General features: G+C 68.7%; 57 protein-coding genes and 1 pseudogene (2 of these 58 cut by a window edge). 33 read left to right on the top strand and 25 right to left on the bottom strand.

What is annotated here, in order from left to right; all coding sequences use genetic code 11:
• The 10 genes from MKP05_RS11230 to MKP05_RS11185 all read left to right on the top strand — a co-directional run.
• On the top strand, positions 1–554 hold the 3' end of the coding sequence (locus tag MKP05_RS11230; protein ID WP_240568352.1) for a PqiA/YebS family transporter subunit. 811 nt of this gene lie to the left of the window's left edge; the window shows 554 of its 1,365 coding nt (coding positions 812–1,365); the start codon falls outside the window, past its left edge; its stop codon occupies positions 552–554.
• Positions 551–2,239, top strand: coding sequence for an intermembrane transport protein PqiB (gene pqiB / locus MKP05_RS11225; protein WP_240568351.1), 1,689 nt, complete (start codon positions 551–553; stop codon positions 2,237–2,239). Before MKP05_RS11230 ends, pqiB begins: the two co-directional genes overlap by 4 nt.
• Positions 2,240–2,251: 12 nt before the next feature.
• Positions 2,252–2,854 carry a PqiC family protein gene (locus MKP05_RS11220; RefSeq protein ID WP_240568350.1) on the top strand — a complete coding sequence of 201 codons (603 nt, stop codon included), beginning with the start codon at positions 2,252–2,254 and terminating at the stop codon, positions 2,852–2,854.
• Between the two features lie 65 nt (positions 2,855–2,919).
• Positions 2,920–3,402 (top strand): helix-hairpin-helix domain-containing protein, encoded by a 483-nt coding sequence (locus tag MKP05_RS11215; RefSeq protein ID WP_240568349.1) that lies wholly within the window; start codon positions 2,920–2,922, stop codon positions 3,400–3,402.
• A 357-nt stretch (positions 3,403–3,759) separates the two neighbouring features.
• Positions 3,760–5,097, top strand: coding sequence for a DEAD/DEAH box helicase (locus MKP05_RS11210; RefSeq protein ID WP_240568348.1), 1,338 nt, complete (start codon positions 3,760–3,762; stop codon positions 5,095–5,097).
• Between the two features lie 139 nt (positions 5,098–5,236).
• A complete protein-coding gene (locus MKP05_RS11205; protein WP_240568347.1) occupies positions 5,237–5,797 on the top strand; it encodes a hypothetical protein in 561 nt (186 codons plus the stop codon).
• Between the two features lie 55 nt (positions 5,798–5,852).
• The gene (locus tag MKP05_RS11200) at positions 5,853–7,016 is read left to right on the top strand and encodes an MFS transporter (protein WP_240568372.1); all 1,164 of its coding nucleotides are present in this window, start codon (positions 5,853–5,855) and stop codon (positions 7,014–7,016) included.
• Between the two features lie 133 nt (positions 7,017–7,149).
• The gene (locus tag MKP05_RS11195) at positions 7,150–8,193 is read left to right on the top strand and encodes an asparaginase (RefSeq protein WP_240568346.1); all 1,044 of its coding nucleotides are present in this window, start codon (positions 7,150–7,152) and stop codon (positions 8,191–8,193) included.
• 70 nt (positions 8,194–8,263) lie between these two features.
• On the top strand, positions 8,264–8,500 hold the full coding sequence (locus MKP05_RS11190; protein WP_110284987.1) for a DUF2789 domain-containing protein: 237 nt from the start codon (positions 8,264–8,266) through the stop codon (positions 8,498–8,500).
• Between the two features lie 151 nt (positions 8,501–8,651).
• A complete protein-coding gene (locus MKP05_RS11185; protein ID WP_240568345.1) occupies positions 8,652–10,202 on the top strand; it encodes a sensor domain-containing diguanylate cyclase in 1,551 nt (516 codons plus the stop codon).
• Between the two features lie 9 nt (positions 10,203–10,211).
• Here the strand turns inward: MKP05_RS11185 and MKP05_RS11180 are convergent, their stop codons facing one another.
• From MKP05_RS11180 to trhP, 4 genes are all read right to left on the bottom strand, one after another.
• Positions 10,212–10,892, bottom strand: coding sequence for a TVP38/TMEM64 family protein (locus MKP05_RS11180; protein WP_240568344.1), 681 nt, complete (start codon positions 10,890–10,892; stop codon positions 10,212–10,214).
• Positions 10,893–10,971: 79 nt separating this feature from the next.
• Complete coding sequence (locus tag MKP05_RS11175; protein ID WP_240568343.1) at positions 10,972–11,130, bottom strand: hypothetical protein; 159 nt, start codon at positions 11,128–11,130, stop codon at positions 10,972–10,974.
• A gap of 93 nt (positions 11,131–11,223) precedes the next feature.
• The gene (locus MKP05_RS11170) at positions 11,224–11,634 is read right to left on the bottom strand and encodes an SRPBCC family protein (protein ID WP_240568342.1); all 411 of its coding nucleotides are present in this window, start codon (positions 11,632–11,634) and stop codon (positions 11,224–11,226) included.
• 91 nt (positions 11,635–11,725) lie between these two features.
• On the bottom strand, positions 11,726–13,144 hold the full coding sequence (gene trhP / locus MKP05_RS11165; RefSeq protein ID WP_240568341.1) for a prephenate-dependent tRNA uridine(34) hydroxylase TrhP: 1,419 nt from the start codon (positions 13,142–13,144) through the stop codon (positions 11,726–11,728).
• Positions 13,145–13,755: 611 nt separating this feature from the next.
• Here trhP and queC point away from each other — a divergent pair.
• Genes queC through MKP05_RS11145 form a run of 4 tightly spaced genes read left to right on the top strand, consistent with a single transcriptional unit; the run spans position 13,756 to position 16,327 of the window.
• A complete protein-coding gene (gene queC / locus MKP05_RS11160) occupies positions 13,756–14,535 on the top strand; it encodes a 7-cyano-7-deazaguanine synthase QueC (RefSeq protein ID WP_240568340.1) in 780 nt (259 codons plus the stop codon).
• A complete protein-coding gene (gene queE, locus MKP05_RS11155; protein WP_240568339.1) occupies positions 14,528–15,172 on the top strand; it encodes a 7-carboxy-7-deazaguanine synthase in 645 nt (214 codons plus the stop codon). The genes queC and queE overlap by 8 nt, the downstream gene beginning before the upstream one ends.
• Positions 15,172–16,011, top strand: coding sequence for a 6-carboxytetrahydropterin synthase (locus MKP05_RS11150; protein WP_240568338.1), 840 nt, complete (start codon positions 15,172–15,174; stop codon positions 16,009–16,011). The genes queE and MKP05_RS11150 overlap by 1 nt, the downstream gene beginning before the upstream one ends.
• Positions 16,012–16,048: 37 nt before the next feature.
• The gene (locus MKP05_RS11145; RefSeq protein WP_240568337.1) at positions 16,049–16,327 is read left to right on the top strand and encodes a YkgJ family cysteine cluster protein; all 279 of its coding nucleotides are present in this window, start codon (positions 16,049–16,051) and stop codon (positions 16,325–16,327) included.
• A 363-nt stretch (positions 16,328–16,690) separates the two neighbouring features.
• On the opposite strand, the gene MKP05_RS11140 is transcribed toward MKP05_RS11145, so the two are convergent.
• From MKP05_RS11140 to MKP05_RS11130, 3 genes are read right to left on the bottom strand one after another with little or no spacing between them, the layout of a single operon-like run.
• Positions 16,691–20,593 (bottom strand): ATP-binding protein, encoded by a 3,903-nt coding sequence (locus MKP05_RS11140; protein WP_240568371.1) that lies wholly within the window; start codon positions 20,591–20,593, stop codon positions 16,691–16,693.
• 33 nt (positions 20,594–20,626) lie between these two features.
• Entirely contained in the window at positions 20,627–21,274 is a 648-nt protein-coding gene (locus tag MKP05_RS11135) for a MiaE family protein (RefSeq protein ID WP_240568336.1), read from the bottom strand.
• A gap of 13 nt (positions 21,275–21,287) precedes the next feature.
• Positions 21,288–21,731 (bottom strand): DUF1289 domain-containing protein, encoded by a 444-nt coding sequence (locus MKP05_RS11130; protein ID WP_240568335.1) that lies wholly within the window; start codon positions 21,729–21,731, stop codon positions 21,288–21,290.
• A gap of 253 nt (positions 21,732–21,984) precedes the next feature.
• Here MKP05_RS11130 and acnB point away from each other — a divergent pair, with 253 nt between their 5' ends.
• The 3 genes from acnB to MKP05_RS11115 all read left to right on the top strand — a co-directional run bounded on the left by acnB (position 21,985) and on the right by MKP05_RS11115 (position 25,462).
• Positions 21,985–24,588, top strand: a complete 2,604-nt coding sequence (gene acnB / locus MKP05_RS11125; RefSeq protein WP_240568334.1) for a bifunctional aconitate hydratase 2/2-methylisocitrate dehydratase — start codon at positions 21,985–21,987, stop codon at positions 24,586–24,588.
• 242 nt (positions 24,589–24,830) lie between these two features.
• Positions 24,831–25,163 carry a type II toxin-antitoxin system RelE/ParE family toxin gene (locus tag MKP05_RS11120; protein WP_240568333.1) on the top strand — a complete coding sequence of 111 codons (333 nt, stop codon included), beginning with the start codon at positions 24,831–24,833 and terminating at the stop codon, positions 25,161–25,163.
• A complete protein-coding gene (locus tag MKP05_RS11115) occupies positions 25,160–25,462 on the top strand; it encodes an addiction module antidote protein (RefSeq protein WP_240568332.1) in 303 nt (100 codons plus the stop codon). The genes MKP05_RS11120 and MKP05_RS11115 overlap by 4 nt, the downstream gene beginning before the upstream one ends.
• 60 nt (positions 25,463–25,522) lie before the next feature.
• Here MKP05_RS11115 and MKP05_RS11110 read toward each other — a convergent pair whose 3' ends face one another.
• The 4 genes from MKP05_RS11110 to MKP05_RS11095 all read right to left on the bottom strand — a co-directional run bounded on the left by MKP05_RS11110 (position 25,523) and on the right by MKP05_RS11095 (position 29,831).
• The gene (locus MKP05_RS11110) at positions 25,523–25,960 is read right to left on the bottom strand and encodes a low molecular weight protein-tyrosine-phosphatase (protein ID WP_240568331.1); all 438 of its coding nucleotides are present in this window, start codon (positions 25,958–25,960) and stop codon (positions 25,523–25,525) included.
• A 72-nt stretch (positions 25,961–26,032) separates the two neighbouring features.
• The gene (locus MKP05_RS11105) at positions 26,033–26,494 is read right to left on the bottom strand and encodes a hypothetical protein (protein WP_240568330.1); all 462 of its coding nucleotides are present in this window, start codon (positions 26,492–26,494) and stop codon (positions 26,033–26,035) included.
• A 144-nt stretch (positions 26,495–26,638) separates the two neighbouring features.
• A complete protein-coding gene (locus MKP05_RS11100; RefSeq protein WP_110285002.1) occupies positions 26,639–27,409 on the bottom strand; it encodes a universal stress protein in 771 nt (256 codons plus the stop codon).
• On the bottom strand, positions 27,402–29,831 hold the full coding sequence (locus MKP05_RS11095; RefSeq protein WP_240568329.1) for a Lon protease family protein: 2,430 nt from the start codon (positions 29,829–29,831) through the stop codon (positions 27,402–27,404). The genes MKP05_RS11100 and MKP05_RS11095 overlap by 8 nt, the downstream gene beginning before the upstream one ends.
• Positions 29,832–29,983: 152 nt before the next feature.
• Between MKP05_RS11095 and MKP05_RS11090 the strand changes: the two genes are divergently transcribed.
• The 4 genes from MKP05_RS11090 (at position 29,984) to MKP05_RS11075 (ending at position 32,462) form a co-directional block, all read left to right on the top strand.
• A complete protein-coding gene (locus MKP05_RS11090) occupies positions 29,984–30,799 on the top strand; it encodes an alpha/beta fold hydrolase (RefSeq protein ID WP_240568328.1) in 816 nt (271 codons plus the stop codon).
• A gap of 17 nt (positions 30,800–30,816) precedes the next feature.
• Positions 30,817–31,806, top strand: coding sequence for a sensor domain-containing diguanylate cyclase (locus MKP05_RS11085; protein WP_240568327.1), 990 nt, complete (start codon positions 30,817–30,819; stop codon positions 31,804–31,806).
• Positions 31,807–31,872: 66 nt separating this feature from the next.
• Positions 31,873–32,172 (top strand): type II toxin-antitoxin system RelE/ParE family toxin, encoded by a 300-nt coding sequence (locus MKP05_RS11080; protein ID WP_240568326.1) that lies wholly within the window; start codon positions 31,873–31,875, stop codon positions 32,170–32,172.
• A complete protein-coding gene (locus MKP05_RS11075) occupies positions 32,169–32,462 on the top strand; it encodes an addiction module antidote protein (RefSeq protein ID WP_240568325.1) in 294 nt (97 codons plus the stop codon). Before MKP05_RS11080 ends, MKP05_RS11075 begins: the two co-directional genes overlap by 4 nt.
• Before the next feature lie 510 nt (positions 32,463–32,972).
• Here the strand turns inward: MKP05_RS11075 and MKP05_RS11070 are convergent.
• Positions 32,973–33,248: a hypothetical protein gene (locus tag MKP05_RS11070; protein WP_240568324.1), complete on the bottom strand. Its 276-nt coding sequence runs from the start codon at positions 33,246–33,248 to the stop codon at positions 32,973–32,975.
• A gap of 180 nt (positions 33,249–33,428) precedes the next feature.
• On the opposite strand from MKP05_RS11070, the gene MKP05_RS11065 reads away from it, so the two are divergent.
• Positions 33,429–33,722: a helix-turn-helix domain-containing protein gene (locus tag MKP05_RS11065; RefSeq protein ID WP_110285010.1), complete on the top strand. Its 294-nt coding sequence runs from the start codon at positions 33,429–33,431 to the stop codon at positions 33,720–33,722.
• Between the two features lie 30 nt (positions 33,723–33,752).
• Here the strand turns inward: MKP05_RS11065 and MKP05_RS11060 are convergent, their stop codons facing one another.
• Complete coding sequence (locus MKP05_RS11060; protein ID WP_240568323.1) at positions 33,753–34,325, bottom strand: anti-virulence regulator CigR family protein; 573 nt, start codon at positions 34,323–34,325, stop codon at positions 33,753–33,755.
• 635 nt (positions 34,326–34,960) lie between these two features.
• Between MKP05_RS11060 and MKP05_RS11055 the strand changes: the two genes are divergently transcribed.
• On the top strand, positions 34,961–35,977 hold the full coding sequence (locus MKP05_RS11055) for an MSCRAMM family adhesin SdrC (RefSeq protein ID WP_240568322.1): 1,017 nt from the start codon (positions 34,961–34,963) through the stop codon (positions 35,975–35,977).
• Positions 35,978–36,426: 449 nt separating this feature from the next.
• Here MKP05_RS11055 and MKP05_RS11050 read toward each other — a convergent pair whose 3' ends face one another.
• The 7 genes and pseudogenes from MKP05_RS11050 to MKP05_RS21775 form a co-directional block, all read right to left on the bottom strand.
• A complete protein-coding gene (locus MKP05_RS11050) occupies positions 36,427–36,861 on the bottom strand; it encodes a phasin family protein (protein WP_240568321.1) in 435 nt (144 codons plus the stop codon).
• A 263-nt stretch (positions 36,862–37,124) separates the two neighbouring features.
• Positions 37,125–37,403, bottom strand: a complete 279-nt coding sequence (locus tag MKP05_RS11045; protein WP_439108981.1) for a helix-turn-helix domain-containing protein — start codon at positions 37,401–37,403, stop codon at positions 37,125–37,127.
• A 24-nt stretch (positions 37,404–37,427) separates the two neighbouring features.
• Positions 37,428–37,622, bottom strand: a complete 195-nt coding sequence (locus tag MKP05_RS11040; RefSeq protein ID WP_240568320.1) for a hypothetical protein — start codon at positions 37,620–37,622, stop codon at positions 37,428–37,430.
• A gap of 216 nt (positions 37,623–37,838) precedes the next feature.
• Positions 37,839–38,261 carry a phasin family protein gene (locus MKP05_RS11035; RefSeq protein ID WP_240568319.1) on the bottom strand — a complete coding sequence of 141 codons (423 nt, stop codon included), beginning with the start codon at positions 38,259–38,261 and terminating at the stop codon, positions 37,839–37,841.
• A gap of 475 nt (positions 38,262–38,736) precedes the next feature.
• On the bottom strand, positions 38,737–39,159 hold the full coding sequence (locus tag MKP05_RS11030) for a phasin family protein (protein WP_240568318.1): 423 nt from the start codon (positions 39,157–39,159) through the stop codon (positions 38,737–38,739).
• Between the two features lie 706 nt (positions 39,160–39,865).
• Positions 39,866–39,979: pseudogene (locus MKP05_RS22120) on the bottom strand (prepilin-type N-terminal cleavage/methylation domain-containing protein); the annotation flags it as partial.
• A 231-nt stretch (positions 39,980–40,210) separates the two neighbouring features.
• On the bottom strand, positions 40,211–40,609 hold the full coding sequence (locus MKP05_RS21775; RefSeq protein WP_439108983.1) for a prepilin-type N-terminal cleavage/methylation domain-containing protein: 399 nt from the start codon (positions 40,607–40,609) through the stop codon (positions 40,211–40,213).
• Positions 40,610–41,031: 422 nt separating this feature from the next.
• Here MKP05_RS21775 and pilB point away from each other — a divergent pair, with 422 nt between their 5' ends.
• The 9 genes from pilB (at position 41,032) to MKP05_RS10975 (ending at position 47,831) form a co-directional block, all read left to right on the top strand.
• Positions 41,032–42,834, top strand: coding sequence for a type IV-A pilus assembly ATPase PilB (pilB, locus tag MKP05_RS11015; protein ID WP_240568317.1), 1,803 nt, complete (start codon positions 41,032–41,034; stop codon positions 42,832–42,834).
• Positions 42,835–42,966: 132 nt separating this feature from the next.
• Complete coding sequence (locus MKP05_RS11010) at positions 42,967–44,199, top strand: type II secretion system F family protein (RefSeq protein WP_240568316.1); 1,233 nt, start codon at positions 42,967–42,969, stop codon at positions 44,197–44,199.
• 51 nt (positions 44,200–44,250) lie between these two features.
• On the top strand, positions 44,251–44,598 hold the full coding sequence (locus MKP05_RS11005; RefSeq protein WP_240568315.1) for a type II toxin-antitoxin system RelE/ParE family toxin: 348 nt from the start codon (positions 44,251–44,253) through the stop codon (positions 44,596–44,598).
• Between the two features lie 2 nt (positions 44,599–44,600).
• Positions 44,601–44,903, top strand: coding sequence for a helix-turn-helix domain-containing protein (locus MKP05_RS11000; protein WP_240568314.1), 303 nt, complete (start codon positions 44,601–44,603; stop codon positions 44,901–44,903).
• Between the two features lie 15 nt (positions 44,904–44,918).
• Positions 44,919–45,110, top strand: coding sequence for a DUF2283 domain-containing protein (locus MKP05_RS10995; protein ID WP_240568313.1), 192 nt, complete (start codon positions 44,919–44,921; stop codon positions 45,108–45,110).
• A 17-nt stretch (positions 45,111–45,127) separates the two neighbouring features.
• Positions 45,128–45,976 (top strand): prepilin peptidase, encoded by an 849-nt coding sequence (locus MKP05_RS10990; protein ID WP_240568312.1) that lies wholly within the window; start codon positions 45,128–45,130, stop codon positions 45,974–45,976.
• A 61-nt stretch (positions 45,977–46,037) separates the two neighbouring features.
• The gene (coaE, locus tag MKP05_RS10985; RefSeq protein ID WP_240568311.1) at positions 46,038–46,652 is read left to right on the top strand and encodes a dephospho-CoA kinase; all 615 of its coding nucleotides are present in this window, start codon (positions 46,038–46,040) and stop codon (positions 46,650–46,652) included.
• A gap of 40 nt (positions 46,653–46,692) precedes the next feature.
• Positions 46,693–46,926 carry a DNA gyrase inhibitor YacG gene (gene yacG, locus MKP05_RS10980; protein ID WP_110281527.1) on the top strand — a complete coding sequence of 78 codons (234 nt, stop codon included), beginning with the start codon at positions 46,693–46,695 and terminating at the stop codon, positions 46,924–46,926.
• Entirely contained in the window at positions 46,923–47,831 is a 909-nt protein-coding gene (locus MKP05_RS10975; protein ID WP_240568310.1) for a DNA replication terminus site-binding protein, read from the top strand. The genes yacG and MKP05_RS10975 overlap by 4 nt, the downstream gene beginning before the upstream one ends.
• A 110-nt stretch (positions 47,832–47,941) precedes the next feature.
• On the opposite strand, the gene MKP05_RS10970 is transcribed toward MKP05_RS10975, so the two are convergent.
• Positions 47,942–48,208, bottom strand: coding sequence for a hypothetical protein (locus MKP05_RS10970; protein ID WP_240568309.1), 267 nt, complete (start codon positions 48,206–48,208; stop codon positions 47,942–47,944).
• A gap of 425 nt (positions 48,209–48,633) precedes the next feature.
• Here MKP05_RS10970 and MKP05_RS10965 point away from each other — a divergent pair, with 425 nt between their 5' ends.
• Positions 48,634–49,452 (top strand): helix-turn-helix domain-containing protein, encoded by an 819-nt coding sequence (locus tag MKP05_RS10965; RefSeq protein ID WP_240568308.1) that lies wholly within the window; start codon positions 48,634–48,636, stop codon positions 49,450–49,452.
• Between the two features lie 72 nt (positions 49,453–49,524).
• Here the strand turns inward: MKP05_RS10965 and MKP05_RS10960 are convergent, their stop codons facing one another.
• From MKP05_RS10960 to MKP05_RS10945, 4 genes are all read right to left on the bottom strand, one after another.
• The gene (locus MKP05_RS10960; RefSeq protein WP_110281530.1) at positions 49,525–49,899 is read right to left on the bottom strand and encodes a histone-like nucleoid-structuring protein, MvaT/MvaU family; all 375 of its coding nucleotides are present in this window, start codon (positions 49,897–49,899) and stop codon (positions 49,525–49,527) included.
• A 293-nt stretch (positions 49,900–50,192) separates the two neighbouring features.
• On the bottom strand, positions 50,193–51,869 hold the full coding sequence (rpsA, locus tag MKP05_RS10955; protein WP_240568307.1) for a 30S ribosomal protein S1: 1,677 nt from the start codon (positions 51,867–51,869) through the stop codon (positions 50,193–50,195).
• A gap of 182 nt (positions 51,870–52,051) precedes the next feature.
• A complete protein-coding gene (gene cmk / locus MKP05_RS10950) occupies positions 52,052–52,744 on the bottom strand; it encodes a (d)CMP kinase (protein WP_110281532.1) in 693 nt (230 codons plus the stop codon).
• Positions 52,741–54,884, bottom strand: the 3' portion of a protein-coding gene (locus MKP05_RS10945) for a bifunctional prephenate dehydrogenase/3-phosphoshikimate 1-carboxyvinyltransferase (RefSeq protein WP_240568306.1). It continues 175 nt past the right edge of the window; the window shows 2,144 of its 2,319 coding nt (coding positions 176–2,319); its start codon lies beyond the right edge, outside the window — the gene reads right to left on this strand; its stop codon occupies positions 52,741–52,743. Before MKP05_RS10945 ends, cmk begins: the two co-directional genes overlap by 4 nt.

Genomic DNA, 54,884 nt, shown 5'->3' with positions numbered 1-54,884 from the left:
GGCTGCATGCCCGCCTGCCGCACAGCCTGCAGCGCACCTGGGCCCTGCTGATTGCGGCCGCGGTGATGTACATTCCCGCCAATGTCTACCCGATCATGACCACCACCAGCCTGGGCCACAGCTCCCCCTCCACGATCATCGGCGGCGTGGTCGAGCTGATCCAGATGGGGTCCTGGCCGGTGGCCGTGGTGATCTTCGTCGCCAGCGTGATCGTCCCGGTCGGCAAGGTGGTCGCCCTGGGCTGGCTCTGCCTGGTCGTGAAGCGCAGCCACGAGCTCAATGCCGCCACCCGCACGCGGCTCTACCGGATCACCGAGTTCATCGGCCGCTGGTCGATGGTGGACGTCTTCGTGGTGGCCATCCTGGTGGCGCTGATCCGGGCCGGCTCGCTGATGTCGATCACCCCCGGGCCCGCCGCCCTGGCCTTCGGCGCCGTGGTGGTGATCACCATGCTCTCCGCCATGACCTTCGATCCCCGGCTGATCTGGGACACGCCCCTGCCACGCGAGTCCCGGCCGGCCCCCGGCAGCACTCGACAAGGATCCCCCGGATGAGCGATTCCCCGCGCCCCGACGACGCCCCCGAACGGGACATGCAGCGCGCCAGGGCCACGCCCCAGGCACGTCTCTCGCCGATCTGGATCGTGCCGATCGTGGCGATCCTGATCGGGGCCTGGCTGGTCTACGACAACTATCGCAGCCGCGGCCCGCAGATCACCCTGGTGATGAGCAACGCCGAGGGCATCGAGGCCGGCAGCACCTTGATCAAGACCCGCAACGTGGAGGTCGGCCGGGTCGAGCGCGTGGGCCTCTCCGAGGACCTCTCCACCGCGGTGATCACCGCCCGCATGAGCCCCGACACCGAGGACATGCTGGTCGAGGACAGCCGCTTCTGGGTGGTCAAGCCGCGCATCGGCCGCGAAGGCATCAGCGGCCTGGGCACGGTGCTCTCCGGGGCCTTCATCCAGCTCGAGCCGGGCACCAGCACACGCAACATCCGGGAGTTCGAGGTCAGCGACCAGCCACCGGTGGCCCCCGCCGGGGCCGACGGCCTGCGCATCAACCTGGTCAGCCGCCTGGGCCATTCGCTGCGGGTCGGCGATCCGGTGACCTACCAGGGCTATACCGTGGGGCGGATCGAGGACGCCCAGTTCGACCCCCAGACCCGTCGCATGCAGCACCGGCTGTTCATCGAGGCGCCCTACGACACCCTGGTCACCGACGCCACGCGTTTCTGGTCGGCCAGCGGCATCGACCTGCGCCTCGACACCGAGGGCTTTCGGGTCAACGTCGAGTCGCTGGAGGCGCTGCTCGGCGGCGGCGTCGCCTTCGGGGTCCCCGAGGAGCTGCCGGTGGGCAGGCCGGTCCAGCCCGACGCCACCTTCAACCTCTATGCCGATGAGGATGCCGCCCGCCAGGGGACCTTCAACCGCTACCTCGAGTACGTGCTGCTGGTCGACGACACGGTGCGCGGGCTCTCCCGCGGTGCGCCGGTGGAGTTCCGCGGCGTGCGTATCGGTACCGTGGCGGCGGTGCCCTGGAACTTTTCCGCGCCCCAGCCCGACTCCCGCTCGCGCTCGCGCTTCGCCATCCCGGTGCTGATCCGCATCGAACCCCAGCGGCTCGGCATCACCGGCGAGGAACTCGACCTCGACGAGTGGCGCGAGCGCTTCGACCGCCTGTTCGACTTCGGCCTGCGCGCCTCGCTGAAGAGCGGCAGCCTGCTCACCGGCGCGATGTTCGTCGACCTCAACTTCCATCGCGACCTGGCCGACGAGTTCGCGCCCGAGACCTTCGCCGAGCGCAGCGTCTTCCCCACCACCTCCGGTGGTTTCGCCCGGATCGAGGCCCAGGTCACCGACCTGCTCGACAAGCTCAACGCGCTCGACATCGAGCCGCTGCTGGCCGGCCTGGACCGCAACCTCGCCGCCTCCGAGGCGATGCTCGGCGAGGTGCGCGAGCTCACCGCCTCGCTGCAGGGAGTACTCGACGACCCGGACACCCGCGGGATACCGGGCAACTTCAACGCCACCCTGGAGGAGCTGCGCCAGACCCTGCAGGGGCTGTCGCCGGAGTCCACCGCCTACCAGGAGCTGACCGGTGCCGTGGAGCGCCTGGATCGGCTGATGCGCGACCTGCAGCCGGTGGCGCGCACCCTGAGCGAGAACCCCCGTGCGCTGCTGTTCGACAGCCTGGACACGGAAGACCCGCAGCCGCGAGCCCCGAGACGAGATCCCTGAGGAAGGATGCCCATGAGACCCGGACCCAAGACCACCGGAGCCTGGTTGATCGCCGCCGTCGCGCTCCTTTCGCTCGGCGGTTGTGCCAGCGCCAGCTCGCCCTCGACCCGCTACACCCTCCCCGAGGGCAGCGTGGCCACGGCCCCGGTCGATGCTACGGCCGAGCATCTGCTGCTGGTGCGACCGCCACGACTCGCCCACTACCTGGACGTGGAGGGCATCGTGCTGCAGCTCGACGACATCACCCTCAACCAGGCCCGGGAGCACCTGTGGGCCGAGGCCCTGGGCCGCCAGCTCGAGCGCGGGCTGCGGGCCCGGCTGGCCGCACGCCTGCCGGGCACCCGGGTGCTGCTCGACGATGGCAGCGACCGCGGGGTTGACGCGATCCGCCTGCGCCTCGAGGTCGACCGCTTCCAGGGCCGCCATGACGGCCTGGCGGTGGCCGGCGGCCAGTGGCAACTGCGCGGCGCCGACGGCCGCCTGCTCGCCATGGACGGCTTCCACGCCGAAACCGAGCTCGACGCCGACGGCTACCCGGCCCTGGTCCGCGCCCTCGGCCGCAGCTGGGACGAGGTCGCCGACCAGATTGCCGCCGCGGTACGCCGTCAGCACTGACCTCCCGGCGCCATGCACTATGCTGGGAAGACACCTGCGACCCAACCGCCCACAGGGATGTCACCATGCACGAGACCGTTCGGGAGCCATCCTCTCGCCACACCGTCGCCCTCGAGCTCCAGGCCCTGGCGCGGCAGGCCCGCGAGGCGCTGCTGACCGTGCTTGCCACCGAGAGCCCGTCCACGGCGCTCGCCGAGCTCGACCGCGCCGTCGCGGCGCTGGCGCGCATCGACGATCTCGCCAGCCAGCACGACTTCGTCGACCTGCCGATGCTCGGCGATGTCCGGGGCAGCGTCGACCGCCTGGCCTGTGAGCTCTATCACCAGGGGGCCTGCGACGGCCTGGACGAGAAGGCGCGCACCGCCTTCATCGACCGCCACGCCCGGGGGCTCACTGCCCTGGAGGGCATCGGCACGGCCACCGCCCGCCGGCTGTTCGTCCACGGCATCAGCAACCTCGAGCAGCTGCGGGCCCTGGACCCCGCGGCGCTCGACGAGGTCGAGGGCCTGGGTAGCGCCATCCTGGCGCGCATCAAGGCCAACCTCTGAGTAACCGGAGAAGCGCACGGCACAGGGCAATCGCAGATGGCGGTAACGCTCGAGGCTGTTCCGGCGACAGGTCGGCGAGGGGGCGCTGTGAACCCCTCCCTGGGCGCTACCGATTCCATCCATGGAATCGGACCCCCTCTTCGACCTGTCCCCGGCGCCTCTCGCTTTGGGTAACGGCGATTGCCCTGCCGCACGGCAGACGAAAGCTGCATTCCGCTCAGGGCTCTGGCATAATGCGCCCACGCGGCGATCGCTGGTCCCTCCTGCCGCGCCAGATTCCTTTTTCACGCCCCGGCCCGGGACTGGCCACGCCGCTTCGCGTGCGTGGCGCGACCGGGGCGTCTCTGCGGAGACCGCATGACATTTTCCGAACTCGGCCTGCGTGCCGAACTGCTTCGCGCTGTCGAAGAGCAGGGCTATACCGTTCCCACCCCCATCCAGCGCCAGGCGATTCCCGCCGTGCTGGCGGGTGGCGACCTGCTGGCCAGTGCCCAGACCGGCACCGGCAAGACCGCCGGCTTCACCCTGCCGCTGCTGCAGCGGCTGGCCGGCGGCGGGGCACGCCCCGGCGCCCGCCAGGTCCGCGCCCTGGTGCTGACCCCGACCCGCGAACTCGCCGCCCAGGTCGGCGAGAGCGTGGCCGACTACGGCCGCCACCTGAAGATGCGCTCCCACGTGATCTTCGGCGGCGTCGGCCAGCAACCCCAGGTCGATGCCATCCGCCCCGGCCTCGATGTCCTGATCGCCACCCCCGGCCGACTGCTCGACCTGCACCAGCAGAAGCACGTGGATCTCTCGAAGGTCGAGATCCTGGTGCTCGACGAAGCCGACCGCATGCTCGACATGGGCTTCATCCACGACATCAAGAAGGTGCTGCGCGCGCTGCCCGCCAAGCGCCAGAACCTGCTGTTCTCGGCGACCTTCTCCGACGAGATCCAGCAACTCGCCGGCAAGCTGCTCGACAAGCCGGCGATGATCGAGGTGGCGCGGCGCAACACCACCGCCGAACTCGTCGACCAGGCCATCTATCGTGTCGACCGCGAGAAGAAGCGCGACCTGCTCGCCCACCTGATCACCGAGCACCGCTGGCACCAGGTGCTGGTCTTCACCCGCACCAAGCACGGTGCAAACCGCCTGGCCGAACAGCTGTCCAAGCAGGACATCCCGGCCATGGCGATCCACGGCAACAAGAGCCAGTCGGCACGCACCAAGGCGCTGGCGGCCTTCAAGACCGGCGACCTGCAGGTGCTGGTGGCCACCGATATCGCCGCCCGCGGCCTCGACATCAGCGAACTGCCCCATGTGGTCAACTTCGAACTGCCCAATGTCGCCGAGGACTATGTCCATCGCATCGGCCGCACCGGCCGGGCCGGCAGCGAGGGCCAGGCGGTCTCGCTGGTCTGCGTCGACGAGCACGGGTTGCTCCGCGGCATCGAGCGGCTGATCAAGCGCGACCTGGTGAAGCGCATCGAGCCGGGCTTCGAGCCCGACCCCAACGCCAAGCCGGAGCCCATCGAGAACGGGCGTGGCGGTCGCGGCGGGCGCAACGGCCGCTCCACCGACCAGGCGCGTCGAGGCAACGGCGGCAATGCCGCACGCGGGGGTGGCCAGCGCAACGACGGCAACCGCAGCGGCGACGAGGCACACGCCCCGCGGCGGCGTCGCAGTCGCGGCCAGGGCTCCCGCCAGGCCTGATCCGAGCACTGGCGAGCTGTATCGCAATATGCGAATTTAACCCACCATCATACCGGGAAAGCATCAGGAGTGACCATGGATTCACGCCTTCACCGCCACGCCGGCGGCAAGGCCGGCCGCCGACAGGGGTGACGCGCCCATGCTCAAGCGACTGCTGGGCAAGGCACCCGTCGAGGTCTGGGCGATCAAGCAGATCGATCGCGATCTCCTTCACCTCTGTGGTCGGGCCACCCTGGTAACCCCGCGGAAACGCAGGGAGGTACTGGCAGCGCTGGCCGTCGGGACCTTCCAGGGGGCGGTGGCCATGGCCGGCAGCGGGGTGGTGCTCAATGCCCGGCTGTTCGCGGCCCTGGTGCCTCTCGAGTCACTCCGGCTGCTGCCGGACGGGCATGCCCGCTGGCAGGGGCGGGACTGGCGGGTGGCCAAGGTGCCCCAGCGCTGCTGGCCCCATGAGGGGCACCTGATCGCCCAGGCCAGCCCCTATGGCGGCACCACCGGGCTGGTCAGCAGCGAGGATGTCTCGGGCATCCGCCAGCGGGTCGATCGGGAGGCCCCCGGGCTCGCCAAGGCGGTCGACTTCCGCCCCGCCGACGCCCTGGAGGACGACCCGCGGATCGCCCCCAAGCCGGGCGAGCCCGACACGGGCACGCGGCGATCGCCACGCCAGGCACGGGAGTGGCGAAGTGACGACGACCACTGAGCGACACCCCACCGTGACCGACCAGCGTCGGACGCTGGTGGTCTTCGTCATGCTGATGGTGCTGGTGGGGCTCAACCTGCGCCCCGCCCTCTCGTCGCTGGCGCCGCTGCTCAACCGCATCCAGCAGGATACCGGCCTGTCGCCGTTCGCCATCGGCGCCCTGACCACCCTGCCCGTGCTCTGCCTCGGCCTCTTCGCTCCCCTGGCGCCCTGGCTGTCGAAACGCCTGGGGGCCGAACGCACCCTCGCCGGCGCCCTGCTGCTGCTGGCCGGCGGCCTGCTGGTCCGCGGCGCCCCCTCCGCCTCGCTGCTGTTCACCGGCACCCTGCTGGTGGGAGCGGCCATCGGCGTGGCCGGCACCCTGCTGCCGGCGCTGGTCAAGCGCGAGCTGCCCGCCGGCGCCGACCTGATGACCGGCGTCTATACCATGGCACTCTGCCTCGGCGGGGCACTCGGCGCCGGCCTCAGCATCCCCCTGGCGAACGCCCTGGGTGGCTGGCATGCCGGCCTGGCCAGCTGGTCGGCGCTGGCTGCCCTGGCCCTGGTGGCCTGGCTGGCGCTGATGCCGCGTCGCCGGGTCGGGATGACGTTACCGGCAGCCGCCGGCTCGACCCGCGACCTGCTGGGACAGCCGCTGGCCTGGCAGGTGATGCTGCTGATGGGCTCCCAGTCGTCGCTGGCCTATATCGTCTTCGGCTGGCTGCCGACCCTGCTGGTGGCCCGCGGCTACGGCGAGGCCGAGGCCGGCTGGATGATGGGGGCCTCGGTGATGGTGCAGCTGGTCGCCGCCCTGGGCGCCCCCTGGCTGGCCCGGCTGGGCCGGGACCAACGCCCGGCCCTGCTGCTGGTGCTCGGCTGCGTGGCGACGGGCCTGTGGCTGCTGCTGCTGGGGCCGGCCGGCTGGCGCTGGGCCGGGGTGGTGCTGCTGGGTCTCGGCCAGGGCGGCAGCTTCAGCCTGGCGCTGACGCTGATCGTGCTGCGTACCGGCAACTCGCGGCTGGCCGGCAAGCTCTCCGGCCTCGCCCAGGGCGGCGGCTACACCCTGGCGGCCCTCGGCCCCCTGGGCGTCGGCGTGATGCTGCAGTTCGACGTCGGCCTGCCCGTCATGACCCTGGTGCTGCTGCTGGTGACGGCCTTCGCCGCCGGCATCGCCTGCCTGGCCGGGCGCAATCGCCGCCTGGAGATCGACGAGCACGGGCAACTGGTGACTCGGCGGTAACCACCAACACCGCAGACAACCGCCGGCACCGCTTCGCGGCGCATCGCCCCGCAAAGCGTGGCTCCCACAGGGGCGAGAGTACGCGAGTGAGGGGTGATATCATGCGCGCCACACTCACCCGACAGGAGCGACGATGACGGCGGCCGACCTTCCCCTGCTGGTACTCTACACCGGCGGCACCCTGGGCATGGTGGAGACCCCCCGCGGCCTGGCCCCGGGCGGCGACTTCGAGGCGCGCCTGCGCCGTGCGCTGGACACCCTGCCCCCTGCCCGCCGTGCCACGCTGCCCGCCTTCACCCTCGCCGAATCGCCGGTGCCCATCGACTCCAGCACCGCCACGCCCCTCGACTGGCAGCGCCTGGCTCGGGAGGTCGCCGCCCGCTACCGCGACCACGCCGGCATCGTGGTGCTCCACGGCACCGACACCCTGGCCTGGACCGCCTCGAGCCTGGCCTTCCAGCTGCAGGGGCTCGATCGACCGCTGGTGGTGACCGGCGCCATGCGCCCGCTGGAAGCCGAGAACAGCGACGCCCTGGCCAATGTGGAGACGGCGCTGCGCTTTGCCGCCATCCCCGCCCTGCAGGAGGTGGCGGTCGCCTTCGCCGGCAAGCTGCTGCGCGGCGTCAGCACCCGAAAGTGGCATACCAGTGCCCCGGACGCCTTCGAGAGCCCCAACTACCCGCCGCTCGGCGAGCGCGTCGACGACGATGCGGTGCTCTACCCCGGCCGCGGCCTGGAGGTCCAGCAGCGCGGGGCGCCCCGCTTCGAGCTGCCCGACTACGCCCCCCTGGCGGAGGGTGGCGTGGCCCGCCTGGTGCTGTGGCCGGGCATCACCGCCCGCCAGGTCGCCGCCTGGCTCGACGACGACCGCCTGCGGGGGGTCCTGCTCGAGACCTGGGGCGGCGGCAACGTGCCGGACGACCCGGCACTGCTCGGCGCGCTGGCCCGGGCCAGCGGCGAAGGCAAGCTGCTGGCCGCCATCAGCCAGTGCCCTCGCGGCAGCATCGCCATCGGCCACTACGCCGCCGGCCAGGGGCTGGCCGATGCCGGCGTCCTCTCCGGCGAGTCGATGACCCCGGAGGCGGCGCTGACCAAGCTGGTCCACCTGCTGGCCCAGCCGCTGGACGACGCCGAACGGCGCCGGCGCTTTCTCACCCCGCTGGTGGGCGAGCGTTGACACCGGCCAGGCAGGGCACGGTGGAAATGGCTATGGTGGAAGTGATGCCGTCCCCGCCAGGAGCGCCGCCATGGAACATCCCGATCACCCCTTCACCGAACTGTTCGAGCAACTGGGCCTCGCCTCGGACCCGGCAGCGATCAAGCGTTTCATCGAGCGCAACGGCCCGATCCCCGAGGAGATCCCCCTGCCCGATGCCCCCTGCTGGAACGAAGGCCAGGCCGAGTTCCTGCGCGAAGCCATCGAAGAGGATGCCGACTGGGCCGAGGTGGTCGACCACCTCAACACCTCCCTGCGCAAGCGTTGACTCCTCGAACCCGCCCCCGGCTGCCTTGACCCCCCGTGCCGGTCAATGTAAAAAAACGTGTACAGACAGGACGCCATGTCCACTCGCACTTTGACGCTGTGCGGGTTCGCTCCAGCGGCGGCCCCACCACCGATCACGCAGGGAACAACGGATGACGCCTGTCGACACAGCAGCGTGTGAAGCCGGTCGGGAGCCCCTCGATCCCCATGCACTCCCCCCACTGCCGGCCCCGCTGCTGGCACGACTCGCCGACTGCCACACCCTGCCCTCACTGCCCGCCGCCGTCGCCAAGGTACTGATGGTGGCGCGGCGCCCCGACGCCAGCCTGTTCGACTACGCCGCGGCCATCGAGGAAGATCCCGCCCTCACCCTGCGCCTGCTGGCACTGGCCAACAGTGCCTTCTATGCCCGCCATCGCCGCGAAGCCAGCACCTGCCGCGACGCCGTCTCGCGCATCGGACTGGACGCCACCCTGGCGGCGGTGATGAGTTTCGGACTGGCGCGCCCGGCCACGGCGGAAGGACTCGACCTCGACGCCCTGTGGCAGCGGGCGATCATCGCCGCCCTCGCCGCGCGCCATCTGGCCGCCAGGCTCTGCCCCGAGCGCGCCGGCACCCTCTTCACCATCGCCCTGATACAGGACATCGGCATCCTCGCCGCCGGGGCCCTCGACGGCGACGACTACGCCGCCCTGACCCGGGCCGCCGCCGACCACGACGCCCTGTGCCAGGCCGAGCGCGAGCGCTACGGCTGTGACCACGCCGACCTGGGTGCCTGGCTCGCTGCCAGTTGGGGGATACCGCCACACCTGGCCCGCGGCATCGCCGAGAGCCACGGCGAACTGGCGGCGGCCTCGCCCGCCACGCTCTGCCTGCGCCTCTCCGGCCGGATCGCCGACGGCTGGCTGACACAGACGCCCGGGAGGGCCTTTGCCCGCCTGATCCGGCGTCTCGACGCCCTGGAGGCGCTGCCGGCGGACTCGCTGGAGGAGATTCTCGACGAGCTGCAGGCGCAGCTGCCGAGCATGGCCGAGCTGCTGGAGATCACCCGGCCACCCCAGCGGGACGGTCACGAACTGCTGGCCGAAGCCAAGCGACACCTCTTCATGCAATCCCTGGCCCTCGGTGCCCGCCTCGATGCCCAGCAGGCCGAACTCGAGTCACTCCGCGAGCAACACGCCGAACTGGAGCACAGCAGTCGCCTCGACCCGCTCACCGGCCTCGCCAACCGGGCCTGGCTGGAGCAGCAACTCGAGGAACGCTTTCACCGCTCCCGGGCGCAGGGCAAGAACCTGGCGGTGGTGTTCATCGACCTGGACCACTTCAAGCGACTCAACGACCGGCACGGCCATCAGCTGGGCGACCGCGTCCTGGCCAACTTCGCCACCAACCTGCAGGAGATGATCCGCGAAGGCGATCTGGCCGCGCGTTACGGGGGCGAGGAATTCCTTGTCATCCTCCCCGACGAGGGGGTGACCGGGGCCGAGGCCATGGCGACACGGCTATCGGAACGGCTCGCCATCCACCCCGTGGCCCGGGTCGACGGCGAGTCCTTGCACGTGTCGGTCTCCATCGGCATCGCCTGCCTGGATGACGCCGACTTCCGCGACGCCCGGGAATTGATCGATGCCGCCGACCAGGGCATGTACCAGGCCAAGCGCAACGGCCGCGGCAGCGCCCACCACTTCATCCCGCCGCCCTGAGCCCGCCGCTCAGTCGGCCAGGCCGTTGCGCACCTGGTCGAGGCGGCGCCGCATCCAGGCGCCGATCAGCAGCAGCAGGGTCAGCGCCAGCAGCGGCAGCATCACGTCCACCCCCAGGGCCTCCTCCCGCTCCACCGCCGCCAGGGTGCTGTGGATGGCGCTGGCATAGACCGCCCACTTGATGCCCAGGCCGACCACGGCGGCGGCGATGAAGGTGGCAAGCGGCAAGCGACACAGGCCGGCGGCATAGTTGACCACCGAATGGGGGAAGCCCGGCATGACGCGCAGGGCGCACTGGGTGAGGAAGTCGCTGCGCCCTGCCAGCATGCGCATGATCCTGCGGGTCAGGGCCCCGGGCGAGAAGCGCCCACCGACGCGGGCGGCGAGCGAGTAGGCGCCCAGGGCACCGCCCACGCTGCCGACGATCAGCATGGGGGTCGCCGCAAGCGGCGTATAGAAGGGGGCGATCAACCACAGGCCGATGCTGCCGGGCAGGCCGATGGCCAGGGTCACCGCCATGACCAGGATGACGACGATCACCGTCAGGGGGTGGTGAGACGCCTCCTCGGCCCAGCGCTGAACGGCGGCGAGGTCGGGTGAGTGCCAGACCCACAGGTAAGCCGCCATCAACAGGCCGGCCCCGATGGCCACCCAGCACCAGGGCCGGCTCAGCGAATTCTCCTTGGGCATCGGTTCCCTCTCGGCGGCAGGACGCAGTCGCCATGTTGCCACGCCCCCGGTGCCGGGTCACGGAGCGCGGACGCTCGTCTCAGGCATCCAGTCTGCCGGCGGGAGGCGGCGAGGCCTCCTCCTCGACGGGCGGCGCGTCGGCCAGCCGCGGCATGGCGGCCACCCGCCGATCGACATAGCGCAGCAGCGCCAATTGCGCGAACAGCACGACCAGGCACCAGAAAAGTCCCTTGATCATGGGGGAGTCCTCGAGAGAAGCCGGTGGCTTCGTCGCCATCATCCTAGCTCGCTTCACCACCGCGGGAAAGATAGCGGCCCCACGGGAAGCGCCTCACAACCGGGCCTCCACCCGCTCGAGAATCTGCCGGCTCACCCGGCCCACCAAGGGCTTCGCCGCCCGGTTGACGGCCTTCTCCACCAGCCGATTGCGCAAGGCATAGGTCAGGGTCAGCGCCACCTCGGTGCCCCCGGCGACCGGCGTCAGGCGGTAGCAGCCCTGGTTCTCCACCCCCTCCAGCGACTCCCAGGCCAGCACCTCCGGGGCCCGCGACTCGGTGATCGCCACATCGAAGGTCCAGTCACGACCCACCGCATGCACGTGCCAGCGGTAGCGGTTGTCGCCCAGCGGCTCGATCGCCTGGATCAGGTCGGAGTAATCGACGAAGTCCTCGACCCGCTCGAGCAGGGCGAAGACCCGCTCCGGCGGTGCCTTGAGGATCGCGCTGTGTTCGATGGTGGCCATGCGGCTTCCCTGAGAACGAAGGAGGGGTCGTGCGCTATACGCCAGCCTGGAGCTTACCGCCCGGGGCGCCTGCGGGGCCAATCGCCCAGGACTACAGGTCCCGCATCAGCAGCGCGAACTCGACGCGCGCGGGGTCGATCGCCTCGCCCGGCACCGGGATGCGCACCCTGTGGCCGGAGCCCGGTGCGGCGCCGACCGATTCGCCACGCCGGTTCTCGATATGCTCGAGCACGAAGCGGCGGTTGCCGCCCGGCAGCATCAGCTCCATGCCATCGCCGACCTCGAAACGGTTCTTGACGTCCACTTCCATCACGCCGCGGTCCGGGTCATAGCCGATCACCTCGCCGACGAACTGCTGGTGAACGCCCACCGAGTTGCCCTGCTCGTAGTTCTGGTACTCGTCGTGGACGTGCCGGCGGTAGAAACCTTCCGTGTAGCCGCGGTTGGCCAGGTTGTCGAGCTCGTCCATCAGGCGCATGTCGAAGGGCCGGCCGGCCACGGCGTCGTCGATGGCACGACGATAGACCTGGGCGGTGCGCGCCACGTAGTAGTGCGACTTGGTGCGCCCCTCGATCTTCAGCGAGGTCACGCCCATCTCGGTGAGCCTTGGGACGTGCTGCACGGCGCGCAGGTCCTTGGAGTTCATGATGTAGGTGCCGTGCTCGTCCTCGAACACCGGCATCAGCTCGCCGGGGCGGGTCCGGTCCTCGATCAGCGCCGACAGCTCGTCCTGCCCCTCCACGCCGCCGGCCGTCGCCGTGGTGGCCTCAGCCGTGCTGCCGCCGCCGGAGGCGATCAGCCCGCCCTGCCCCTGGTCGGGCGTCCACACGCCGCTGGCGGCATGGGCCCGCGCCGAGTTGGCCGGCACCAGGTCGCCGGTCTCGTCGTGGGAGGCGGCCACGGTGTTGTACTTCCAGCGGCAGGCGTTGGTGCAGGTGCCCTGGTTGGGGTCGCGGTGGTTGAAGTAGCCGGAGAGCAGGCAGCGGCCCGAATAGGCGATGCACAGGGCGCCGTGGACGAAGGTCTCGATCTCGAGATCGGGGCACTCGGCGCGGATCTCGGCGATCTCGGCCAGCGACAGCTCCCGTGACAGGATGATGCGGCTGATGCCCTGCCGCTGCCAGAACCTCGCCGCCGCCCAGTTGACCACGTTGGACTGCACCGAGAGGTGGATCACCTGCTCGGGCCAGCGCTCGCGGATCATCATGATCAGCCCGGGGTCGGACATGATGAGCGCATCGGGGCCGGCCTCGATCACCGGCTCCATGTCGCGCAGGTAGGTCTTCAACTTGCTGTTGTGCGGGGCGATGTTCGACGCCACGTAGAACTGCTTGCCCCGCTCGTGGGCATAGGCGATGCCGCGGTGCAGGTTGTCGACCTTGAAATCGTTGTTGCGCACGCGCAGCGAGTAGCGCGGCTGGCCGGCATAGACGGCGTCCGCGCCATAGGCGAAGGCATAGCGCATGTTCTTGAACGTTCCCGCGGGGGAGAGCAGTTCGGGGGCTTTCATGGGGGTCACCGTTGTCAGGACGATGGCGCCGGAGGCGCAGGCATAAGGGGCAACATTATAACAGCGCGAGCGCCGAGGGCCGAGGGGGAAGCGCCTCTATAGCGAGAGGCGCCGGGGACAGGCCGAAGGGGAGGTTATTTGCCAGGGCTGGCAAAGGTAGCGTCCAGGGAGGGATCCACAGCGCCTCCCCACAGGCCTGCCGACCAATCAGCCACTGACGAATCCCCACGAATATCCCGGCGATGGCGGCACGTTCGCCGAAAAAGGCGCCGAGACCGCCCCTATGGGGTCAGACCCCAGCCAAGTCACGAAGCCCGTCATGGTGCGTCTTGCGAGCGGATTCGACGCCGCCGGGGTCTGACCCCATAGGGACCGGCAGCGCTGGCAGCCTGCCTCCCACCCATGCCCAACACATTGATAATGCTGAAATGTTTCTGGGGAGGCCCCCGGATCAGCCCCGAGCGATACCGGCACTTACCCTCTCTTTCGGTGGAGCTGCCCGTGCACTTGTCTTTCCGGTCAAGTAGAATGATGGCCCTCCGGACCGGACCCCGGAACGCCGCCGCTTCACGGTAGCGCGGCGCAACAAATTCTCCGACAAGAGTCCCGATATGACCCACTCAAGCACGCCTGCCACGGTCGTGATCTACTCCGGCGGCATGGACTCCTTCACGGTCCTCCACCGCGCCCTGCGCGAAGGCCTCGAGGTGCACGCCCTCTCCTTCGACTACGGCCAGCGGCATTCCCGCGAGCTGCAGGTGGCGGCCAAGGTCTGCCGCGAACTTGGCGTACCGCACCAGGTGGTCGACATCCGCGCCATCCACGGCCTGATCGACAACTCGGCGCTCACCGACGCCAGCCGCGAGATGCCCGAGGGCGACTACCGCCGGGAGAACCTGGCCGATACGGTGGTGCCCAACCGCAACATGATCCTGCTTGCGCTGGCCATCGCCAAGGCGGTGAACATCGGCGCCGGCCGCGTCGACTATGGCGCCCACGGCGGCGACCACGTGCTCTACCCCGACTGCCGCCCCGAGTTCGTCGAGGCCATGAAGGCCGTGGCCGGCATCGCCAACTTCGCCCCCGTCGAGATCCACGCCCCCTACCTGCGCGCCAGCAAGGCCGAGATCCTCGCCGAAGGCCTGGCCATGGGGCTCGACTATGCCGACACCTGGACCTGCTATCGCGGCGAGGCGCTCGCCTGCGGGCGCTGCGGCAGCTGCCGGGAGCGCCTGGCGGCCTTCGCCGCCAACGGTGCCACGGATCCACTGGGCTATTCACAGCGGCCCGACGCCGCCGCAGATGTCTCACAGCGGCCCGACGACGCCGCTGACGTCTCACAGCGCCCCGCCGCCGCCGCAACACCACCAGGGGGGTCGCCCGATGTATAGCGTCAAGGAGGCCTTCTACTCGCTGCAGGGCGAGGGCGCCCGGGCCGGACGCGCCAGCGTCTTCTGCCGCTTCGCCGGCTGCAACCTCTGGTCGGGGCGCGAGCGGGACCGTGCCGGCGCCGCCTGCCGCTTCTGCGATACCGACTTCGTCGGCACCGACGGCCAGCACGGCGGTCGCTTCGCGGATGCCGAGGCCCTGGCCGTCCACCTGGCGGCGCTATGGCCGGACCAGGACGGCGTGGCCACGCCCTATGTGGTGTTCACCGGCGGCGAGCCGCTGCTGCAGCTCGACGAGGCGCTGATTCGCGCCATGCACGAACGGGGCTTCGAGGTGGCGGTGGAGACCAACGGCACCCTGCCCACCCCGGCCGGTATCGACTGGCTCTGCGTCAGCCCCAAGGGCGCCACCTCGCTGGCGCTGACCGAGGGCGACGAGCTCAAGCTGGTCCACCCCCAGGTCGAGGCCCCGCCCGAGCGTTTCGCCGGGCTCGACTTTCGCCACTTCTTCCTGCAACCGATGGACACCGCCCCCCTGGGCCGGACCGACAGCCCCATGGCCGAGACCGTGGCCTACTGCCTGGCCCACCCCCAGTGGCGCCTGTCGTTGCAGACCCACAAGATCGCGGGGATCGACTGATGACGCTCTTCGTCAACCGCCTGACTCAACTGGACGTATCGCTCTGGTGCCCGCGCCGCGGCCTCACCGCCGCCAGCTGGCACGTGGACGCCGAACTCGACGGCGAGCTCGGCGAGGACGGCATGCTGTTCGACTTCGGCGAGGTCAAGCCGTGGATCAAGTCGCGGCTCGACGCCGGGCCGGACCATACCCTGCTGGTGCCGACCCGGGCCCCCGGCGTAGAGGTCCAGGAGTGCCGCGAGGGGCTCTGCGTGCGCACCTCCCTGCCCTATCCCATGGAGATCCGCGCCCCGCGCCAGGCCCTCACCCTGCTGCCGTGGAGCGAGATCACCCTCGAGCGGCTGGGCGACCGCCTCGCCGAGGACCTGATGCGCCGCCCCCCCGACCAGGTCACCGCCATCCGGCTGGCGCTGCGCGAGGAGGCCATCGACGGCCCCGCCTACTGCTACAGCCATGGCCTGCGGCGCCACGCCGGCAACTGCCAGCGCATTGCCCACGGGCACCGCTCGCGGCTGCACATCTGGCAGGGCGGCAAGCGCGCCCCGGCCCTCGAGCAGCGCTGGGCCGACTGGCTGGCCGACCGCTACCTGGTCAGCGAGGAGGATATCGTCGACGGCGGCGAATCGGAGTACCGGGGCCAGCTGACCACCCGCTACCGCTCCGACCAGGGCAGCTTCTGCCTGCGCCTGCCCCAGGAGCGCTGCGCCATCCTCCACCCCCCCACCACCGTGGAGCATATCGCCGCCTGGCTCGCCACCGAGATCGCCCGCGAGACCGGGCACGCCACCCGGGTCCAGGCCTTCGAGGGCATCGACAAGGGGGCCATCGCCCAGGCATGACCGGGACGGGCACCGCCATGAACGGGGAGGAGAGGGCATGAAGGGGGCAAGCGCACGAGGCACCGAGGGCGAGTGCCGCCCCGGCTGCGGCGCCTGCTGCATCGCCCCCTCGATCAGCTCGGCGATTCCCGGCATGCCCGACGGCAAGCCGGCCGCAGCCCGCTGCGTCCAGCTCGATGCCGACAACCTCTGCCGGCTGTTCGGCGACCCCCGCCGCCCCGCGGTCTGCGCCCGCTTCACCTTCGACCGGGAGCTGTGCGGCGAGCATCGCGACCAGGCGCTGGAGCGCATCGCCGCCCTGGAGCTGGCGACCTAGCCCCGGGACGCCGCGCTTCCCCCCAGGCGACGACCGCCGGGGTCGGCGCCATTCCCCCACGGGGGTCTGACCTGCCGAATCCCCACATTTTTCTCGACGTTGATAGCTTGTTCGCCGAAAAAGGCGCCGAGACTGCCCCTATGGGGTCAGACCCCAGCCAAGTCGCGAAGCCCGTCATGGTGCGTCTTGCGAGCGGATTCGACGCCGCCGGGGTCTGACCCCATAGGGACCGGCAGCGCTGGCAGCCTGCTACCCACCCATGTCCAACACATTGATAATGCTGAAATATTTCTGGGGAGGCCTCAGGGACAGACCCCACACGAAGCGGCCGCCAGCGTCGGAGAAGGTCCCCAGAAGCCACGCCTACCCCTCGGCATCGACGACCAGCGGCAGGCGGCGGTCCAGCAGGGTACGCCAGCGCACCAGCACCGGCGCATCGCTGTGGCTCACCGCGCCCAGCAGGCCGCGCAGTTCCTCGCGGGCCGCCTGGTCATCGGGGTCGATCAGGGTCAGCCACAGCTCCAGGGCGCACAGCTGCTGGTGCAGGTTGCCGTCCTCGCGGGCCTGCACCAGGGCCTGCTCGGCCAGCGCCCGCACCTCCTCGCGGGAGTGCCCCAGCCGGTGGCGAACCAGCACCAGGTGCAGGGCCAGCTCCGGCACGAATAGGGTGGTGCGCTCGCGGGCGATCAGCAGGGTCTGGTCGAGGTAGTCCTCGGCCCGGGCCAGCTCGCCCAGGGCGATGCAGGCGTCCACGTACCACAGCGCCGGACGCTGGTAGCGATCGCGACCGGTGACCTCGGAGAGCTCCTCCAGGGCGGCATCGACCCGGGCCAGCCCCTCGCGATCCCCCGACAGCGCCCGCTGCCAGCCGAGCACCGCACGGGCGGAGATCTGCCACAGGTGCAGGTCAGGCGTGCTGGTCAGCTCGAAGGCGCGCTCGGCGCGGCTCGCCGCCAGGTGCACATGGCCCAGCTGGCGGTAGAGGGCGGAGGCGTAGAGCAGCGCCATGGCCAGGCTGCCGGGGTGGTTGATCTGCTCGGCGAGGCGGATGGCCGACTCGACCTGCTGCTCGGCGCGGCGGTAGTCGCTGCGCAGGCAGAGCGCCCAGCCCTGGAAGCAGGCCGCCGCCACCTGGGGATGGTCGGAGAACGGCAGCCACTCGATCATCATCGAGGCGTTGAGCGGATCGATCTCCTCGAGATGGTCATAGGCCTGGCCGATGCGCCCGGCCCAGTACTCGCAACTGGCCCGGGCGTAATCGGCCAGGCGCCGGTAGCGCGGATCGTCGAGCTGGGCGGCCAGGTCGGCCAGCCGCGAGGCCAGCGAGAAGGCGTCGGCATGGGAGTGGCGCTGGCTGCAGCCCACCCAGAGCCCCCAGTTGACCAGGAAGGCCTGCTCGACATCGGCCGCCTCGCCGCTGCCGGCGAGCAGCTCCCGCGCCTTGGCGAAACTCTCGTGGGCGGTCGGCGAACCGTGCCCCTCCAGGGCGAAGGCGGCCTGGCCGCGCACGGTGAGCAGGCTGATCTCGCGCTCGGCCTGGTCGTCCACGTGGCGCAGGCTGGCCAGGCCGAAATCGGCCATCTTCAGCGCCGTGCGGTTGGCGCTGACCTTGAGCGCCTCGCGGGCGGCCAGCTCGAAGTAGCGGGCCCCGCGGGCATAGTGGCCGCTGCGACGCAGGTGGATGGCGAAATCGCCCGGGTGGCGGCTGATCCACACCGGGAAACGCTCTTCGATCAGCTCGACGACCTGGCGGTGGATCGCCACCCGCACGTCGCGGGGACAGGAAAGGTAGGCGGCCTCCTGCAACAGCTGGTGGGTGAACTGGAACTCGCGGCCGCCCTCCTCGCCTTCGGCCGGCTCGATGATCTCCAGCCGACTCATCTGCTCCAGCGCCTGGGTCAGCCGCGGCATCTCCCAGCCGCTGCACTCGGCGAGGAAGTCGAGGCGGAAGCGCCGCCCCAGCACCGCCGCCACGTGGGCCACCTCGCGGTCGCCGTCGAGCTGGTCGATGCGGCTGGCGAGCAGCCCCAGCAGCCCGCGGGGCAACTCGTCGAACTGCACGCTGCGCCCTTCGCGGCGATCCATGTCGACCCGCCGGCAGATCTCCTGCAGGTAGAGCGGCACGCCGTCGCAGCGCTCGATGATCTGGCCGCGCAGCCGCGGGCTGAGGTGCAGGCGGTAGCGCCGGGCCAGCTGCGAGAGCAGCCGCGAGGACTGCATGGCGTCCAGCCGACCGAGGGTGATCTGCTGGTCCCAGTGCAGCCGGGCCGGCAGCGACTCGCGGCCATGGTGGCTGGCCACCAGCAGGAAGGCGCAGTTGATCGGCAGCCGGGCCTGCAGGCCGGCCAGCACCTTGAAGGAGGGCTCGTCGAGCCACTGCAGGTCGTCGATCATCACCACCAGGGCGCGCTCGCGGGTCAGGGTGGTGACCAGCTGGTGCATCAGCCCCACCACCAGTTCCACGGCCTCGCCGCTCTGGGTCAGCACCGCCACCTCGTCGGGCTCGCGCACGCCGAGCGCCTCCTCGAGCAGCTGCCGGCGCCGCTCGTCGAGGGCGGGGGCCCCGATGGCCGCCAGCAGCCGCGACAGCGCCTGGGCGTCGATCTCGCCGCCCAGGCGCCAGCGCAGCAGCAACCGCGCCACGCCGTAGGGCTCCTGGACCGAGAGCCGCGTCGTCGGCTGCCAGCAGATCGCCGCATCGCGGCTCTGTTCGAGCTGGCGGAAGCCCACCATCAGCGCCGACTTGCCCATGCCCGAGGGACCGCGCACCAGCACGCTCTGGCGCAGGCCGATACCGGCCCGGGCCAGGGCGTCACGCAGGGTCCGCAGCGCCGACTCACGGCCGATCAGGCTGGGGGGCAGCGCCTCGCGACCGCCTTCGTTCGCACCGAGGACAAGCGCGCGCAGGCGCACCCGGCCGTCACTGGCCACCAGCCGCGAGCTGAGCCGCGGCTGCAGGTCGAGCGCCGGCGGCATGTGCTGGCTGGCCTCCTGGGAGATCACCAGCTCGCTGCTCTCGGCGGCGCTCATCAGGTCCAGCGAGCCCTGGCTCACCTGGCCCAGGGGGTCGACCATATGGCGCTCGGGCAGGTAGACCACCCGCCCGCTGTTGAGGCCGGCGGTGAGTTCGACGCGCGGCGGCTCGCCCTCCCCGGTCCAGTGACGGACCGACTCCTCGGGCAGCATCCGCCGGCAGTGCTCGAAGAGCGCCACCAGCTCGGCGAGCTGGTGGGCCGGGCCGTGGGTGCCGAAGCAGGCCAGCCCCAGGCCCCCGGAGGCGCCGGGCAGCCAGAAGCCCCCCAGGTGATGGCACTGCTGCTCCAGCCAGCGCATCAGCTCGAACTGCAGCGCCAGGCAGGCACGGGTCCCGGCCCGCGAGGAGAGGTCGCCCGACAGGCGCAGGCGAATCGCCATCACCGAGAGCTGGCGCTGCTCGATCTCGTCCTCGCGCAGCGGCGCGCTGTCCGCCGCCAGGGTGCGCGAGAAGCCGTTGGGGGAGCCGAGGCCGTGGCCGTCATGCTGGCCATCGGACCAGTAGCGGGCCAGTTGCAGGAAGCCCGGCTCGGGCTGCTGCCCGGAGAGCGCCAGCAGCTGCAGGTAGGCGTTGTACTGCTCGTGGGCGGCGGCCAGTTGCCCCTGCTCGGCGAGCTGACGCACCAGGCGCTCGTGGAAGGGCCCGTAGCCGGGAAAGCGGCTGACCAGGGCCTGCAGCAGCTGATCGGGTATCGGGTCGTGCCGCTCGAGCACCGCCTCGGCGAAGCGGATCACCCGCTGACGCCACTCGTTGCGTACCTGCACCAGCCAGCGCTGGAACTCGGCACAGGTCGACAGCTGCAGCTCCTCCACCAGGTCGCCCTGGTAGTCGGTGAGCAGCGCCTCCAGGGTGGCCACGTCCCGCGGCCCCTCGAGCCGGGCCTGCACCGCGTGGAGGTCGAAATGCCAGCGCTTCGGCAGGCGGAAGGCGATGGTCTGGCGCGACACCACCAGCACCTGCTCGGCCACCTCGCCCAGCGACTGGCGCAGGCAGTGCAGGGCGTGACGCAGGTTGGTGCGCCCCGACGACAGCCCCTGGTCGGGCCACAGCAGCTCGGCCAGGGTGGCACGGTTGACGGGCTGATCGTGGAGCAGCAGGTAGACCAGCAGCGCCTTGACCTTGTCGTAGCTGAACTGGGAGATCGCATCCTCGCCCAGGGTCAGCGTGAAGTGGCCGAACAGCGCCAGCTTGTCCGGTCCCGGGGTGTCAACGACGTCGGAGGAATCCCGCATCATGGTCGATCCTGCATGGCGAAAGCGGATGCCTCAGGCCGGCACGCCGCTGTGAAAACGAAACACCGTATCGGGCGAGGCGATCAGCTCTCTCTCGCGTTCGGCGAAGAAAGCGACGCGTGACTCGATGGGCGCCTGGGAAAGATGCCGGGCCAGCATCAGATAATCCTCGTAGTGGCGTCCTTCCGACTTAACCAGACTGCGATAGAACTTGGCAAGCTTGTCATCGAGATGCGGAATCAGCCGCGCGAAGCGCTCGCAACTGCGCGCCTCGATGAAGGCGCCGATGATCAGGACATCGGCCAGACGCTCGGGATCTTGAGCCCGCACATGACGGCGCAGCCCCTCGGCATAGCGCGACGCCCTGAGATGGCGATAGACGATGCCGCGCTCCTCCATCAGGCCCACCACCTGCTCGAAGTGCAGCAGCTCCTCGCGGGCGAGCTGCGACATCTTGGTCAACAGCAGCGGCTGGTCCACGTAGCGGTAGAGCAGGCTCATCGCCGTGGAGGCCGCCTTCTTCTCGCACTGGGCATGGTCGATCAGCAGCAGCTCGGGGTTCTCCAGCGCCCAGGCCACCCAGGCATCGGGGGTGCGGCAGGCGAGGAAGTCGAGCAACCCGGCGGGCAGCAGCGCATCGGCGCCGGGCGCTTCCCGGGTCTCGGCAAGGGTCTCTGGCATGGTCGTCGACTCGTTATGGGGTTCGGGAGAGGCCCGCCCGGCGCTGCTCGGCGGCGTCGGCCAGGGCCAGGCTCAGGCGCGCATGCAGCTCGCTCGCCTCCAGGTCGGCGAACGCCGCCCGCGGCGCCAGGCCGTAGCGTGCCAGGTCGCGGATCCGCTCGCGCCCCACCCGCAGCAGCTCCACGGCCCGCGACAGCGGCGGCTGCTCCGGCCGCACGCGGATCCGGTGGCGCTCGAGCTGGGCCTCGAGGCACTCGGCATCGACCAGGCGCAGGAAGCGTCCGGCCACCGCCTCGCGCAGGGCATCCAGCTCGGCCATGCGCTCGGCCCGCTCGGCCGCAGACAGGCCGAACCAGTCGCAGATCTCGTCGTCGCCGCGCTGACAGCCGCGGCACACCCGGTCGCCCAGGGTAGTCGAGCAGAGCCCGACGCAGGGCGAAGTGATGGTGGCTCCCATGAACACCCTCTCCGTTGGTACGCCGTCCATGGTAACGCGGGCAGCCCTTCGTGACATCATGTAGCGGCGCCGACAAGCCGGCGACCAAAGTTCAAGGCCCTAGCCACGGGGCTCGCTTAACATTGTCGACAGTTTGGCGTAGAATCGCCGCCACCCAGTGACTAGGTTGTTTCACGAGCCAGAGCGGCCATTTCGCCGACGTTCTTCGTCGAATCGGCGTGCTTTGGCCACCACAACAGATGAGGGCCCCAACGTGCTTGAAGCCTATCGCCAACATGTCGAGGAGCGCGCCGCCGACGGCGTCCCGCCGAAGCCGCTGAACGCCGAGCAGGTCGCCGCGCTGATCGAGCTGCTGAAGAGCCCGCCGGCCGGCGAGGAGGAGTTCATCCTCGACCTGCTGACCAATCGCGTTCCCCCGGGCGTCGACGAGGCCGCCTACGTCAAGGCCGGCTTCCTCACCGCCATCGCCAAGGGCGAGGCCAGCTCCCCGCTGATCGACAAGGTGCACGCGGTCAAGCTGCTGGGCACCATGCAGGGCGGCTACAACATCGTCTCGCTGGTCGAACTGCTCGACGACGCCGAGCTGGCCAAGGAAGTCGGCGAGCAGCTCAAGCACACCCTGCTGATGTTCGACGCCTTCCACGACGTGGAGGAGCGTGCCAAGGCCGGCAATGCCGTCGCCAAGGACGTCATCCAGTCCTGGGCCGACGCCGAGTGGTTCCTCTCCCGGCCCGCCCTGGCCGAGAAGATCACCCTCAGCGTGTTCAAGGTGCCCGGCGAGACCAACACCGACGACCTCTCCCCGGCCCCGGACGCCTGGTCGCGCCCCGACATCCCGCTGCACGCCAACGCCATGCTCAAGAACGAGCGTGACGGCATCACGCCGGAAGTCCCCGGCACCACCGGCCCGCTCAAGCAGATCGAGGAGGTGAAGGCCAAGGGCTTCCCGGTCGCCTACGTCGGCGACGTGGTCGGCACCGGCTCCTCGCGCAAGTCCGCCACCAACTCGGTGCTGTGGTTCTTCGGCGACGACATCCCCAACGTGCCCAACAAGCGCGCCGGCGGCTTCTGCTTCGGCGGCAAGATCGCCCCGATCTTCTTCAACACCATGGAAGACTCCGGCGCCCTGCCCGTGGAGATGGACGTCTCGAAGATGGCGATGGGCGACGTCATCGACGTCTATCCCTATGAGGGCAAGGTGTGCAAGCACGGCACCGACGAGGTCGTCACCACCTTCGAGCTCAAGACCCAGCTGATCCTCGACGAGGTGCGCGCCGGCGGCCGCATCCCGCTGATCATCGGCCGCGGCCTGACCGGCAAGGCGCGCGAGTCGCTGGGCCTGCCCCAGTCCGACGTCTTCCGCCTGCCCGAGCAGCCCACCGACACCGGCAAGGGCTACACCCTGGCCCAGAAGATGGTCGGCAAGGCCTGTGGCATGGAGGGCGTGCGCCCGGGCATGTACTGCGAGCCGAAGATGACCACCGTGGGCTCCCAGGACACCACCGGCCCGATGACCCGCGACGAGCTCAAGGACCTCGCCTGCCTCGGCTTCCAGGCCGACCTGGTGATGCAGTCCTTCTGCCACACCGCGGCCTATCCGAAGCCGGTCGACGTGGACACCCACCACACCCTGCCCGACTTCATCATGAACCGTGGCGGCGTCTCGCTGCGCCCCGGCGACGGCATCATCCACAGCTGGCTGAACCGCATGCTGCTGCCCGACACCGTGGGCACCGGCGGCGACTCCCACACCCGCTTCCCGATGGGCATCTCCTTCCCGGCGGGCTCCGGCCTGGTGGCCTTCGCCGCCGCCACCGGCGTGATGCCGCTGGACATGCCGGAATCGGTGCTGGTGCGCTTCAAGGGCGAGCGTCAGCCCGGCGTCACCCTGCGCGACCTGGTCCATGCCATTCCGCTGTACGCCATCAAGGAAGGCCTGCTGACCGTCGAGAAGTCGGGCAAGAAGAACGCCTTCTCCGGCCGCGTGCTGGAGATCGAGGGCCTCGAGGACCTCACCGTCGAGCAGGCCTTCGAGCTCTCCGACGCCTCCGCCGAGCGCAGCGCCGCCGGCTGCACCATCACCCTGGGCGAAGAGAGCGTCACCGAGTACCTCAAGTCCAACATCACCCTGCTCAAGTGGATGATCGCCAACGGCTACGGCGATGCGCGCACCATCGAGCGCCGCATCCTGGCCATGGAAGAGTGGCTGGCCAACCCGAGCCTGATGCGCGCCGACGCCGACGCCGAGTACGCCGAGGTCATCGAGATCGACCTCGAGGAGCTCAAGGAGCCGGTGCTGTGCGCGCCGAACGACCCCGACGACGCCCGCCTGCTCTCCGACGTGGCCGGCGAGAAGATCGACGAGGTGTTCATCGGCTCGTGCATGACCAACATCGGCCACTTCCGCGCCGCGGGCAAGCTGCTCGAGAAGCAGCCGGCCGGCAGCCTGAAGACCCGCCTGTGGCTGGCCCCGCCGACCAAGATGGACCAGCACCAGCTGACCGAGGAGGGCTACTACGGCATCTACGGCCGCGCCGGGGCGCGCATGGAGATGCCGGGCTGCTCGCTGTGCATGGGCAACCAGGCCCGTGTCGCCGCCAAGAGCACCGTGGTCTCCACCTCCACCCGCAACTTCCCCAACCGCCTCGGCGACGGCGCCAACGTCTACCTCGCCTCGGCGGAGCTGGCCGCGGTGGCCGCGGTGGAGGGTCGCCTGCCGACCGTCGACGAATACCGCCGTTACATGGGCGAGTTCGACGCCATGGCCGGGGAGATCTATCGTTACATGAACTTCCACGAGATCGAGGAGTATCAGAACGCCGCTTCCAACGTGATTCCGGTCGCCCAGGAAGGCTGATACCCCACTTTTCGACTCCGATGCTCGCAACATCGATGGCCGTCGCACGGCGGCCAGAGCCGATGACCGAAGCGCCCCTCCCGGGGCGCTTTTTTTGTATCCCCGTCACGGCAGGTCACGCCACGCGTAGCACCCGGCCGACCGGATAACCCGAATGCACCCGGCGAGGGAACCCAGCTGAATGGGGCAGGAGGTAGCAAGGCCCCTTCCCACTTGTAGCTTTTAGGCTACAATACATCTCCATGATGGAGCTGACGCACTATTTGACAGCCGACGGCCATGATCCCTTCCAGGCCTGGCTGGATGCCACCAAGGACAAGGATCGTCGTGCCGCCATGCGGGTGTTGACCCGACTCAACCGGCTGGCCACAGGCAATGCCGGGGATACCAAGGCCGTAGGTGATGGAGTGCTCGAACTGCGGATCGACTATGGCCCAGGCTACCGCGTCTACTACGCCAGGATAGGCAAACGCCTGGTCATGCTGCTGATCGGTGGCACCAAGCAGCGCCAACAGGCCGACATAGAGCAGGCCAAGGCGTTCCTGGCCGACCATCGGAGGAGAACCCAGAGATGAGACGTCACGACGACGCCGTGATCGAGATGCTGCGCAATGACCCGGACATGGCCGTGGATTACCTGCGCACGGCATTCGATGAACTGGACGAGGAAGGTGGCGAGTCTGCATTCCTGCTGGCACTTCGCCATGTGGTTGAAGCCCAGGGGGGCATGGCCGCTGTCGCCGAACGCACCAAGCTTTCGCGGGAAAGCCTCTACCGGGCGCTTTCGCCCAAGGGCAACCCTACCCTGCGCACCATGACCGCCGTCATCAAGGCGACCGGGATCCACTTCCACGACCTCACTCACGCAACCTGAGCGTCCCGTCGAGGCCACCGGAAACACCATCCCGAGCCACGGACAGCGACAGGCTGTCCCCTACAGCCGCCTCGCCCAGCTCTCGGTGGCCTCGCGCAGCAGGCCATGAACGGCGCGGAACACCTCGGCATCCCGGCGGTAGGGGTCGGGGATCTCGCGGCCCTTGCCGCCGTCCAGCCAGCGGCCGAGCAGCAGGGTCTTGCCCATGGCCGCGGGCACCAGGTCGGCGGCCGCCCGGCGCTGGCCCTCGCTCATCACCAGGATCAGGTCGGCGGCGTCGAGGATCTCGGCGCTGAGCTGGCGCGCCCGATGGTCGGCGACATCCAGCCCCTCGGCCTCGGCCAGCGCCCGGGCGGTGGGCTCGACGCCCTGCCCCACCAGCGCGCCCAGGCCGGCGGATTCCACATGGCGGCCGGGCAGCCGCTGCCTGAGCATGGCCGCGGCCACCGGGCTGCGGCAGATATTACCGATACAGACCACCAGGATATGCTGGAACATTCTCTCTCCGTCTTCAGCAAACTTTGGGGTCAGACCCCAAAGCAGAATTTGGGGTCTGACCCCAAAGCGGAATTAGCGCCCCCGGCAGCGCCAGGCGGCGAGCAGGTTGACCAGCGCCACGGCAAGCAGCACGGCGGCGATCCAGCCCAGGGTGCCGACCAGGCTGTGGTAGGCGCCGGGGACCTCATGGGGGCGGAAGCCCATGCCGTACTCGGCCAACCGGGTGAGGCCGTAGAGCAGCACCGCCAGCAGCGACATCGGCAGCGCGAAGCGCCGTCGGGCGAGCCACCGGGTCAGCCGCCAGGGCTCGCGGGGCTCGGCCCGCTTCGTGGCCGCCCGGGGGCGCGACTTCGCCGCCGGGGCCCGGGCGGGCTTCTTCGCCGGCGTCCGTCGCGCCGGGCGCCTGGCCCGCCGCGATGCCCCGCCGCCACCCGGCAACCCGCGCGCCAGCCACTGGCCGGTACGCAGCAACAGCCAGCCGAAGGTGAAGAACACGGACAGCGCCAGACCGCCCATCACCAGAAAATACGCCATGCGGCGATCCTTCGTTCACTGCAAAAGCGCCATTCTGCCATATTCGGGCGGGGCGGCGGTGGCCATGCCCGCCATATCGACACCACCAAGGCGCCTGGCGGCGCCGATCGCTCGGCGGAGCCAAGCCCACCAGGCAGGCATCATCTACGGCACCACGATGATCGGGACGGGGATGCGGGCGAGCAGTTGCGGGTCCTGCTCGACGAGGCGGGCGAGCTCGGGGCGGTGGAGCAGCAGCGCGCCGCTGCGGGCCCGGGCCAGGTAGCGCTCGAGGGCCGTGGCGCTCATGGACGGCAGGGCTTCCACCCCGTCGAACAGCGGCGCCAGCGCGGTCAGGTCGGCATCCGAGAGTTGCGGGTCGGTGTCCGAGACCAGCCGCAGGGAGCCGCGGCTGGGCGGCAGGCGCTCGTCCCAGATGACCACGGTACAGGGCGCCTCGAGGATCAGCGCGCGGCTGGTGGAGCCCAGGCGCACGCCCCACTGGCCGGAGAGCCCGGCCTTGCCGAGCACCAGCACGTCGCCGGGGCCGGCGAGCGCCAGCGCCTCACTGGCCACGCGGCCGCGGCTGACCTGGAAGCGGTGGCGCACCTCGCGTCCGGCCACGGCCTCGGCGAGCGCCTGGCTGGCGCGCTTCACCTGGCGGGCCAGGCTGGCCTCCAGCACCTCCGGCGACAGCGGCCGGGCCAGGCCGCTCTGGGCCCCCACCTCGCAGGAGAAGGGAAAGCCCGCGCAGTGCAGCAGGTCGAGATCCTCGACGAACAGCGCCACCAGCTCGGCATGGCGGCCGACGGCGAGCTCGACCGCGGCGGTGAGCGCCGCCAGGCTCTGGCGCGAGGCGTCCAGCAGCGCCAGCACCCGCGCCGCCCCCGGCAGGTCGCCGGCGACCTCGGAAGGCTTGCGTACCTCGTCATTCATCGCCGCCCTCCTCCTCGTCGTTGCCGCCCTCGTCCTTCGTGGGCCTATCCTTCTCGGCCCCGCCCTTGCCGCGGGCGACCTTGACCGCCTTGCGGAAGGCCATGAGCCGTGCCTGCATCCGGCCATTGAGGCTCGCCTCGGGGAAGTGGCCGTGCTCGTCGGCCGCGCCGAGCTCGAGCCCGGTAAGCAGGGCCAGCGCCTCGTCCACATGGTGGATCGCATAGACCCGGAAGGTGCCGGCTTCCATGGCCTCGCGCACCTCGCCGTTGAGCATCAGGTGCTCGACATTGGCGGCCGGCAGGATCACCCCCTGCCCGCTCAGCTCGCCGCGGGCGCGGCAGACATCGAAGAAGCCCTCGACCTTCTCGTTGACGCCCCCCACCGCCTGTACCTCGCCGTGCTGGTTGATCGAGCCGGTCACCGCCAGCGACTGGTCGAGCGCCATCCGGCCGATGGCCGACACCAGCGCACAGACCTCGGCCACCGAGGCGCTGTCGCCCTCGATGCCGCCGTAGGACTGCTCGAAGGCGAGGCTCGCCGAGAGCGACAGCGGCGTCTCCAGCGCATAGCGGTTGGCCAGGTAGCGCGACAGGATCATCACCGCCTTGGAGTGGATGCGCCCGCCCAGGCGCGACTCGCGCTCGAGGTCCACCACCTGGCCGCTGCCGGGGCGCGCGGTGGCGGTGATGCGGGTCGGCTGGCCGAAGGCGAAGTCGCCGAGCTGCAGCACCGTGAGGCCGTTGACCTGCCCGGTCACGCGACCCTCGGTGGCGATCATCCGGGTGCCGCGGGTGATCTGCTCGTGGCTGAGCTCGCGGATGCGGCCGGCCCGCCACAGCTGCTGCGCCACCGCCTTGTCGACCTGGCCCCGGGAGATCACCGTGACGCCCTCCTCGCCGGCCCAGTGGTCGGCCTCGAGCAGCAGGTCGTGGAGATCGCGATGGCGGGCGGTGAGCTTGCGCTGGTCGTCGGCCAGGCGGCTGGCCCGTTCGATCACCGCCGCCACGCCGCTGCGGTCCAGCGGGCGCAGCGCCGCCTCCCGCGCCAGGGTGGCGATCATCCGCGCGTAGAAGTCGTGATGGACCGCGTCGCGGTCGAGCTCGTCCTCGAGGTCGGCCTGCACCTTGAACAGCTCGAGGAACTCCGGGTCGTGCTCGCACAGCAGGTAGTAGAACAGCCGCTCGCCGAGCAGCACGATCTTGATGTCCAGCGGGATCGGCTCCGGCTCCAGGCTGACGGTGCTGATCAACCCGTAGGCCTGCTCCAGCGACTCGGTGCGGATCTCGCCGGCGCGCAGGATCCGCTTGAGCGTCTCCCAGGCGCCGGGCTGGGTCAGCACGCCGCGCGCGTCGAGCACAAGGTAGCCGCCGTTGGCGTGGTGCAGGGCCCCGGCCCGGATCAGCGAGAAATCGGTGATCAGGGTGCCGTTGTGCACGTGATGCTCGATGCGCCCCACCAGGTGCTGGTGGCTGGGCAGGTCCTGGTAGATCACCGGCGCCCCCTGGGTGTCGGCGTTGTCCACCAGCAGGTTGATGTGGAAGCGGCTGAACACCGCCTCGGGGGGAATGTCCGGCTCGTCGGCGTGGAAGGAGTCCACATGCTGCAGCAGCGCCTCGCGGATCGCCGCCAGGTGCGCCAGCACCCCCGCCTCGTCGGCGTAGCGCTCCTCCAGCTCGGCCAGGGGCGCGCCGATCACCGACTGCAGCATCTCCTCGTTGAGGGTGTTGACCTGCGCGCGCAGCTCCTTGGCCAGGCGCGGCATCTGGCGGATCGCCTGGGTCAGCTTGCGCTGCAGGATCTCCACCGTGCCCTCGATGCGCTCGCGATCGTCCTTGGCCAGCGCCTCGTAATCCTTCGGCGACATCATCTTGTCGCCGTCGGCCGGGGCGAAGGTGAAGCCGTTGGGGGTCGAGAGCAGGATGATGTCATGCTCGCGGGCCTCGCGGCGCACCGCCTCCACGGCATCGCTCTGGCGTTCGCCCATGGCCTGCTTCAGCTCGTGCAGGCGGTTCTGGTACTCCTCGCTCTCGAACACCGCGGGAATCGCCCGCTGCAGCTCGTCCACCAGCGCCTCGATGTCGGCGCGCAGCTGGCGGCCCAGGCCCGGCGGCAGCGCCAGCTGGCGGGGCACCGCCGGGTCGTCGAAGTTGAACAGGTAGCACCAGTCCGGCGGTGGCGCCTCGCCCCGCGAGCGCTCGGAGAGAAAGCGCCCCACCAGGGAGTGCTTGCCGTGGCCCGGCTGGCCGAGCACGAAGAGGTTGAAGCCGTCGCTGCGGATCGCCGTGCCGAAGCTCAGCGCCTCCCGCGCCCGATCATGGCCGCTGAGCAGATCCAGCGACTCCAGCTCGCTGGTCACCTCGAAGGCGAAGGCCTCATCCGGACAGGTCCGGTACACCTGCGCCACCCCCAGGGGTTCCACCATGGCATTTCTCCCGTGCTGTCACCGCCAGTATGGTGGATCGCCGGCCGGCCTGCCTGCCATGGCACAAGGCAGCGACCCGGCCTCCGGGCAGGCCCCGGTGATGCTATGCTGGCAATCAATCCCGACACCATCAGGAACGGCGAAGGACCGCTATGCCCTGCGATTTGCGTTATCTGCTGAACGTCACCGAACATGGCCGGGGCAGCACGCCCTTGGTGATGGTCCACGGTTTCGGTTGCGACCAGACCGTGTGGAGCCGGATCGTCCCCGCCTTCGAGGCCAACTACCGCCTCATCCTGTTCGACCTGGCCGGCTTCGGTGCCTCCGACCGCACCGCCTTTGATCCCGGACGCCACGCCCGCCCCGAGGGTCATGCCGAGGACCTGGTCGCCCTGTGCGACGCCCTCGAGCTCGAGGACGCCCTGCTGCTCGGCCACTCCATCGGCGGCACCATCGGCCTGATGGCGGCGATCGAGCGGCCTCGCGCCTTCCGCCGGCTGTTCCTGCTCTGCTGCTCCGCCCGCTACCTGGACGACCCGCCGGCCTACCGCGGCGGCTACCGCCCCGAGGAGCTCGACGCCCTGCTGGCCCTGATGGAACAGAACTACCTGGACTGGGCCAGCAGCCTCTCGACGGTGGCCCTGGGCCATGCCGCCACCCCGGGGTGGCACCAGGACCTGCAGCAGCGCCTGCTGGCGGTGGCCCCCGAGGTGCTGCGGCCCCTGGCCCGCGCCGTCTTCCTCGGCGACATCCGCCACCTGCTGCCCCGGGTGCCGGTGCCCAGCGTGGTGCTGCAGACGATCCATGACGCCATCGTGCCGCTCAGTGCGGCCGACTACCTGCAGCGCCACCTGCCGGACAGCGAGCTGGAGCTGATCGACTGTGCCGGCCACTACCCGCAACTCACCGCCCCCGAGCGGCTGACCGGTGCGCTGATGTCCCGCCTGCACTCGCCGACGGCCCGCTGACGCCTGGAGCCCTGACGATGCCACTCCGCAAGAACGACCTCGCCCACTGGTGGAACCGTTCTCCCGACGGCCAACTGGTGGTCGACGAGGGCGGCCATGTGCTGGCGATCAACCGCACCCTGGCCGACTGGTTCGGCCACCGCGCCGAGACGCTGCTCGACCGCCACGCCAGCGAACTGTTCACCCCCTCGGCGCGGGTGATCTACCTCGGCCTGCTCGACTTCCGCCTGGCCAACCAGGGCCGCGCCGACGAGATCCACCTCGAGCTCGACCTGGCCGAGGCCGCGCCGCTGCCGGTGGTGTGCAGCGCCGTGCGCCTGGCGTACCAGGGCGCCAGCCTCACCCTGCTCGCCCTGACGCCGATCCCGCGCAAGCATCGGCTCGAGCGCGAACTGCTCGAGGCGCGCCAGGCCACCGCGCGTGCCCTGCGGGAGAAGGACGCCATCATCGCCGAGCTCGAGACCCTCGGCGCCCTGCTCGAGGGGCGCCGCGCCGAACTCGCGCAACTCGACCGCCGGCTCGATCACCGGGCCACCACCGACCCGCTCACCGGCCTGCCCAATCGCCGCCGGCTCGACGACACCCTCGAGTTGCTCTTCGCTGCCGCCGAACGCCACCACGCCGCCAGCGCCTTCAGCCTGGCGCTGCTCGAGATCGACCACTTCGAGGCGCTCAGCGAACGCCACGGCCGGGTCCATGGCGACCGGGTCCTCGAGACCCTCGCCGACCTGCTGCGCGCCACCCTGCGCCTCGACGACCTGGCCGCCCACCTCGACGGCGCAGAATTCGTGCTGCTGATGCCCCACACCGGGCCCACCGCCGCCCGCACCGCCCTGGAACGGTTGCGTCGGGCCGTCGAACGCCACCCCTGGTCGCCCGACCCCGTCACCCTGAGCATCGGGCTGGCCGGCTACCGGCCCGGCGACACCCCCGGCAGCCTCTACCAGCGCGCCGACCAGGCCCTCGACGCCGCCAGGCACGACGGCCGCAACCGGGTCGTTGTATGACGGGAATTCGGGCCGGCGGCCAGCCGATACCGTGCTTCGGTGTAGTTTTTAGACTACGATGAACGAATGCTCGAAGTGAAGCAGACCGCCACGTTCCTGACATGGGAGCGCAAGCTGAAGGACCAGCGTGCCAAGGCGATGATCGCGGCCCGCGTCTTTCGCCTGGCCAATGGTCTTCCCGGGGACGCGAAGCCGGTCGGCCAGGGTGTCAGCGAGCTACGCATCCATCACGGCCCGGGTTATCGGGTATATTTCCTGCAACGCGAAAACGAACTCATCCTGCTGCTGTGTGGAGGAGACAAGGACACTCAACAGCAAGACATCGAGACGGCCAAGCGTCTCGCATCCGAGTGGAGGGCACCATGAACGAACCCATTTATGACTATGATCCTGCTGCCGCCCTCGATAGCCAGGAGGCCATCGCAGCCTTCATGGCTGACGCCCTTGAAACGGGCGATGCCGCCTACATCGCCAAGGCGCTTGGTGTTGTCGCCCGTGCTCGCGGCATGACGGAACTGTCACGAGAGACAGGCCTGTCCCGGGAGCAGCTCTATCGATCCTTCAGCGAGCAAGGCAACCCGACCCTGAAGACGATGCTGGCCGTCATGCGTGCGCTCGGTGTCGATATGACAGCCAGGCCGCACGAAGAGGCATGAGCAAATCTTGGGGCTCCCCTCGGACACGTCGCGGTTCACAGTGCCACTCCTGTCCTGTCGCGCGTTAGGCAACGACCAACGTTCCTCGGAAAATGGGGCCTGCCCCTGTGGAGCAGTTCCTCCGGCGCTGGCGGCGACCGCCCCGGGGTCTGACCCTGACGAATCCCCACGTTTTTCTCGACGTTGATAGCTTGTTCGCCGAAGAAGGCGCCGAGGCTGCCCCTATGGGGTCAGACCCCAGCCAAGTCGCGAAGCCCGTCATAGTGCGTCTTGCGAGCGGATTCGACGCCGCCGGGGTCTGACCCCATAGGGACCGGCAGCGCTGGCAACCTGCCACCCACCCATGCACAACACATTGATAATGCAGAAGTATTTCTGGGGAGGCCTCAGCGTCTGACCACGTGCCCGACAGGTGCCGCCGACACGGCCAGCCTCGCCGCCCTCGACGTCCCGGGGGTCGGCATTCCCGAGGGGGAATGGCGCCGGCGCTGGCGGCGGCCGGCCGTTGGCCTAGCCGCGGATCAGGCTGGCGCCGGGCGGCACGTGGTGGCGCAGCTCCCCGCACGGGCCCGGCGGGGGCTGGTGGCCCGGGCTACGGTCGTGGTACCAGATCCGGCACTCCCCCGGCGGCGGTAGATGCCCCTCGGGAATGCCGGCGTCCGGGGCGTAGTAGCCGCCGCCGTGGCCGGGATAGGGCGCGCCATCCACCACCACACAGCCACTCAGGCCGAGCAGGCCGACGCCCAGCGCCAGGCCGCCCAGCCGCTTGATGGATTGAAAGCTCATTGCAGTGTCCTTCTGCCGTGGTCCATGGCGCACAGGATAACAGCCATCGCCACGGGGAAGCAGGACAGGCCCCGTTGCTTTTGCCGCGCCCTTGACCAGCCAGATGCAAGGCGCATGATATCAAGGTTGATATAACCAAGATGCCGAGGAACTGCCTTGACCACCAAAGGAGGTGACACCATGGCCATTGAACGTTACGACAGTGTCTGGGAGGCCATCGAAGACACGCCGGAGGAGGCACTGAACATGCGCCTCCGTTCCGAGCTGATGGCGAAGATCGCCGGGCGTGTCAGGGAGTGGGGCGTCACCCAGCGAGAAGCTGCACAGCGTCTCGGCGTGACCCAGCCTCGTCTCAATGACCTGCTGGCGGGCCGGATCAACAAGTTCAGCCTGGACGCCCTGGTCAATCTGACGGGGCCGGCACACTTCCATCTAGAGTTGGCGATCGAGGACGAAGAGGGTGCGGCCGCTTAGCACTCGATAGATCGACCGCCCCCGACACCCTCAGTCGAGGATATCGCGCAGCACCTCGTGGATGATGTCGTTGGAGGTGTCGACCAGCACGGCGTCGGGGCCGACGCGCTGCCAGCGGTAGCCGTCGTGGTGCGGCAGCTCGCCCAGCACCCGGTCGTCGAAGTTCCTGGCGATGCCCGGGGGCAGCGGCTTGCCGCGCTCCAGGTTCATGCGGATGCCGGGCGGCAGGCTGTCGCGGTCGTCGCGGGTGATCCAGTCGCGGCGCCGCTCGAAGATGCGCCGCACCTCGCGCTCGTCGAGGCGCGGGCCGTCGCGCCGCTCATCGCGAACGCCGCCGCGAACCTCGCCGCGGCTCTTGCCGCGAACCTCGCCGCGAACCTCGCCGCGGCTCTCACGCCCCCACTCTCGCCAGTACTCGCGATCCCGCTGGGGCTCACGCTCGTGCTGCTGGGGCTGGGCCTGCTGGCGCTGCTGCCCGGGCGCCTTCCCCTGCCCCTGCCCGCGGCCGGGGTTGTCGGCGGGCTGGGCCAGCACCGGGCCGGCGGCCAGGGCGAGGCCGAGCAATGAGGCAAGCAGCAACGGGCGTGTGGGTCCGATCCACATGGCAAACTCCTTTCGGTGGGCATGTGCCGTCAGTGTAGGTGGTAATGATGCCGGCAGGGTGCAACCAAGGTGCAGGAGGCAAGAAGCTTGCCAACGGGCCCGATGCCAGCGCCGGGCCTTGAGCGTGGATCCCGGCCCGTTCCCCGAACACCTGGAGATGGCGGCGTGTTCGCCGCGCAAGGCGACGAGGCAAGCCCCGCACCGCCGCCGCCGGTGGATTCAGTCAAGGCGGGAAACGGGGGCTGTCCCTCATTGCCGGAATGCCATGATCCAAGCGTTTGATTTCTCTCGTGCTGTCCCAGTGCTTGGCCCTGTGGCCCGAGCGCTCGATGATGAACATGCTGTCGAATGACACCGACAGCATGAGCGTTGAGTCCCAGTGTCATGGGCGACCGATGGCGGGAAAAGCGTCGGTCAGAGGCGACGTTCCGGAGGGGAGCGAGGCGTCTGGCGCCGACCGGGAGCGCGACGATATTTTTTTAACCTTTTGTCATTATTAATTTATTCATCTGGTTGGCACCTTGCTTGCTGCGACAAGGCAGGATCTCGACTCGCGTAGTCGAACGGCTCAGGGACGAGCCATTCCTGCCAATGGAAACCCGCCCCAGGGAGGTCGGGACACAAGGAGGCGCGATATGAAACTCAAGACCCTTGTCGCCAGCATGGCGTTGATCTTTTCCGGCATGGCCGTCCAGAGCCAGGCAATGAGCATCGAGGACGAGGGACAGGCCGGCGGTTTCTCCCCGTCGTCGATGACGAGCCTGTCCAGCGAGACCCTCCTGCTGGCGGCTGCCGACGGCGGTGCCGATGGTGGTGCCGACGGCGGTGCCGATGGTGGTGCCGACGGCGGGGCTGACGGCGGTGCCGACGGCGGGGCTGACGGCGGTGCCGACGGCGGGGCTGACGGCGGTGCCGACGGCGGTGCCGATGGTGGAACTGACGGCGGTGCCGATGGTGGAGCCGACGGCGGTGCCGATGGTGGAGCCGACGGCAGTGCCGACGGTGGAGCCGACGGCGATGCCGATGGTGGAGCCGACGGCGATGCCGATGGTGGAGCTGACGGCGGTGCCGATGGTGGAGCCGACGGCAGTGCCGACGGCAGTGCCGACGGTGGAGCCGACGGTGGAGCCGACGGCGATGCCGATGGTGGAGCCGACGGCGATGCCGATGGTGGAGCTGACGGCGGTGCCGATGGTGGAGCCGACGGCAGTGCCGACGGTGGAGCCGACGGCGATGCCGATGGTGGAGCTGACGGCGGTGCCGACGGCGACGCCGATAGTGGTGATGTCGGCAGTACCGACGGCGATACCGATGCCGGCGTCGACTCGGAAACCGAGGCCGATACCGAGGCCGATACCGAGGCCGATGCCGAGGTCGATGCCGATACCGAGGTCGATGCCGAGGTCGATACCGAGGCCGATACCGAGGTCGATGCCGAGGTCGATACCGAGGCCGATACCGAGGCCGATACCGAGGCCGAGCTCGAGGCCGATGCCGAGGCCGAGGCCGATGCCGATGCCGAGGAGGAGGGTAAGGTGAAGGCGCCTGGGCTCGACCGGGCCGTGGAGCGTGCCGCCGAGCCCGCCAAGGGTCGCCTCGAGGCGATTCGGGACCGGCTGAGAGGATTCGTCGGCAACGATGGTGACAGCTGAGGTCACTCGGCGACAGGCGCCGTTCCCCTCCCCGCATGAAGCCAGCGGCCGGCATCCCTGCCGGCCGCTGGTGGATTCAGGCAAGGCGAGGAATGGAGGCTATCCCTCATTGGCCCGACAATGTCTCGACGATGGCAGCACGTTCACCGGAGAAGGCGCCGAGGCCAGCTCCTATGGCCTCAGGGCAGGGCATCGACCCCCTGTGGGAGCCACGCTTTGCGGGGCGATGGCGGCGCGCAGCGGCGCTGGGCGGCTGTCGGCCACGCTGGCGGCCACCGCCAAGGCGCCTGCGGCGCCAATCGCTCGGCGGAGCCACGCTTGTATGTTGGAAGTGAGCGGAAACGAAGGCCCGCTCCCCCAATACCCTCACCCACACCAACGGGCCGCCGATCATGGATCGGCGGCCTGTTGGTGTGGCGTCATCGCGGCCCGTGGGGCGGGCCCGAGGCTTACTTGGTCTTGGGAGCGGCTTCCTTGACGGCTTCCTCGACGGCCTTGGGGGCGGTCTCGGTGGCCTGCTGGAGGCCTGCCTGGGCCTGCTTGACGCTGCCCTCGGTCAGCTTCTGGCTTTCCTGGATGAACTCCTGCTGCACGGCCACCACCTTGTCGGCATCGCCCTTCAGGCGCTCGGTCAGCTCCTTGGCGACCTCCTGCTGGCCTTCCAGGTAGCCCTTCAGGCCTTCGGCGTCCTTGACCTCCACCAGGCTGCGCAGCTGCGCCAGGTTGGTGTCGGCATGAGCCTTGGTGGCCTCGAGCTGGGTATTGACCAGCTTCTCGGTGACGTCGAGGGACAGGGCGGCGAAGGCACGCGCCGGGGCGAAGAACACGGACTCGAGCTGGGCGGTGTCGAATTGCTTGGCGTCGAATGCGAATGCGTTGGTCATGATGGGAACCTCCGGGGTTCTGAATGTGCTGGAACGGGAATTTCCCGCTCTGCTGCACTGCACAATAGCAGGGATTTTTGTGCAGTGCAACATCGATCGGAGCAGGGGTGCCCCGGGGTCCGCCACGGCTACGGCGCCGGGTCGCCGCCCGAGGGTTGCTCCCCATCACGCCAACGGCCGGCTTCGCTACCGGCCGCTGGGTCGTTCAGGCCAGGTGGGAAATGGGGGGTGGGATACTGGGGGTTCCTCCCCGCTTGTCGCGGTTAACTCAGATCTTTCAACGCTTCCGGGTGTCTTGTCGCAACACGCAAAAGGGTACGCGCCGCTCCCGTTGGCTCACGACGCCCCTGCTCCCATTCCTGAAGCGTACGCCGACTGACACCCAGCAACGAGGCGAACTCCGTCTGCGAGAGGCCCATACGGTGGCGTGCTTCAATCGCCGGTGAAACGTCCACGCGAGCCTCCCGCGCCGCCTTCCCGGCCTTCATTTCACGCACGGACTCCAACAGATCATTCTCGAATACCGCTTGTTCATCAGTCATTGCCAAGCTCCTCCCTCAGTTGATTCAGCCCCGAGCTCCACTGCGCTTGCCCATTCCGGGCCGCGACCAACGCACCTTGCGAAGACCACCGGTACCCGGAATCACATCGCCTGCCAGCGGATTCTCAGCAAGCCAACTGATAAACGCCAAGCGCTCATCGTCCTTCCAGACGCTGGCGGCGTAACGCTGAAACACCGGTGTCTCGATGATCGTGAACATGGCAACATCGTACGTCAATGACGTATATTTGGCAACCCAACCACAGAAACGCCAGCGGCCGGCATCCCTGCCGGCCGCCGGGTCATGCTAGGCGGGGAAATGGGGGTATGTCCCTCATTGCCCTTACCCACACCAACGGGCCGCCGATCATGGATCGGCGGCCTGTTGGTGTGGCGTCTTCGCGGCCCGCGGGGCGGGTCTAACGCTTTCTTCGGCTTACTTGGCCTTGGGCGCGACGTCCTTGACCGCCTTGGTCGCGGTCTCGGTGGCCTGCTGGGCGCTTTCCTGGGCCTGCTTGACGCTGCCTTCGGTCAGCTTCTGGCTTTCCTGGATGAACTCCTGCTGCAGGGCCACCACCTTCTCGGCATCGCCCTTCAGGCGCTCGGTCAGCTCCTTGGCGACCTCCTGCTGGCCTTCCAGGTAGCTCTTCAGGCCCTCGGCGTCCTTGACCTCCACCAGTTGGCGCAGCTGCGCCAGGCTGGTGTCAGTATAGGCCTTGGTGGCGTCGAGCTGGGCATTGACCAGCTTCTCGGTCACGTCGATGGACAGGGCGGCGAAGGCGCGCGCCGGGCCGAAGAACAGGGACTCGAGCTGGGCGGTGTCGAACTGCTTGGCGCCGAAATCGAATGCGTTGGTCATGATGGGAACCTCCGGGGTTCTGAATGCGATGGAACGGGAGACTCCCGCTCTGCTGCAAGCCATCGTAGCAGGGATTTTTGTGCAATGCAACATCGATGGAGAATCGATGGCGGCATGGGCGCCGCCCAGCGGAAAGGGAGGGGGCTGTCCTACCCGAGCACGTTCGCAGCAAAAGGCGCCGAGGCCTGCCCCTATGGGGTCAGACCCCAGCCAAGTCGCCAGGCCTGTCGTGGCGCACCTTGCCGGCGGAATCGCCGCCGCCGGGGTCTGACCCCCTAGGGCCTCCCGGCGTTGGCGGCCCACCACCACGGTGCCCCGCCTCGGCTCGATGCCGGCCGCTGGTTGATTCGGGCAAGGTGGGAAACGGGGCCCCCTCATTACCCTCACCCACACCAACGGGCCGCCGATCATGGATCGGCGGCCCGTGGTATGGCGTCATCGCGGCCCGCGGGGCGGGGCTAACGCTTTCTTCGGCTTACTTGGCCTTGGGCGCGGCTTCCTTGACGGCCTTGGTCGCGGTCTCGGTGGCCTGCTGGGCGCTTTCCTGGGCCTGCTTGACGCTGCCCTCGGTCAGCTTCTGGCTTTCCTGGATGAACTCCTGCTGCAGGGCCACCACCTTCTCGGCATCGCCCTTCAGGCGCTCGGTCAGGTCCTTGGCGACCTGCTGCTGGCCTTCCAGGTAGCCCTTCAGGCCCTCGGCGTCCTTGACCTCCACCAGGCTGCGCAGCTGCGCCAGGTTGGTGTCGGCATAGGCCTTGGTGGCCTCGAGCTGGGTATTGACCAGCTTCTCGGTGACGTCGATGGACAGGGCGGCGAAGGCACGCGCCGGGCCGAAGAACACGGACTCGAGCTGGGCGGTGTCGAATTGCTTGGCGTCGAATGCGAATGCGTTGGTCATGATGGGAACCTCCGGGGTTCTGAATGTGATGGAACGGGAGATTCCCGCTCTACTGCACTGCACAATAGCAGGGATTTTTGTGCAGCGCAACATCGATGGAGAATCGATGGAGACAGGGGCGCCGCCTGGTGGCAATGGGGCCGCCCTACCCGAGCACGTTCGCGGCAAGAGGCGCCGAGGCCTGCCCTATGGGGTCAGACTGGGAGGAATTCCCACAAACGTTGCTGTGAAATCAGCGGGTTGAGAATGCTGCGGAATGGGCCGCCAGCGCGGGGAGGTCCTATGGGGTCAGACCCCGGCCGAGCTACCGGCCTGTCATCGTGCACAGGGCGAGCGGATTCGACCCCGCCGGGGTCTGACCCCATAGGGGCGGCCACGGCGCCTTCTCCGGCGAACGCGCTGCCATCGTCGGGATATTCGTGGGGATCCGCCAAGATCTGTCCCTCATCACCGTGTCCTCAGATGTCCTTTATTGCTACTGGAGACTGCAAGTTCCGGTATCCAGGTCACAGTCAGTATCGGTATCTCCGTGGCCAGTCGCAGCCACCGAGAAGGTAAAGGGGCTGGCAGCGGTCTCAAAATCTGTAGCGGCCGGTGCGTCACACGCCGACCAGGCCATCGTTGGCGCTGTAAAGGTAGCGTCTTGTCTTTCAACTGCCACAAGCCGTGCAAATGAAGTCGCCTCGGACAAACACGCATTGTTGGCTGAACGCGTCGTATAAGCTTGATACTGCGGAATCGCAATCGCCGCGAGAATCCCGATAATCGCCACCACGATCAACAGCTCGATCAAGGTAAAACCGCTCTGGCCGGTCTTCATGTCTTTCTGCATGCCTTGATTCTTCATGGCCCTGCCCCTTGCTCTTGTCCACCGTGGCCTGCCTTAAGGGAAAATGGGGGTTTGTCCCTCATTACCCGCACGGCGCGCCCGGCCGCGACTCCAGGCCCCTGCTCGAGGATGGCTCCCCCATCACGCCAACGGCCGGCATTAAGCCGGCCGCTGGTTGATGCCTGAGTTCAAGTTAGGCGGGGAATGAGGGTATGTCCCTCATCATGAGGTCGGAGCAGTGAGCGTGAATTCACCAGTACCGAAGTTAAGTTCGACATAATTTCCTCGCGGAGTACTTGACGCTGTCGCAGAGCCGGTCAGATTTCCATCACTATCAAGCGCAACGTCGTTAGTAACAGTGCCGCAAGCAGGTGCCGCATTCGAAGTCATTGCAGTTAATTCAGTTGCCAGATCTGTTGCGGGGTCATTTGATGTCGTCAACTCAGCCATAATTCTATTTCGCTCAATATCTAGCTGCGATTGACAAGCGTTCTGATCAGCTCGAGTGAGATAGTTTTGATACTGCGGAATCGCAATCGCCGCCAGAATGCCGATAATCGCCACCACGATCAGCAGCTCGATCAGGGTAAAACCGCCCTGGCCGGTCTTGATGTGCTTCATCTGTTGCCTGCCTTGTCTCTTCATGGCCCTGCCTCTTGCTATCGGTCCGCCGTGGCCCGTCTGCCGTTGCCTTACTTCTGCAGCCCGTGCGGGTTTGCGTTGGGCGGCGTGCCGGGGTCGTGCCGAGGCCTGCGCCATCGCGCAGCAGCGCTGCGCTCCCACAGGACCTCGGTGCCCACGGCGTGCCACCGTCACTTGCCAGCCGGCTCGCCCTACCCGACGGCTCGACTCTACAGCTTACATTAAATTACAGATGGCAACCTTGCAAGGACAATCTGAGCCTTCTCATCCCGCCCGTGCAGGCGGCTCATCATCCTGAATCAAGGAAAAGACTGAATCGACGGGGCGAAGCGCTGGGCGGGGATAGCCGCCTGAGGCTAGAATCGTGGATGATGCCACAGTTGCTGCACCCGCGAGGCGCCATGAACGACTACCGCACCCCTGCCGCCGAGAGGCCACCCCCGGCCGCCGAACCCACCGAATCGCCGCTGGCCGGGGCGGGGCAGCGCGGCGCCGACGGCCTGCGCGGGCTGTCGCGCCGGCTGGTGAAGGATGGCCTGCTCTCCGAGCCCGCCGCGGTGCGCGCCGAGCAGGAGGCGCGGGAAGCCGAGATGTCGCTGCTCGAGCACGTGATCGAGTCCGGCCTGGTGCCGGCCCGCCAGGCCACCCTGACCGCGGCCTGGGAGTACGGCCTGCCGATCATCGACCTCGACGCCCTGCGCGCCGACGGCCTGCCGCCGGCCAGCGAGTTCCCCGAGAAGATCCTGCGCCGGCTCAGGGTGCTGCCGCTGGTGCGCCACGGCCACCGCCTCACGGTGGCGGTGCCCTACCCCTCGACGCTGGCCCAGCTCGACGAGCTGCAGTTCGCCACCGGCCTCACCCCCGAGGGGGTGCTGGCCCCGGTCGACCAGCTCGGCCCGGCGCTGGAGAACTACCTGACCCAGGGCGAGCACAGCATGCTCGACGAGCTCAAGGGGGTCGACGACGCCATCGGCGAGCTGGCCTACGACGAGGGCGAGAGCGAGGCGATCGATGCCCAGGCGGTGAGCGCCGCGGCCGGCGACGATGCGCCGATCATCAAGTTCGTCAACAAGATCCTGCTCGACGCCATCCGCCGCGGCGCCTCGGACATCCACTTCGAGCCCTACGAGACCAGCTACCGGGTGCGCTTTCGCATCGACGGCATCCTCCACGACGTGGCCCACCCGCCCTTCGCCATGCGCACGCGGATCGCCGCGCGGCTCAAGGTGATGTCGCGGCTCGACATCTCCGAGCGGCGCCTGCCCCAGGACGGCGCCATCAAGCTCAAGCTCTCCAAGAGCCGGTCGATCGACTTCCGCGTCAACTCGCTGCCCACCGTCTACGGCGAGAAGGTGGTGCTGCGGATCCTCGACCCCGCCTCGGCCCAGATGGGCATCGAGCAGCTCGGCTTCACCCCCGCGCAGCGCGCCATGTACGAGGCGGTGCTCGACCAGCCCCAGGGCATGATCCTGGTCACCGGCCCCACCGGCAGCGGCAAGACGGTGACCCTCTACACCGGCATCAACCTGCTCAACGCGGTGGAGCGCAACATCTGCACCGCCGAGGACCCGGTGGAGATCAAGGTGCCGGGGGTCAACCAGGTCAACGTGCTGCCGAAGATCGGCCTGGACTTCGCCAGCGCCCTGCGCGCCTTCCTGCGCCAGGACCCGGACGTGGTGATGGTCGGCGAGATCCGCGACCTGGAGACCGCCGAGATCGCGGTGAAGGCCTCGCAGACCGGCCACCTGGTGCTCTCCACGGTGCACACCAACTCGGCGGCCGAGACCCTCTCCCGCCTGGCCAACATGGGGGTGGCGCCGTTCAATATCGCCAGCTCGGTGAGCCTGATCATCGCCCAGCGCCTGGCGCGCAAGCTGTGCAGCCGCTGCAAGCAGCCGGCCGACATCCCCCGGGAGGTGCTGCTGCAGCAGGGCTACAGCGCCGAGGAGGTCGACGGCGCCACCTTCTATGCGCCGGTGGGCTGCAAGCACTGCACCCAGGGCTTCAAGGGCCGGGTAGGGATCTACGAGGTGGTGCCGATCAGCGATGCCATGAGCCAGCTGATCATGCGCCAGGGCAACTCCATGGACTTCGACACCCTGGCCCGGGAAGAGGGCCACCCGGACCTGCGCCGCAGCGGCCTGCTCAAGGTGATGCAGGGGCTGACCAGCCTGGCCGAGGTCAACCGGGTGACCAAGGACTGACGGAGGCGCCGCCGGGTGCCCGGCGGCCAGGCGTGACGCGCGACAACACGAACGCCCTGAACGGTAACAGCACCATCGAGCCCCCCGGGCCTATAACAGAACATACGACCAGCAGCAACGCAGGGAACACTCATGGCCACACGCACGATGCGCACGCCGAACAAGCTCAAGCTCTATCGTTGGCGCTGGAACGGCAAGGGACCCAACGGTCGCAAGGTGAGCGGCGAGATCATCGCCGCCAAGAAGGCCGAGGTGGAGAAGGAGCTCTCGGGCCAGAACATCATGGTCAAGACGATCCGCCGCAAGGGCGGGTTGGGCGGCGGCATGGGCAAGATCAAGCCCCGCGACATCATGCTCTTCTCCCGCCAGATGGCGACCATGATCCGCGCCGGGGTGCCGATGCTGCAGGCCTTCCAGGTGGTGGCCGAGAGCCTCAAGAAGCCGGCGATGAGCGCCCTGGTCCAGGAGCTGATGAACGACGTGGCGGCGGGCTCGAGCTTCTCCGAGGCGCTCAGGCGCCACCCCCAGCACTTCGACCGCCTGTTCGCCAACCTGGTGGAGGCCGGCGAGCAGTCGGGCTCGCTGGACCGCATGCTCGAGCGGGTGGCGGCCTACAAGGAGAAGATCGAGTCGCTCAAGGGCCGGGTGAAGAAGGCGCTGTGGTACCCGGCGGCGGTGATCGCGGTGGGCTTCGGCGTCACCGCCCTGCTGCTGATCAAGGTGGTGCCCCAGTTCGAGAGCCTGTTCCACGGCTTCGGCGCCGAGCTGCCGGCACCGACCCGCATGACCATCGCGCTTTCCGAGTTCGCCCAGCAGTACTGGTGGTGGGGGGTGCTCGGCCTGGCGGCCTTCATCTACTTCATCCGCACCGGCATGAAGCGCTCCGAGGCCTTTGCCTACCGCATGCACGCCCTGTCGCTGAAGATCCCGGTGCTCGGCGACATCCTCGACAAGTCCTCGGTGGCGCGCTACTCGCGCACCCTGGCCACCACCTTCGGCGCCGGGGTGCCCCTGGTCGAGGCGCTGACCACCGCCGCCGGCGCCTCGGGCAACAAGGTCTACGAGCGCGCCATCGAGCAGATCCGCGAGGACGTCTCCTCCGGCCAGCAGCTGCACTTCGCCATGCGCCTGACCGAGCGGTTCCCGCCGCTGGCCGTGCAGATGGTCGGCATCGGCGAGGAGGCCGGCTCGCTCGACGCCATGCTCAACCGGGTGGCGGACTACTACGAGGAGGAGGTCGACAACAAGGTCGATACCCTCACCTCGCTGCTCGAGCCCTTCATCATCGTGGTGCTCGGGGTGCTGGTCGGCGGCCTGGTGATCTCGATGTACCTGCCGATCTTCGAGCTGGGCACCGTGATTTGATAGCCTTTACGCTATATAGCTTATGGACTATAATCGCCAAGGAAGGCCCGGATGTGGCACATCGTGACCGTCGAGCGATTCGACAGCTGGTTTCTGCAGCTATCTGAAGCAGAGCAGGAAAGTGTGCTGACTGGCCTGTTCAAGCTGGAGTCGTTAGGCCCACAGCTGGGAAGACCAGACGTCGATAGCCTCAAGGGCAGTCGCAAGGTTACCAATCTCAAGGAACTGAGGATTCAGCATGGAGGGAAGCCCTTTCGCATCCTCTTTGCGTTCGATCCGGCTCGTCAAGCAGTGATGCTATGTGGCGGGGACAAGACCGGTGACAAGCGCTTTTATCAGACCATGATCCCGATCGCCGAACGCGAGTTCATCGACCATTTAGCCAGCCTGGGGGAATAGCCATGGCAAAGCCACTCTCTTTACTGGTGAAGCACGTCAGTCCGGAAGTCGTCGAAGCCGCGAAAGCGAGAGCCGAGCAAGAGGTCTTCGAGTGGCGTCTTGCCCGGCTCCGCGAACAGCTCGACCTCTCCCAAGTCGAGCTGGCCACGCTAATGGGTGTTTCGCAGCCCTCGGTCGCCAACCTGGAAAAGCGGGGCACCGAAATCAAGCTTTCGTCCCTGAAGCGCTACATCGAGGCCATGGGGGGCAAGCTTACCATCGATATCGAACTTCCGGATGGACAACACGTCGGCATGAGTTGCTGAGAAAAGAGTCCCAGTATGCGCACGACCTACGACGAAACCGACGATATCCTGATGCTTCACCTGGCGGACAAGCCGATCACCAAGGAAGTCTCCCAGGACTGGAACACCCATATCAGCTACGCCGCGGATGGCACCATCGTGGAGGTGGTCATTCTCGAGGCCTCGAAACAAGGTGCCTGGCCGCTACTCAAGAGCGAAGCCGCCTGACCCGAAAGGATACTCTCTTGCTCGATCTCCCCTCTCCCCTGCTCTGGCCGCTGGCCGCCGTCGTCGGCCTCTGCCTGGGCAGCTTCCTCAACGTGGTGATCGCGCGGCTGCCGGTGATGCTGATGCAGGGCTGGCGGGCCGAGGCCCGCGAGGCGCTGGAGCTGCCCACCGAGGAGACGCCGCGCTTCAACCTGGTGACGCCGCCCTCGATCTGCCCCACCTGCGAGGCGCCGATCGCCTGGCACGACAACATCCCGCTGCTGGGCTGGTTCAAGCGCCGCGGGCGCTGCGCCAGCTGCCAGGCGCGCATCAGCCCGCAATACCCGCTGGTGGAGCTGGCCGGCGGCGCGCTGACGCTGGCGGTGGTGGCGATCTTCGGGGCGAGCTGGCAGGGGCTGTTCATCCTCGGCGCCTGCCTGGCGCTGCTGGCGATGGCGGTGATCGACCTGCGCACCCAGCTGCTGCCGGACCTGCTCACCCTGCCGCTGCTGTGGGCCGGGCTGCTCTACCAGCTGCTGTTCCAGCCGCTGCTGCTCTCCTCGGCGGTGATCGGCGCCATGGCCGGCTACCTGGCGCTGTGGAGCTTCTACTGGCTGTTCAAGCTGGTGACCGGCAAGGAGGGCATGGGCTACGGTGACTTCAAGCTGCTCGCCGCGCTGGGCGCCTGGCTGGGCTGGCAGAGCCTGCCGCTGGTGCTGATCCTCTCGGCCGGCGCCGGCGCCGTGGTCGGCGTGCTGATGCAGCTGGCGATCCCGCGGCTGCGCGGCGCGCCGATGCCCTTCGGCCCCTACCTGGTGGTGGCCGGCTGGATCGCCCTGCTCGCCGGCGAGCCGCTGATGGCCGCCTACCTCGGCCTGCTCTATTAACCGCGCCTTGGGGTCAGACCCCTAAGCGAATTTTGGGGTCTGACCCCAAGGGGGACTTAGCTTGATCATCGGTGTGACCGGCGGGATCGCCTCGGGCAAGTCGACGGTGGCCAGGGCCTTCGCGGCGCTGGGCATACCCTGGGTGGATGCCGACGAGGTGGCCCGCGAGGTGGTCGAGCCCGGCGAGCCGGCGCTGGCGGAGATCGCCGCGCGCCATGGCCGGCGGGTCCTGCTGGCCGACGGGCGCCTGGACCGCCGGGCGCTGCGCGAGATCGTCTTCGCCGATCCGGCCGAGCGGCGCTGGCTGGAGTCGGTGACTCACCCGCGCATCCGCGAGCGGCTGCTGGCCCACCTGGAGCGCCTGCAGGCCCGGGGCGCGCCCTATGTGCTGCTGGTCTCGCCGCTGCTGTTCGAGTCGGGCCAGCACCGCCTGGTCGACCGCAGCCTGGTGATCGACGTGCCCGAGGCGCTGCAGATCGCACGCACCGCCTCCCGCGACGAGGTCGACGAGGCCCAGGCCCGCGCCATCCTGGCCGCCCAGATGCCGCGCGCCGAACGCCTGGCCCTGGCCGACGACGTGATCGACAATGGGGGTGACGAGCAGGCGCTGGCCGCGCAGGTCGCCGAACTGGACCGGCGCTACCGGCACCTGGCAGGCTCTCATCCACCACGATGACCGAGCCCCACCCTCGAACCCCGAACCGAGACCGAGAGTCATGACGTCGCAACGAACGAATCGCCCGCTGGAAGTCGCCTGCCCGCAGTGCCGCAAGAAGGTGCTGTGGAACGAGGACAACCCCTACCGCCCCTTCTGCAGCAAGCGCTGCCGGCTGCTGGACCTGGGCGCCTGGGCCGACGAGTCGCATCGCATCACCGGCGAGCCGGCCATGGACGAGATGGATCTCGACGCCCTGCTCGCCCAGGCCGACCGGGATGGTGGCCTGCAGTGATCGCCGGTAGGCAGCCCCTTGGCCTGGCGCATCCCCCGGGGCTGCAGAAGCCCGAATACCGCCTGCTGGCCGAGCTGGAGGCGGCCTTCGATACGCTGATCCAGCGTACCGAGGCGCTGCTCGGCGCCTACCACCAGGCGCCGGGGGCCAGCTGGGCCTTCGGCGAGGAGTCGGCGAGCGAGCCATGGTTGCGCCAGGCGCTGCTGGATTTCTGGTATCACGATGGCCAGGACGGCCGGGCGACGCGCGCCCATGTCGGGCTGGTGGCGGCCGGCGAGGCGCTGCTGGCCCGGGTCGCCGAGGTGAATGCGGCCAAGGCGGCCTTCGCCGCGCTGCTCGCGCAGATTCGCGACCAGGTGCCGGCGCTGATCCCCGAGATCAAGACGGTGCTGCCCTTCCGCCACCCGGCGCTGCACGATCACCTGCGCGGCCGCGGGCTGGCGCGGCTGCACCTCAAGCAGTGCTGGCGGGCGATTCCGGTGGCCGAGGCCCCGGTGGCGCGGGTACGGCTGGCCTGGTATTCGAGCGGGCGCTCCATCAAGCGACTGAGCGTGCGCGAGGCCGAGCAGAAGTTGCTCAAGCTCGACGCGGAGGCGCCCCATGTGCGGATCCAGCTGCGCAAGCTGGCGGGCCTACCGGACGGCGAACCCCTGGCCCAGGTGCAGCGCCAGGCGCCGCTGATGCGGGCCAACCTGTTCTTTCGCGAACCGCTGGAGGATGGCCGCACGCGCCGGGCGCTGAACGTGGCGCTGCCACTGTTCGTGCCCTCGCCCGACGGCCGCCTGCCCGACCACAACCAGCCCCCGCCGACGCCACCCGAGAGCCGCACCCGGGCGCGGCGCAGCGACGAACGCCTGGAAGACGCCCCCTTCCTGCCGAGCCTGCGGGTATTCCGCTATCGGTGATCGTTCGGGGCGACGGCGATTGCCGCCAGGGCGCCTATCGGCGCCACTCGCTCGGCGGAGCCACAGGCAGGGAATCTACCCCCCTGATGGGGGGCATTTGACGCGTAGTATCAGGCGATGCGCCCGAGGGACTTCAGCGTCTGCAACAGGCTGCTGACGCTTTCGGCGGGCTGGGCGTATTCGTTCATCAGCGCCTTGAGGCGTTGCTCGAAGGCCTGCTGGCGAGCCTCGTCGTCCTGCTCCTGGGCTTCCAGGGAGCGCACGGGCGGCCCGGTGGGAATGTCGAACGTGCTGCCGGGGCTTTCGAGTTCGCGCAATGCTTCGGCGAAGGCGTCGTCGAGTTCGCGAAACTTGCGCAATTTCTCGCGCTCGTCCATGGGTTTTCGAGAAGTCTGCTGTTTCATTCGCTACCAGTGGTGTCAGGAGGTCGACGGGGCGGGAAAGGAATCGGGGTCGACGCTCACGCATGATGTCCTATCTTGAGTATACCGCCATTGGCGCCCGTGGCGAAGGGGCATTCGCCACTCGCTGCGGCTCGCCACCGGTCTCCGGCGGTCATCGCCGTCGCTTCGATCCCTCGCATAATGTGCTCAATCGATCATTCCGAAGTCTCGAACTTGCCTTTGATCCGCTTTGACAAGCATAAAGAACTAATGAAAGGGAAGAAGGCAACGGCCCGGGCTCGGCTCCCGTCGAACCGCTGCCCGGCGCGCTTGCGAACGGCGACAGGCGGGAGATCCCTGTCGGTGAGCACGGCATCTGGTCGGCTCGAGTATGTGATCTCAAGGGATGAGGCCAGGCCATGGGCAACGACATGATGCGAGCGGAGATCTGGCTGCAGGAGACCCTGGAGAGTCAGTTGGGTATCGAGGACCTGGCCAAGCGGCTCGGCTATTCCTCCTCCCAGGTCCGGCGCCGCTTCCGCCAGCGTTTCGGCATAGGACCCGGCGCCTACCGCGACTTGCTGCGCCTGGAGAAGGCAGCCCGGCTGCTGGTGCACACCCCCCATGGCGTCAGGCAGATTGCCGAACTATGCGGTTATCGCAACCATTCGGCGTTCAGTCGCGCCTTCCAGCGCCGCTACGAGCGTTCGCCACGCGACTTCCGGCGGGCCCAGCGCCTGCAACTGCGCCGGAGCGATCCGGCCACGGGCAGGGAGTTTGCCGTCGAACTCCGCCTGACACCTGCGCAGGAGGCGATCGTGACCCGCCTCTACGCGCCGAGCATGGCGATCGACACCCCGGCGGCATGGCAGCAGCACCTGGAGGTCGACGATGCGCTGCCCGACCGCCTGAGCGAGGCCACGCCCATCGCCTTGCTGCATGACCAGCCCCTGGCCAGCGACATGCCGCGCACCGACCTCGGCGTGCAGGTGGCCCATGGTGCGACCATCGACGTGGCCCTGCCCCTGCCCTTCCGCCTGATCGAACTGCCGGCCAGGCGCTGCGCCTGCCTGACGTTCGGCGAGATGGCGCAACTCCCCACGGCCGTACGCTTCCTGGTCGGTCGCTCGCTGCCCGAGAAGGGCGTGCACTTCAACGGCGAGGCGCCGCGACTACTGCATACGACGGCGGGCCTGGAGCTTCAACTGCCACTGCTGGAGCCAGCGTCGGCGTCGTAGCTTATCGCGGTTACGGACACGACAGCGCCGCCTCGAGGGCGGCGCTTGACATATAACGGGCGGGGCGGAGGATCACTCCTCGACGCGCACCAACCAGGATTCGACGGTGTCGTTACCGTACTCGTCCTTCCACGCCTTGAGGGTCTTCTGATTACCACCGCGAGTCTCGACGACTTCACCGGTGTTGGGGTTCTTGTAGATCTTCAGCTTGCGCTTGCGACGGCCACCGGCCGCCACTGCCTTCGGGGCGGAAGCCGCAGTGGATTTGGGGTCGAGCAGCGCAATGACTTCGGCAGCGCTCTTGTCGAACTCGCGCATCAACGCCTCGAGTTTTTCCTTGAACTCGAGTTCGGTCTTCAGGCGCTTGTCGTTCTGCAGCTTCTCCATGTTCTCCTGGAGCTGCTTGAGCTGCTGTTCCATTTGCATGTATTCGCTGAGCAGGGACATTTAGGTATTCCTTCTTCGGGTGTCGGGATGCGTGGGCAATTATGAACGCTTAAAGGGTTCATGACAATAGTGTGGATAGCGACTCGTTTAATATCAAGAGTCGAGTTGAAAGTATCACGGCACAGTTATTTGTAGAAGAGCAACGCCTGGATTACCACTCGGGGAGCAACAGTCGCGGTATCCTTGAACTCAGCCGACTTGTCGAAAAAAAGACGCCGCCCCGAGGGGCGGCGTCCTTCATGGCTGGCAAGTTCGCCGGAGGCGGGCCGAGGCCTCGCTTCCGCTTCGCCTGCTCAGTCCTGGCCCATCTGCTGCTTGATGAGGTCGCCGATGGTGGTCGGACCACCGCTCTCGGGGCTCTCTTCACGCAGCTTCTTGAGGTTCTGGCGGGTGTCGTCCTGGTCCTTGGCCTTGATGGACAGGGCGATCTGGCGGTTCTTGCGATCGACACCGATGATGCGAGCCTCGACGCTGTCGCCTACGTTCAGCACGTTGCGGGCGTCCTCGACACGGTCGGCGCTGATCTCGGAGGCCTTGAGCACGGCGACCACATCGGTGGCCAGCTCGACGTGGGCTTCCTTGGCGTCGACCTCGACCACGCGGCCGGTGACGATGGTGCCCTTGTCGTTGACGGCCAGGAACTCGGCGACCGGGTCGGTATCGAGCTGCTTGATGCCCAGCGAGATGCGCTCGCGCTCCGGGTCGATGGAGAGGATCACGGCCTCGGCCTCATCGCCCTTCTTGAAGCCGCGCACGGCTTCTTCGCCGGTCTCGGTCCAGGAGATGTCGGAGAGGTGCACCAGGCCGTCGATGCCGCCTTCCAGGCCGATGAAGATACCGAAGTCGGTGATCGACTTGATGGTGCCCTTGACGCGGTCGCCCTTCTTGTACTCGGCGTTGAAGGTCTCCCACGGGTTGGCGGTGCACTGCTTGATGCCCAGGGAGATACGACGACGCTCCTCGTCGATGTCGAGGATCATGACATCGACATCGTCGCCGACCTGCACGACCTTGGACGGGTGGATGTTCTTGTTGGTCCAGTCCATCTCGGAGACGTGGACCAGGCCCTCGACACCCTCTTCCAACTCGGCGAAGCAGCCGTAGTCGGTGAGGTTGGTGACGGTGGCGTGCACCTGGGTGCCTTCCGGGTAACGATCCTTGATGTTGACCCAGGGATCCTCGCCCAGCTGCTTCAGGCCCAGGGAGACGCGGTTGCGCTCGCGGTCGAACTTCAGAACCTTGACGTTGATCTCGTCGCCCACGGCGACGATCTCGCTCGGATGCTTGATGCGCTTCCAGGCCATGTCGGTGATGTGCAGCAGGCCGTCGACGCCACCGAGGTCGACGAAGGCACCGTAGTCGGTGAGGTTCTTGACGATACCGGTGATCTGCTGGCCTTCCTGCAGGGTGGCGAGCAGGGCCTCACGCTCGGCGCTGTTCTCGGCCTCGAGCACGGCACGACGGGACACGACGACGTTGTTGCGCTTCGGGTCGAGCTTGATGACCTTGAAGTCGAGTTCCTTGTTCTCGAGGTGCGTGGTGTCGCGCACCGGACGCACGTCGACCAGGGAGCCGGGGAGGAAGGCGCGGATGGAGTCGACGTCGACGGTGAAGCCGCCCTTGACCTTGCCGTTGATCACGCCCTTGACGATCTCGTCCTTTTCGAAGGCCGCTTCCAGAATCTTCCACGCTTCGGCACGCTTGGCCTTCTCGCGGGAGAGGCGGGTCTCGCCGAAACCGTCCTCGACGGCTTCCAGGGCGACGTGGACCTCGTCGCCGACGGCGATGTTCAGTTCGCCGTTCTCGTCGCGGAACTGCGCCGCGGGAATCTGACCTTCAGACTTCAGGCCGGCATTGACGGTGACCCAGTCACCATCGATGTCGACGACGGTAGCCGCGACGATGGCGCCCGGCTCCATGTTGATGTCCTGGAGAGACTGTTCAAACAGTTCAGCAAAGCTTTCGCTCATGATGTTCCTACGTGATCAACGTTGAGTACGGCGTTGCCGCCTTCTCCGCACCACCAGCGAGTGCGGGCCTTATTCACCATGCCTCCGGAGATGTTAACGCTGGTTCGACCTGGCCAGGCTCACGGAAAATCGAAGTGCCGGACCACGTCATCACATCCTGCCGGAGGCGCCGCAAGGGAGTGTCAGGTGGCGGTTGCCAGACCCCGTTCGGTCAGCAGTTCCGTCAGCCGATCCACCACTTCCGGTATCGTCAGGCGCGTGGTGTCAAGCGTGATGGCGTCATCGGCCGGCTTGAGCGGTGCCACGCTGCGCTGCATGTCGCGCGCATCGCGTGCCTGAATCTCCTTTAAAAGACTCGATAGATTAGCATCCACCCCCGCCTCCTGCAACTGGAGGTGGCGCCGCCGGGCGCGTTCTTCGGCACTGGCGGTGAGGAAGATCTTCAGCGGCGCATCGGTGAACACCACGGTGCCCATGTCGCGGCCGTCGGCCACCAGCCCGGGCGCCTGGCGGAAGTCGCGCTGGCGCTTGAGCAGCGCCTGGCGCACCGCGGGCAGCGCGGCGACCTGGGAGGCCGCGTCGCCGATCTGCTCGGTGCGGATGGTGGTGGTAGCGTCACGCCCCTCCAGCAGCACGGTGGTGGCGTCGCCCTCGGCGCGGAACACCACGTCGAGCTCGCGGGCCACCTCGGCCAGGCCGGCCTCGTCGTCCAGGGGCACCTCGTGCTTCGCGGCGGCCAGGGCCGTGAGCCGGTAGAGGGCGCCGGAATCGAGCAGGTGCCAGCCGAGCCGCTCGGCGACCAGCCGGCTGATGGTGCCCTTGCCGGCGCCGCCGGGGCCATCCACGGTCAGGACCGGCACCACTGCGTCGCTCATGGCACCTCCTCGCCCACTTCCTCGACCAGGAACAGGCCTACCTTGCGGGCCAGCTCCAGGAAGCCGGGGAAGGAGGTGGCGACGTTGGCGCAGTCGTCGATGACGATCTCGCCGCCGGCGCGCAACCCGGCCACGGTGAAGGCCATGGCGATGCGGTGATCGCCCAGGCTGTCGATGCGACCTCCGCCATAGCTCGCCCCCTTGGCCTTGCCGCTATTTTTTCCACTGCCGACGATATCGATGCCGTCCGGGTACAGGGTGTTCTCCACGCCCAGCACGGTGAGGCCGTCGGCCATGGCCTGCAGCCGGTCGGACTCCTTGACCCGCAGCTCCTCGGCCCCGCGCAGCCGCGTGGTGCCGGTGGCGTTGGCGGCGGCGACGAACAGCGCCGGGAACTCGTCGATGGCCAGCGGCACCTGGTCGACGGGGATCTCGATGCCCGCGAGCGGCGCATAGCGGATGTGCAGGTCGGCCACCGGCTCGCCGCCCACCTCGCGCTCGTTCTCGAAGCGCAGGTCGGCGCCCATCAGCTTGAGGATGTTGATCACGCCGATGCGGGTCGGGTTGATGCCGACATGCTCGAGCACCAGGTCGGACCCGGGGGTGATCGCCGCGGCGACCAGGAAGAAGGCGGCCGAGGAGATGTCGGAGGGCACGTCGATGGGGGCCGCGGTGAGCTTGCCGCCACCGCTGAGCCAGCAGGTGTCGCCCTCGCGCTGGACCCGATAGCCGAAGCCGGCGAGCATCCGCTCGGTATGGTCGCGGGTCGGCGCCGGCTCGCGCACCCGAGTCTCGCCCTCGGCGTAGAGGCCGGCGAGCAGCAGGCAGGACTTCACCTGGGCGCTGGCCATGGGCATGTCGTAGGAAATGCCCTTCAGCTGGCGGCCACCCTTGATCTTCAGCGGCGGGCGGCCACCCTCGGCGGTATCGATCTCGGCCCCCATCGCTCGCAAGGGATCGGCCACCCGGCCCATGGGGCGCTTGGTCAGGGAGGCGTCGCCGGTGAGCTCGGTGTCGAAGGCCTGGCCGGCCAGCAGCCCGGCGAACAACCGCATGGCGGTGCCGGCGTTGCCCACGTAGAGGGGCCCGGCGGGGGCCTGGAGGCCGTGCATGCCGACGCCGTGGATGGTCACGCGGCCCTGGTGGGGCCCCTCGATGGCCACGCCCATCTCGCGGAAGGCCTGCAGGGTGGCCAGGCTGTCCTCGCCCTCGAGGAAGCCCTTGACCTCGGTGACGCCCTCGGCGAGCGCGCCGAGCATGATCGAGCGGTGGGAGATCGACTTGTCGCCGGGGACGCGAATTCGTCCGGTGACGCCGCCACCGGGGGCGACCCGGTAGCGCAGCTTGCCTTGTGCTTGCATCTGGTATTCCGCCTGGTAACTGGTCTGGTTGAGCAGGGATTCGAAATAGTGTCGAGCATGGCTGGCGCGGTCGAAGATCGCCAGCATGGTATCGGTATCGCCGGCCTCGACCGCGCGGCGCAGCCGGGCCACGCCGGCCTCGAAGTCGTCCAGCGAGGCGAGCACGGCGTCGCGGTTGGCGACGAAGATGTCGCGCCACATCACCGGGTCGCTGCCGGCGATGCGGGTGAAGTCGCGAAAGCCGCCGGCGGCGTAGCGGAAGATCTCGAGGCGATCGTCCTGGCGCGCCAGGGTATCCACCAGCGAGAAGGCCAGCAGGTGCGGCAGGTGGCTGGTGCGGGCCAGCACCTGGTCGTGGCGCGCCACGTCCATCTCCAGCACCTCGGCGCCGCAGGCCGCCCACAGCGCGCGCACCCGGGCCAGGGCCGCGGGGTCGGTGTCCGGCTCGGGGGTGAGGATCACCTTGTGGTTGGCATAGAGGCGCGGATCGGCGGCGGCCACGCCGCTCTTCTCGGAACCGGCGATGGGGTGGCCGAGCACCAGGTTGGCGGGCACCCGGCCGAAGGCGTCGACCGCGCAGTCGCGGATGGCGGCCTTGGTGCTGCCCACGTCGGTGAGCGCCACGTCCGGCGCCGCGTGCTCGAGGCACCCGGCCAGTTCGCGCATCACCGGCGCCATGGCCAGCACCGGCACCGCCAGCACGATCAGCGAGGCACCCTCGACCAGCGGCGCGAGCCGGGTGTCGCCGCGGTCGATCAGGCCCCTCTCGATGCCCAGGG

The sequence above is a fragment of the Halomonas flagellata genome (genome assembly GCF_022487945.1).
Lineage (GTDB): Bacteria > Pseudomonadota > Gammaproteobacteria > Pseudomonadales > Halomonadaceae > Halomonas > Halomonas flagellata.
This window is presented reverse-complemented; position numbering and strand designations above follow the sequence as displayed.

Coding starts and splice junctions, on each gene's coding strand:
- queC (WP_240568340.1), top strand. CDS start 13,756: ATGACCCACTCAAGCACGCCTGCCACGGTCGTGATCTACTCCGGCGGC.
- MKP05_RS11120 (WP_240568333.1), top strand. CDS start 24,831: ATGATGGAGCTGACGCACTATTTGACAGCCGACGGCCATGATCCCTTC.
- MKP05_RS21775 (WP_439108983.1), bottom strand. CDS start 40,609: ATGAAGCACATCAAGACCGGCCAGGGCGGTTTTACCCTGATCGAGCTG.
- MKP05_RS11150 (WP_240568338.1), top strand. CDS start 15,172: ATGACGCTCTTCGTCAACCGCCTGACTCAACTGGACGTATCGCTCTGG.
- MKP05_RS11200 (WP_240568372.1), top strand. CDS start 5,853: ATGGTGCTGGTGGGGCTCAACCTGCGCCCCGCCCTCTCGTCGCTGGCG.
- MKP05_RS11135 (WP_240568336.1), bottom strand. CDS start 21,274: ATGCCAGAGACCCTTGCCGAGACCCGGGAAGCGCCCGGCGCCGATGCG.
- MKP05_RS11085 (WP_240568327.1), top strand. CDS start 30,817: ATGCCACTCCGCAAGAACGACCTCGCCCACTGGTGGAACCGTTCTCCC.
- MKP05_RS10970 (WP_240568309.1), bottom strand. CDS start 48,208: ATGGACGAGCGCGAGAAATTGCGCAAGTTTCGCGAACTCGACGACGCC.
- MKP05_RS11105 (WP_240568330.1), bottom strand. CDS start 26,494: ATGGCGTATTTTCTGGTGATGGGCGGTCTGGCGCTGTCCGTGTTCTTC.
- MKP05_RS11030 (WP_240568318.1), bottom strand. CDS start 39,159: ATGACCAACGCATTCGCATTCGACGCCAAGCAATTCGACACCGCCCAG.
- MKP05_RS11000 (WP_240568314.1), top strand. CDS start 44,601: ATGGCAAAGCCACTCTCTTTACTGGTGAAGCACGTCAGTCCGGAAGTC.
- MKP05_RS11075 (WP_240568325.1), top strand. CDS start 32,169: ATGAACGAACCCATTTATGACTATGATCCTGCTGCCGCCCTCGATAGC.
- MKP05_RS11115 (WP_240568332.1), top strand. CDS start 25,160: ATGAGACGTCACGACGACGCCGTGATCGAGATGCTGCGCAATGACCCG.
- pqiB (WP_240568351.1), top strand. CDS start 551: ATGAGCGATTCCCCGCGCCCCGACGACGCCCCCGAACGGGACATGCAG.
- MKP05_RS11095 (WP_240568329.1), bottom strand. CDS start 29,831: ATGGTGGAACCCCTGGGGGTGGCGCAGGTGTACCGGACCTGTCCGGAT.
- MKP05_RS11080 (WP_240568326.1), top strand. CDS start 31,873: ATGCTCGAAGTGAAGCAGACCGCCACGTTCCTGACATGGGAGCGCAAG.
- MKP05_RS11005 (WP_240568315.1), top strand. CDS start 44,251: ATGTGGCACATCGTGACCGTCGAGCGATTCGACAGCTGGTTTCTGCAG.
- MKP05_RS11210 (WP_240568348.1), top strand. CDS start 3,760: ATGACATTTTCCGAACTCGGCCTGCGTGCCGAACTGCTTCGCGCTGTC.
- MKP05_RS11185 (WP_240568345.1), top strand. CDS start 8,652: ATGACGCCTGTCGACACAGCAGCGTGTGAAGCCGGTCGGGAGCCCCTC.
- MKP05_RS11220 (WP_240568350.1), top strand. CDS start 2,252: ATGAGACCCGGACCCAAGACCACCGGAGCCTGGTTGATCGCCGCCGTC.
- MKP05_RS11170 (WP_240568342.1), bottom strand. CDS start 11,634: ATGGCCACCATCGAACACAGCGCGATCCTCAAGGCACCGCCGGAGCGG.
- MKP05_RS11040 (WP_240568320.1), bottom strand. CDS start 37,622: ATGTTCACGATCATCGAGACACCGGTGTTTCAGCGTTACGCCGCCAGC.
- MKP05_RS10995 (WP_240568313.1), top strand. CDS start 44,919: ATGCGCACGACCTACGACGAAACCGACGATATCCTGATGCTTCACCTG.
- MKP05_RS11140 (WP_240568371.1), bottom strand. CDS start 20,593: ATGCGGGATTCCTCCGACGTCGTTGACACCCCGGGACCGGACAAGCTG.
- MKP05_RS11130 (WP_240568335.1), bottom strand. CDS start 21,731: ATGGGAGCCACCATCACTTCGCCCTGCGTCGGGCTCTGCTCGACTACC.
- MKP05_RS11035 (WP_240568319.1), bottom strand. CDS start 38,261: ATGACCAACGCATTCGATTTCGGCGCCAAGCAGTTCGACACCGCCCAG.
- MKP05_RS11215 (WP_240568349.1), top strand. CDS start 2,920: ATGCACGAGACCGTTCGGGAGCCATCCTCTCGCCACACCGTCGCCCTC.
- MKP05_RS11175 (WP_240568343.1), bottom strand. CDS start 11,130: ATGATCAAGGGACTTTTCTGGTGCCTGGTCGTGCTGTTCGCGCAATTG.
- MKP05_RS11195 (WP_240568346.1), top strand. CDS start 7,150: ATGACGGCGGCCGACCTTCCCCTGCTGGTACTCTACACCGGCGGCACC.
- MKP05_RS11010 (WP_240568316.1), top strand. CDS start 42,967: ATGGCCACACGCACGATGCGCACGCCGAACAAGCTCAAGCTCTATCGT.
- cmk (WP_110281532.1), bottom strand. CDS start 52,744: ATGAGCGACGCAGTGGTGCCGGTCCTGACCGTGGATGGCCCCGGCGGC.
- MKP05_RS10960 (WP_110281530.1), bottom strand. CDS start 49,899: ATGTCCCTGCTCAGCGAATACATGCAAATGGAACAGCAGCTCAAGCAG.
- MKP05_RS11190 (WP_110284987.1), top strand. CDS start 8,264: ATGGAACATCCCGATCACCCCTTCACCGAACTGTTCGAGCAACTGGGC.
- yacG (WP_110281527.1), top strand. CDS start 46,693: ATGACGTCGCAACGAACGAATCGCCCGCTGGAAGTCGCCTGCCCGCAG.
- queE (WP_240568339.1), top strand. CDS start 14,528: ATGTATAGCGTCAAGGAGGCCTTCTACTCGCTGCAGGGCGAGGGCGCC.
- MKP05_RS11180 (WP_240568344.1), bottom strand. CDS start 10,892: ATGCCCAAGGAGAATTCGCTGAGCCGGCCCTGGTGCTGGGTGGCCATC.
- MKP05_RS11065 (WP_110285010.1), top strand. CDS start 33,429: ATGGCCATTGAACGTTACGACAGTGTCTGGGAGGCCATCGAAGACACG.
- MKP05_RS11100 (WP_110285002.1), bottom strand. CDS start 27,409: ATGAATGACGAGGTACGCAAGCCTTCCGAGGTCGCCGGCGACCTGCCG.
- trhP (WP_240568341.1), bottom strand. CDS start 13,144: ATGAAAGCCCCCGAACTGCTCTCCCCCGCGGGAACGTTCAAGAACATG.
- MKP05_RS11145 (WP_240568337.1), top strand. CDS start 16,049: ATGAAGGGGGCAAGCGCACGAGGCACCGAGGGCGAGTGCCGCCCCGGC.
- MKP05_RS11070 (WP_240568324.1), bottom strand. CDS start 33,248: ATGAGCTTTCAATCCATCAAGCGGCTGGGCGGCCTGGCGCTGGGCGTC.
- MKP05_RS11205 (WP_240568347.1), top strand. CDS start 5,237: ATGCTCAAGCGACTGCTGGGCAAGGCACCCGTCGAGGTCTGGGCGATC.
- MKP05_RS11110 (WP_240568331.1), bottom strand. CDS start 25,960: ATGTTCCAGCATATCCTGGTGGTCTGTATCGGTAATATCTGCCGCAGC.
- MKP05_RS10965 (WP_240568308.1), top strand. CDS start 48,634: ATGGGCAACGACATGATGCGAGCGGAGATCTGGCTGCAGGAGACCCTG.
- rpsA (WP_240568307.1), bottom strand. CDS start 51,869: ATGAGCGAAAGCTTTGCTGAACTGTTTGAACAGTCTCTCCAGGACATC.
- MKP05_RS11055 (WP_240568322.1), top strand. CDS start 34,961: ATGAAACTCAAGACCCTTGTCGCCAGCATGGCGTTGATCTTTTCCGGC.
- MKP05_RS11045 (WP_439108981.1), bottom strand. CDS start 37,403: ATGACTGATGAACAAGCGGTATTCGAGAATGATCTGTTGGAGTCCGTG.
- MKP05_RS11090 (WP_240568328.1), top strand. CDS start 29,984: ATGCCCTGCGATTTGCGTTATCTGCTGAACGTCACCGAACATGGCCGG.
- MKP05_RS11050 (WP_240568321.1), bottom strand. CDS start 36,861: ATGACCAACGCATTCGCATTCGACGCCAAGCAATTCGACACCGCCCAG.
- MKP05_RS11060 (WP_240568323.1), bottom strand. CDS start 34,325: ATGTGGATCGGACCCACACGCCCGTTGCTGCTTGCCTCATTGCTCGGC.
- pilB (WP_240568317.1), top strand. CDS start 41,032: ATGAACGACTACCGCACCCCTGCCGCCGAGAGGCCACCCCCGGCCGCC.